The 57671-nt window shown below is 55.7% G+C and carries 51 protein-coding genes (2 of these 51 cut by a window edge); 33 read left to right on the forward strand and 18 right to left on the reverse strand.

Translation table 11 applies throughout. The features are described from left to right. The 7 genes from DFO52_RS17475 to DFO52_RS17505 all read right to left on the reverse strand — a co-directional run. Positions 1–590: the start of a GGDEF domain-containing phosphodiesterase gene (locus tag DFO52_RS17475; protein ID WP_047648611.1), read on the reverse strand. The gene continues 1342 nt to the left of window position 1, outside the view; only the first 590 of its 1932 coding nucleotides appear in the window; the start codon lies at positions 588–590; its stop codon lies beyond the left edge, outside the window. 17 nt (positions 591–607) lie between these two features. Further along, complete coding sequence (locus tag DFO52_RS17480) at positions 608–1102, reverse strand: molybdopterin-dependent oxidoreductase (protein WP_045356353.1); 495 nt, start codon at positions 1100–1102, stop codon at positions 608–610. Between the two features lie 665 nt (positions 1103–1767). Continuing rightward, positions 1768–2463: a potassium channel family protein gene (locus DFO52_RS17485; RefSeq protein WP_029739726.1), complete on the reverse strand. Its 696-nt coding sequence runs from the start codon at positions 2461–2463 to the stop codon at positions 1768–1770. A 99-nt stretch (positions 2464–2562) separates the two neighbouring features. Further along, positions 2563–2859 carry a hypothetical protein gene (locus DFO52_RS17490; RefSeq protein ID WP_029739727.1) on the reverse strand — a complete coding sequence of 99 codons (297 nt, stop codon included), beginning with the start codon at positions 2857–2859 and terminating at the stop codon, positions 2563–2565. A gap of 49 nt (positions 2860–2908) precedes the next feature. Next, positions 2909–4453: a DHA2 family efflux MFS transporter permease subunit gene (locus DFO52_RS17495; RefSeq protein ID WP_047742743.1), complete on the reverse strand. Its 1545-nt coding sequence runs from the start codon at positions 4451–4453 to the stop codon at positions 2909–2911. 13 nt (positions 4454–4466) lie between these two features. Beyond that, positions 4467–5609, reverse strand: coding sequence for an HlyD family efflux transporter periplasmic adaptor subunit (locus DFO52_RS17500; RefSeq protein ID WP_047648609.1), 1143 nt, complete (start codon positions 5607–5609; stop codon positions 4467–4469). 49 nt (positions 5610–5658) lie between these two features. After that, positions 5659–7155 (reverse strand): efflux transporter outer membrane subunit, encoded by a 1497-nt coding sequence (locus DFO52_RS17505; RefSeq protein ID WP_133550855.1) that lies wholly within the window; start codon positions 7153–7155, stop codon positions 5659–5661. 179 nt (positions 7156–7334) lie between these two features. Between DFO52_RS17505 and DFO52_RS17510 the strand changes: the two genes are divergently transcribed. Both DFO52_RS17510 and DFO52_RS17515 read left to right on the forward strand, forming a co-directional pair. Continuing rightward, positions 7335–7979: a TetR/AcrR family transcriptional regulator gene (locus DFO52_RS17510; RefSeq protein WP_048975098.1), complete on the forward strand. Its 645-nt coding sequence runs from the start codon at positions 7335–7337 to the stop codon at positions 7977–7979. A gap of 123 nt (positions 7980–8102) precedes the next feature. Further along, entirely contained in the window at positions 8103–8507 is a 405-nt protein-coding gene (locus tag DFO52_RS17515; RefSeq protein ID WP_133550856.1) for a helix-turn-helix domain-containing protein, read from the forward strand. A gap of 12 nt (positions 8508–8519) precedes the next feature. Here DFO52_RS17515 and DFO52_RS17520 read toward each other — a convergent pair whose 3' ends face one another. Next, entirely contained in the window at positions 8520–10304 is a 1785-nt protein-coding gene (locus tag DFO52_RS17520) for a diguanylate cyclase (protein ID WP_133550857.1), read from the reverse strand. 120 nt (positions 10305–10424) lie between these two features. Further along, positions 10425–11534: an AI-2E family transporter gene (locus tag DFO52_RS17525; protein ID WP_029739734.1), complete on the reverse strand. Its 1110-nt coding sequence runs from the start codon at positions 11532–11534 to the stop codon at positions 10425–10427. A 363-nt stretch (positions 11535–11897) separates the two neighbouring features. On the opposite strand from DFO52_RS17525, the gene mmuP reads away from it, so the two are divergent. The 6 genes from mmuP (at position 11898) to tauD (ending at position 17870) form a co-directional block, all read left to right on the forward strand. Continuing rightward, positions 11898–13298, forward strand: a complete 1401-nt coding sequence (mmuP, locus tag DFO52_RS17530) for an S-methylmethionine permease (RefSeq protein WP_023334652.1) — start codon at positions 11898–11900, stop codon at positions 13296–13298. Beyond that, positions 13285–14217, forward strand: a complete 933-nt coding sequence (gene mmuM / locus DFO52_RS17535) for a homocysteine S-methyltransferase (RefSeq protein ID WP_133550858.1) — start codon at positions 13285–13287, stop codon at positions 14215–14217. The genes mmuP and mmuM overlap by 14 nt, the downstream gene beginning before the upstream one ends. A gap of 240 nt (positions 14218–14457) precedes the next feature. Further along, complete coding sequence (gene tauA, locus DFO52_RS17540) at positions 14458–15420, forward strand: taurine ABC transporter substrate-binding protein (protein ID WP_023293188.1); 963 nt, start codon at positions 14458–14460, stop codon at positions 15418–15420. 10 nt (positions 15421–15430) lie between these two features. Beyond that, complete coding sequence (gene tauB, locus DFO52_RS17545) at positions 15431–16198, forward strand: taurine ABC transporter ATP-binding subunit (RefSeq protein ID WP_133550859.1); 768 nt, start codon at positions 15431–15433, stop codon at positions 16196–16198. Beyond that, positions 16195–17022, forward strand: coding sequence for a taurine ABC transporter permease TauC (tauC, locus tag DFO52_RS17550; RefSeq protein WP_010427972.1), 828 nt, complete (start codon positions 16195–16197; stop codon positions 17020–17022). Before tauB ends, tauC begins: the two co-directional genes overlap by 4 nt. Beyond that, positions 17019–17870 carry a taurine dioxygenase gene (gene tauD / locus DFO52_RS17555; RefSeq protein ID WP_059346232.1) on the forward strand — a complete coding sequence of 284 codons (852 nt, stop codon included), beginning with the start codon at positions 17019–17021 and terminating at the stop codon, positions 17868–17870. Before tauC ends, tauD begins: the two co-directional genes overlap by 4 nt. A gap of 69 nt (positions 17871–17939) precedes the next feature. Here the strand turns inward: tauD and DFO52_RS17560 are convergent, their stop codons facing one another. Continuing rightward, positions 17940–19664 (reverse strand): lysophospholipid acyltransferase family protein, encoded by a 1725-nt coding sequence (locus DFO52_RS17560; protein WP_133550860.1) that lies wholly within the window; start codon positions 19662–19664, stop codon positions 17940–17942. Between the two features lie 127 nt (positions 19665–19791). Continuing rightward, positions 19792–20766, reverse strand: coding sequence for a porphobilinogen synthase (hemB, locus tag DFO52_RS17565; protein ID WP_029739739.1), 975 nt, complete (start codon positions 20764–20766; stop codon positions 19792–19794). Between the two features lie 450 nt (positions 20767–21216). On the opposite strand from hemB, the gene DFO52_RS17570 reads away from it, so the two are divergent. Both DFO52_RS17570 and DFO52_RS17575 read left to right on the forward strand, forming a co-directional pair. Then, positions 21217–23994 carry an autotransporter outer membrane beta-barrel domain-containing protein gene (locus DFO52_RS17570; protein ID WP_133550861.1) on the forward strand — a complete coding sequence of 926 codons (2778 nt, stop codon included), beginning with the start codon at positions 21217–21219 and terminating at the stop codon, positions 23992–23994. Between the two features lie 91 nt (positions 23995–24085). Beyond that, complete coding sequence (locus tag DFO52_RS17575) at positions 24086–24709, forward strand: helix-turn-helix domain-containing protein (protein ID WP_054830101.1); 624 nt, start codon at positions 24086–24088, stop codon at positions 24707–24709. Positions 24710–24711: 2 nt separating this feature from the next. Here the strand turns inward: DFO52_RS17575 and ampH are convergent, their stop codons facing one another. Beyond that, positions 24712–25872: a D-alanyl-D-alanine-carboxypeptidase/endopeptidase AmpH gene (gene ampH / locus DFO52_RS17580; protein WP_029739742.1), complete on the reverse strand. Its 1161-nt coding sequence runs from the start codon at positions 25870–25872 to the stop codon at positions 24712–24714. A 204-nt stretch (positions 25873–26076) separates the two neighbouring features. Here ampH and DFO52_RS17585 point away from each other — a divergent pair, with 204 nt between their 5' ends. The 3 genes from DFO52_RS17585 (at position 26077) to DFO52_RS17595 (ending at position 29058) form a co-directional block, all read left to right on the forward strand. Beyond that, complete coding sequence (locus DFO52_RS17585) at positions 26077–26610, forward strand: isochorismatase family protein (protein WP_133550862.1); 534 nt, start codon at positions 26077–26079, stop codon at positions 26608–26610. A gap of 115 nt (positions 26611–26725) precedes the next feature. Next, positions 26726–27946, forward strand: a complete 1221-nt coding sequence (sbmA, locus tag DFO52_RS17590) for a peptide antibiotic transporter SbmA (protein ID WP_133550863.1) — start codon at positions 26726–26728, stop codon at positions 27944–27946. A 14-nt stretch (positions 27947–27960) separates the two neighbouring features. Further along, the gene (locus DFO52_RS17595; RefSeq protein WP_133550864.1) at positions 27961–29058 is read left to right on the forward strand and encodes a DUF1615 domain-containing protein; all 1098 of its coding nucleotides are present in this window, start codon (positions 27961–27963) and stop codon (positions 29056–29058) included. Here the strand turns inward: DFO52_RS17595 and DFO52_RS17600 are convergent. Continuing rightward, positions 29055–29354 (reverse strand): DUF2755 family protein, encoded by a 300-nt coding sequence (locus tag DFO52_RS17600; protein ID WP_133550865.1) that lies wholly within the window; start codon positions 29352–29354, stop codon positions 29055–29057. The genes DFO52_RS17595 and DFO52_RS17600 overlap by 4 nt on opposite strands. Before the next feature lie 249 nt (positions 29355–29603). Between DFO52_RS17600 and DFO52_RS17605 the strand changes: the two genes are divergently transcribed. After that, complete coding sequence (locus DFO52_RS17605; RefSeq protein ID WP_023310528.1) at positions 29604–29831, forward strand: DUF2754 domain-containing protein; 228 nt, start codon at positions 29604–29606, stop codon at positions 29829–29831. Here DFO52_RS17605 and ddlA read toward each other — a convergent pair. After that, entirely contained in the window at positions 29828–30928 is a 1101-nt protein-coding gene (gene ddlA / locus DFO52_RS17610; protein WP_029739746.1) for a D-alanine--D-alanine ligase, read from the reverse strand. The two genes, DFO52_RS17605 and ddlA, sit on opposite strands and share 4 nt — an antisense overlap. Before the next feature lie 103 nt (positions 30929–31031). On the opposite strand from ddlA, the gene DFO52_RS17615 reads away from it, so the two are divergent. The 6 genes from DFO52_RS17615 to adrA all read left to right on the forward strand — a co-directional run bounded on the left by DFO52_RS17615 (position 31032) and on the right by adrA (position 36700). Beyond that, positions 31032–31715, forward strand: a complete 684-nt coding sequence (locus DFO52_RS17615) for an extensin family protein (protein ID WP_133550866.1) — start codon at positions 31032–31034, stop codon at positions 31713–31715. Between the two features lie 168 nt (positions 31716–31883). Then, positions 31884–33098, forward strand: coding sequence for a multidrug efflux MFS transporter (locus DFO52_RS17620; protein ID WP_133550867.1), 1215 nt, complete (start codon positions 31884–31886; stop codon positions 33096–33098). Between the two features lie 210 nt (positions 33099–33308). Beyond that, positions 33309–33569: an anti-adapter protein IraP gene (iraP, locus tag DFO52_RS17625; RefSeq protein WP_133550868.1), complete on the forward strand. Its 261-nt coding sequence runs from the start codon at positions 33309–33311 to the stop codon at positions 33567–33569. A gap of 99 nt (positions 33570–33668) precedes the next feature. Further along, complete coding sequence (gene phoA, locus DFO52_RS17630) at positions 33669–35084, forward strand: alkaline phosphatase (RefSeq protein WP_133550869.1); 1416 nt, start codon at positions 33669–33671, stop codon at positions 35082–35084. An 89-nt stretch (positions 35085–35173) separates the two neighbouring features. Continuing rightward, positions 35174–35494, forward strand: coding sequence for a phosphate starvation-inducible protein PsiF (psiF, locus tag DFO52_RS17635; RefSeq protein WP_023310534.1), 321 nt, complete (start codon positions 35174–35176; stop codon positions 35492–35494). A 102-nt stretch (positions 35495–35596) separates the two neighbouring features. Next, entirely contained in the window at positions 35597–36700 is a 1104-nt protein-coding gene (gene adrA, locus DFO52_RS17640) for a diguanylate cyclase AdrA (protein WP_133550870.1), read from the forward strand. A gap of 16 nt (positions 36701–36716) precedes the next feature. Here adrA and proC read toward each other — a convergent pair whose 3' ends face one another. After that, positions 36717–37526: a pyrroline-5-carboxylate reductase gene (gene proC / locus DFO52_RS17645; protein WP_024906789.1), complete on the reverse strand. Its 810-nt coding sequence runs from the start codon at positions 37524–37526 to the stop codon at positions 36717–36719. Between the two features lie 97 nt (positions 37527–37623). On the opposite strand from proC, the gene DFO52_RS17650 reads away from it, so the two are divergent. The 5 genes from DFO52_RS17650 (at position 37624) to ppnP (ending at position 40260) form a co-directional block, all read left to right on the forward strand. Beyond that, positions 37624–38082 carry a YaiI/YqxD family protein gene (locus DFO52_RS17650; RefSeq protein WP_010428006.1) on the forward strand — a complete coding sequence of 153 codons (459 nt, stop codon included), beginning with the start codon at positions 37624–37626 and terminating at the stop codon, positions 38080–38082. Positions 38083–38225: 143 nt separating this feature from the next. Continuing rightward, positions 38226–38750: a shikimate kinase AroL gene (gene aroL, locus DFO52_RS17655; RefSeq protein WP_047648591.1), complete on the forward strand. Its 525-nt coding sequence runs from the start codon at positions 38226–38228 to the stop codon at positions 38748–38750. Between the two features lie 44 nt (positions 38751–38794). Beyond that, positions 38795–38986: a protein YaiA gene (yaiA, locus tag DFO52_RS17660; RefSeq protein WP_029739753.1), complete on the forward strand. Its 192-nt coding sequence runs from the start codon at positions 38795–38797 to the stop codon at positions 38984–38986. 237 nt (positions 38987–39223) lie between these two features. Continuing rightward, a complete protein-coding gene (locus DFO52_RS17665; RefSeq protein WP_047648590.1) occupies positions 39224–39901 on the forward strand; it encodes an AroM family protein in 678 nt (225 codons plus the stop codon). A gap of 71 nt (positions 39902–39972) precedes the next feature. Next, the gene (gene ppnP, locus DFO52_RS17670) at positions 39973–40260 is read left to right on the forward strand and encodes a pyrimidine/purine nucleoside phosphorylase (protein WP_008503270.1); all 288 of its coding nucleotides are present in this window, start codon (positions 39973–39975) and stop codon (positions 40258–40260) included. Positions 40261–40308: 48 nt separating this feature from the next. Here the strand turns inward: ppnP and rdgC are convergent, their stop codons facing one another. Beyond that, the gene (gene rdgC / locus DFO52_RS17675; protein ID WP_023310540.1) at positions 40309–41223 is read right to left on the reverse strand and encodes a recombination-associated protein RdgC; all 915 of its coding nucleotides are present in this window, start codon (positions 41221–41223) and stop codon (positions 40309–40311) included. A gap of 123 nt (positions 41224–41346) precedes the next feature. Here rdgC and mak point away from each other — a divergent pair, with 123 nt between their 5' ends. Beyond that, positions 41347–42252, forward strand: a complete 906-nt coding sequence (gene mak, locus DFO52_RS17680; RefSeq protein ID WP_133550871.1) for a fructokinase — start codon at positions 41347–41349, stop codon at positions 42250–42252. A 75-nt stretch (positions 42253–42327) separates the two neighbouring features. Here the strand turns inward: mak and sbcC are convergent, their stop codons facing one another. After that, a complete protein-coding gene (gene sbcC / locus DFO52_RS17685; RefSeq protein WP_133550872.1) occupies positions 42328–45459 on the reverse strand; it encodes an exonuclease subunit SbcC in 3132 nt (1043 codons plus the stop codon). Continuing rightward, positions 45456–46661 (reverse strand): exonuclease subunit SbcD, encoded by a 1206-nt coding sequence (gene sbcD, locus DFO52_RS17690; RefSeq protein WP_133550873.1) that lies wholly within the window; start codon positions 46659–46661, stop codon positions 45456–45458. Before sbcD ends, sbcC begins: the two co-directional genes overlap by 4 nt. Positions 46662–46848: 187 nt before the next feature. Between sbcD and phoB the strand changes: the two genes are divergently transcribed. The 7 genes from phoB to DFO52_RS17725 form a co-directional block, all read left to right on the forward strand. Further along, entirely contained in the window at positions 46849–47538 is a 690-nt protein-coding gene (gene phoB / locus DFO52_RS17695) for a phosphate response regulator transcription factor PhoB (RefSeq protein ID WP_008503265.1), read from the forward strand. Between the two features lie 21 nt (positions 47539–47559). Beyond that, positions 47560–48855, forward strand: coding sequence for a phosphate regulon sensor histidine kinase PhoR (gene phoR / locus DFO52_RS17700; RefSeq protein ID WP_133550874.1), 1296 nt, complete (start codon positions 47560–47562; stop codon positions 48853–48855). Between the two features lie 409 nt (positions 48856–49264). After that, positions 49265–50584 (forward strand): branched-chain amino acid transporter carrier protein BrnQ, encoded by a 1320-nt coding sequence (brnQ, locus tag DFO52_RS17705; RefSeq protein WP_024906795.1) that lies wholly within the window; start codon positions 49265–49267, stop codon positions 50582–50584. 81 nt (positions 50585–50665) lie between these two features. Next, positions 50666–52039 carry a proline-specific permease ProY gene (gene proY / locus DFO52_RS17710; RefSeq protein WP_029739758.1) on the forward strand — a complete coding sequence of 458 codons (1374 nt, stop codon included), beginning with the start codon at positions 50666–50668 and terminating at the stop codon, positions 52037–52039. 139 nt (positions 52040–52178) lie between these two features. Then, positions 52179–53996, forward strand: coding sequence for a maltodextrin glucosidase (malZ, locus tag DFO52_RS17715; RefSeq protein WP_133550875.1), 1818 nt, complete (start codon positions 52179–52181; stop codon positions 53994–53996). An 88-nt stretch (positions 53997–54084) separates the two neighbouring features. Then, entirely contained in the window at positions 54085–56700 is a 2616-nt protein-coding gene (locus DFO52_RS17720; RefSeq protein ID WP_133550876.1) for a DUF2339 domain-containing protein, read from the forward strand. Next, a protein-coding gene (locus DFO52_RS17725) for a DUF3999 domain-containing protein (RefSeq protein ID WP_133550877.1) crosses the window boundary here: on the forward strand, positions 56697–57671 show its 5' portion. It continues 411 nt past the right edge of the window; 975 of the gene's 1386 nt are visible here — the first part of the coding sequence; its start codon is at positions 56697–56699; its stop codon lies off the right edge, out of view. Before DFO52_RS17720 ends, DFO52_RS17725 begins: the two co-directional genes overlap by 4 nt.

Genomic DNA, 57671 nt, shown 5'->3' on the forward strand with positions numbered 1-57671 from the left:
GCTTTGAGAATGTTTTTATTCTGGTAGATCATTAAGAAACCAAGAATAAAGCTTAATATCACCAGGAGTAATGAAAGTGCGGAGTAAATATAGTAAAGGATCTGTATTTTATGGTTGGATTCATTAACCGTGTTAATATCTTTCGTCAGTGCCGTTGCAGAAAGCTGGCTCAGCGGCGCGTCGAGATCATGCATATTTGTCAGGTATGCCTGTAACTCTGGATGGCTCATTTTTTCAAGATGGCTATCCAGATAGGTCAGTATTTTCTCTAAGCGCAAAGCAAGCTCCTGATGCGCTTTATCGCTGTCAATATAGCGACCTAAATCTCCACCCTTCATTAAATCGCTCTGGCTGAGCATAATTTCGAGACGCATGCGGACCTGGTCTATCGTAACGTCATCGGTATCGGTTGCGTATAGACCAAGCCATGATTCAAAACGGTAATACTCTGATACCAGTTGTGCCACGGACCAGGACTCGGTGTATTGAGTCAGTTTTTGCAATTCCTGCTGTCGATCGTAAACAAGGAATGCAATATATCCTGTCGTGATAAAAAGAGAAAAAATGATACCAACCAGTATCCTGTTCATTATGTTCTCCTGAACGACTACTCAATCTTCATTTTGCTAACCTGCCATGCTGAACGCGAGTAATAAATCTGATTATTCAACTCAGGAAGACTGTCATAGGGGTATACAATGAATGATGGGCCTTTATCGCGGATGCGCATATATTCGCCATTGATCTTCAGGGCAAGTATGGCGTTGTATTTTTTAAAGTCGCTGAGAGGGATCACGGTAGAGTAATCATTGAGCGCAATAACATTAACGTTAGTTCCCTTCGCACCCACATAATCCATGAGTTTATTCATGGGAACACCCTCAAACTTCGTACGACCGTTATACCAGGGAGATGTCGTCTCGAAACTCACCACACCCAGTTTTTCAAGGCTGGCGAGATCAAACACTGCTTTTCCATTTTCATTGGTATTTTCTATATTACCGTAAATCGTTAAAATGGGTTTACCAACTGGTTTTGGCAGTTCGCCAGCCCAGGTTACACTTTGTACGAGACAGCATAACAGCAGTAGGGTTAATCGCATTTTGGCCTCCACTTTTTAACAGAAGTATAAGAATTATAATTTAGATATCACACTAGTTTATATATTTTGTTGAGTAGTAATGGTTTTTAGAATTTTTACTGATTTAATCTCAATTAAATCAATTACTTAGTGATTTGTGTTGAACGGGTGTAGGACAGTGTGATGACGCTTAACTTTTTGAGAAAAGCTAAAGTTGCTTGCATAAGCTCTCATGTGTTTAAAAAATGATCGCTTTAATTGATTGTAATCATCTTACACCACTGATTTTACCCGTGATGAAACGGCGAGCATGCAACCGCTCAGCATGGGTATCGCCCTCATGAAAGCGGCGCGGCCGGCGCTGTGCACAATTCGTCCACCTCACGTGAAAAGCCACTGGTTACGCAGCTCCCGACGGGATGAATACTATCCTGCCGGTTTGCGCGGGTAACACGCCTGCTAAAAACGCTAACGCCTCCAGAATGAGCTTTTTCTTATGCCATGGCAGAAAATGTAAATAATGAAGAGAAAGGGGTGTGAGATATTATCGATGAGATCGTCAGTTTACGGTTTCAATCTGTGTCTGAATAATTGCCTGATTTTTGGACGCTTCTTCCACTGGGAAGCGTCCACTTTTTTCTGCCAGCAAAATGATATATATCCGGCATGTTTAAAATAGCATTTATTCACTTTTTTGACGCAGGAGTCCTCTGTGCTATATGTAAACCGACTAAAATAGCAATCATTGTTCCCATATAGAATTGACCCATCACCGCTTCAAGCATCGCCAGATTACGTGCAAAAGGATGTATTGCCAGAATATCTCCATAGCCAAGGGTGGTTAGCGTGGTGAGGCTGAAGTAAAGCATCGTTTCAATTGAGTTATCGTCCGATATTCCTGTATATGCATCTGGAATGAATCCCACCAGTAAACAGTCCAGTAGCGCAAACAAAAGTGAGATATTCAGATAGATAACCATGGCGCCGCGAATGCGATGCAGCGTCACAACACCCTCATCGAAAACCTGTTTCGCCACAATCCAGCTAACGTTGAGACAGAAAAAAATCCCTGACAGGAGAACCAGTACCCCTGTGGTTTTGTGCGTGGTCGTTGTTGACCCGACGGCCAACCCGACCAGACAAAAAGAAAAACTGAGGATAGCCAGATACCTTTTTATATCCTTCGAAACAATGAATACCGAAATCAAGGCCATTGCTGAGAACAGCGCATTGTTAAGCCAGTGATAGTTTTTATGTTCGCTCTCCGTAACGGGTGAAATGATAAAAATGGTTAAAACCTGCAGTATTAGAAGAATGGTGAGACAAACATCCTTATAATCGCTATTCTTTTCAATAAGACATTGAAAGTCACTCATTTTCATGATGTTAACCTGAATTTAGAGTTTTTATATATGTCACATCCGGAATGTTAATCAGCCGGGATACGGCTTGTGGCTTATTTCGTTATTTGCCTGATGGTTTCAAATCAGGAAGCCCGTCAGCCATGTTCTGTCAGGATGATTTTCAGGTAATTGTTCAAGGATATGAATTAACGTATTCTGGTTGTCCTGTCCGCTGTTGATAAATCTAAAGAAATTGCTGTCACATTTGCTTTTGTGATATTGCATTTTATAGAACTCTTTTTTCCTTAAAAAAGTACGTTCTAGCCAGTTGAACTTTTTTATTTCCCTTTCAAGGTATTTCATTTCGGAAATTGAAAGAAATATTTTCTTGTACAGAATATCCCGACTGCCCGGCGTATATGATTTACTGTCCATCAGATTTTCTCTGTTTTTTTGATACTCACGTCCTTGTGCTGAATAAATATCAGTGTCCTACAGACGCGGCATCCACCACGCGCGAAGGTTTAGGCGCTAATGCAATTGCAAATGCAGCGATAAAAAATATCACGCCGATCGACATCATCAGATTATTGGTCGACAGCATCATGCTCTGGCTGTTTACCATCTTGTCAAAAAGCTCGCGCACAAATTGTCCACCTTGCTGAGGGGCCGAACTAATGTAGTGCGAAAGATCGCCAGTAGGGTCGACGACGGACGCCAGTTTGTCATGTGCTATATAGCGCTGGTCCTGCCATGACGTCGTTACGAGCGATGTGGCAAACGCACCCGATAACGTTCGAACAAAGTTCATTAGCCCCGCGGCTGAAGCCATTTCCGTTTCATCTACAGAGCCCATTGCAAGCCCCGTAATAGGGACATAGTACAGCGGCATGCCAACGCCCATGAATAACAAAGGTACGCAGATGGACCAGTAGTCCATATCGGTCGTCGCATAGGATCGCCAGAAGGTGTCGAGACCCAGCCAGGCGCAGCCAAAGAAGATAAGTATGCGCGGATCGATTTTGTTAGAAAGGTTAGCGGCAACCGGAGAAAATACTACCTGCAGAAGTCCGCCCCAGGCCACCACAATCCCTGCCCATGTTGTTGTATACCCTAAGTTATATTGTAGCCACAAAGGCGTGAGGACATTCAGACCAAAAAAACATCCAAACGCGAGTGCGAGCACAAACATGCTGGCCGAAAAACCGCGATGGCGAAACACTCTGATATCGACAATCGGATGTTCAGCGGTCAGCTCCCAGATACAGAAACTTAAAAAGCCAATACAGGCAATAATCGCCAGAACGCAAATTTCCTCTGAGGCAAACCAGTCAAGGTCTTTCCCTTCATCGAGCATGATCTGCAGGGCACCAACCCAGATCACCAATAAAATAAACCCAACGATATCAATAGAGTTATTAACCAGCGTATCTTCGAAGATTTTCAGTACTGACCACGCCACGACTGAAAAAGCGATTGCCATCGGAACGTTGATGATAAACACCCACGACCAGCTGTAATGATCGCAAATCCATCCGCCAAGAACCGGGCCTATCACGGGCGCGAGCAATGTTGTCATCGCCCATAGTCCCGTCGCCTGCATGGATTTTTCTTTCGGGAAAATACGCAGCAGTAACGTTTGTGATAAGGCCATCAGGGGGCCTCCCGCCATGCCCTGAAAAACCCTCATCAGCAGCAGCATTCCCAGCGAAGTGGAAAGGCCGCAAAGCAAAGAGAAAATACCGAACATGAACACGGAAACGGAGAAAACGCGCACGCCGCCGAACCGTGTTGTTAACCATCCTGATAGCGGCACCGTGATGGCTTCAGCCACGGCATAGGCCGTGATGATCCACGTGCCCTGGCTGGTTCCTGCGCCCAGGGCACCAGCCATGTTGGGTTGAGTGACGTTTGCAATGGTCATGTTGAGCACGGCTAAAAAGTTAGCCATTGCAAGTACCAGGGCACCAATCCATAACATACCGCCTTTCAGCGAAGGCGGCTGATTATCGATAACTAATGTAGACATGGCCTGGTTTCCGTTATTCACTTTTTAAGTTAACTGTCGCTTTCATGGACAGACCAACCCGCAACGGATGCGCTGCAAGCTCATCAGCATTGAGTTTGATGCGCACCGGCAAACGCTGAACAACCTTAATCCAGTTACCCGTTGCGTTCTGCGCAGGAATAATTGAAAACGCTGCGCCGGTGCCGCCATCAAAGCCTTCTACCGTTCCATGGAAAGGCACGCTATCGCCATACAGATCGCTTACCAGTTCTACCTTCTGTCCCACTTTTACATGCTGGAGCTGAACTTCCTTGAAGTTGGCATTGACGTGAATTTGCTGCACCGGCACCACGGACAGTAACGGTGTGGAAGGCTGGACGCGTTGTCCAAGCTCGACCTGGCGACGAGCAACCACGCCATCGACAGGCGAACGGATCACGGTTCTTTCCAGATCCAGTCTGGCCTGATCGCGCTTGGCTCTGGCGAGAGCAACTTCCGGGTTGGTTTCGGTATTTGCATCCTCAATCATCACGGCATTTGCCTGTCTTGCACCCACCGCCGCCTGTCTTGCCGCATCTGCTTGCGCCACGGCGGCTTTAGCGGCATTCAGGTTTGCCAGTGCGGAAGCGTAAACGTTTTGAATTCGCGTCAGTTCGTCGCCTGAAATCGCGCCCGTCTGCATTAACGCTTCGCGTCGCTTGAGGTCAACCGTCGCGCGCTGGAAGTCAGCGTTTGCGGCATCAACCTGGGCCAGCAGGCGTTTTTGCTCTTTTTCATTCGCCACAACTTCTGCGCCGAGTTTTGTGTCGGTGGCCTTATATCCATTTACCCGCCGAATGGCCAGGTTCAGGTTTGCTTCCGCCTGATTAAGCGCTAACTCTGCGTCAGTAGGATCCAGCTGGATCAGAACATCACCTTTTTTTACCACCTGAGAATCCGTGACCAGGATGGCACTGACCGTACCGGTGATCGCGGAAGAGAGCTGAGCGGACTCAACATCGGTATAGGCGTTATCGGTTTCAACATATCGGGAACCCACTAATTCCCAGTATGCGAACGAGCCTGCGCCAGCCAGCGCGATGCTTAATGCGAGATAAGAGAATAAACGTTTTCTTTTTTTCTTTTTGATATCGGATGATTCAATATTTTGATTTTCAATAGCTGCAGAATGACTCATTTTATTTCCTTTCTTTCCACTATTTAGTAATTAACCTGGTGTTAAAAAATCACTGTTTGCTCGAGGTATATCCGCCGCCTAATGCGCGCGCTAATGCGACGTCAATCGTAAAGGCGCGAGAATTTACATCGGCTAATTTTCGGCGGGCCGCGACCAGCTCATCTTCCGAGGACAACACGTCCAGATAATCAGCGACCTTTCCTTCATATCTTTGTTTGGTGAGGGAATACGCTTTTTCTGCCGACGTGACTGCTCCCTGGGAATAAAGCATCTCGTCTTTCAGTGAGGCTCTGCTGGTGAGCGCATCGCTCACTTCACGAAGTGCATTCGTTAACGTGTCGTTATAAACCTGCACCGCAATGTCATATTCACCGCTGGCGTATTTCAAATCACCCTGGAGCTTCTGCGTATTAAATATTGGCAACGATATGGCCGGGCCAAAGCTGCCAATTGCTGAGCCACTCCGGGTAAGGTTGTTAATACCCAGTGACTGGAACCCGGCAAAGGCAACCAGATTAACGCTTGGGTAAAAACCGGCTTTTTTCTGTTTGATTTGCTCTGCTGCCGCCTCGGCGCGTAAACGTGCCGCGACTATATCAGGACGGCGACCAATCAGATCCAATGCAATATTCTGAGGAAGTTCCTCATGCGCTAAAAGCGTTGCCTTAGGCGCGGTGATTGCCAGCGATCTGTCAGGCCCATCGCCGATCAGTGCCGCGAGCTCATGTTTTTTGATCGCAATAGCTTCATCTATTGCCACCAGGTTTGCTTTTGCGTTGAGTTGACGCGTCTCGACCTGTTGAAGGCTGGATAAATCTTCAAGCCCCGCGTCATGTCGTTGCTGGAACAACGCGAGCGTACTGGTTCGTATAGTGAGGGTGTCGTTAAGCGTTTCGCGAACGGTGTATAAATGCGCCAGCTCCGCGTAAACGGTAACAATAGAAGAAGAGAGCACCAGCCTTGTTTGTGCTTCTTCCGCTACAGCCGCCATTTCACCAGACGTCGCAGCCGCGAGCGCTGCGCGGTTTTTACCCCAAAAATCAATTTCCCAGCTCATATCAAGCGTGGTGCGCCCGTAGCTGTTCCAGTTTTGAGGCGTTGCGCTTTCAGGCGTCACATAGTTGTAACTCATTTTGTCCCGCATAAAGCTGGCGTTTGCGGTGACCTCAGGGAAAAGCGATCCGCTCGCGCTTTGCGTCATCGCCTGCGCCTGCTTCACGCGAGCTTCGGCGATGTTAAGCGTAGGGGAATTTTTAAGCGCGTCATCAATCAGCCCGTTGAGCTGCTCGTCACCGTATTTCTTCCACCAGTAATCTTTCGGCCACTGGCCGTTCTGGTGTGGGAAACTTTGATCGCTTTTAAGTTGTGAGACCGTCTTCATAGACGGTGGGGTGCCAAGATCGGGGATTATGGCGCATCCGCTCATACTGATGGCGGAAATGACAACACAGCCCATCACTATGCTGGACCGGGTTAAACCGGAAATACGACACCCCAGGAGTGTCTCCTGAAAACCTTTCATCAGTACGCTCGTCATGCTGTTCATAGAGAAGTCCAAATACAGTACCGTACAGTACGGTACACTTTATATCTTGACTTCTGAGCGCCGTCAAATGAAAATGTACTCGTCAGTACGATTACGAACCCTACTATCTGACGTGATTCCGAAATCAGAGAACAAAAAGTGTTGGCCCCGGCCAGGCACCTAAACTAACGAGGAAACATATGGATAAAAGAGCGCTTAAACGGCAACAGATTCTGGAAGTCGCATCCGGACTGTTTCGACAAAAAGGATTTGATGCCACATCTATCTCAGAGATTAACGCGATTGTTGGTGGCTCAAAATCGACAATTTACAGTCACTTTTCTTCGAAAGAAGAGCTATTTGTAGAATGCATGTCTTCAGAAACTGAACAGTATATAAAGAGCATGACTATTGAAACTGCGGGGCAGGTGCGCCTTTTCAGAAAATCACCACAGCTGGTCATCGAGCAATTTGCCGTTGCCTTTTTACGCTATATTTGCTCTCCGGATATTGTGGATTTGCAAAGATTAATGATTTCCGAGGCCGGAAGATCGGGTATCGGAGAATTATATTATGCGCGAATGCAAAAATTGCGTTCAAATGTTTCGGCGCTTTTTACCGATTTAATGAATCAAAATATTTTAAGAAAAGATGATCCTGTGCTGGCGGCTGAGTATTTTCGTTCTCTTCTCCAGGCCGACATACTGGAACCCTTGCTTTTAAAAGCAAGAAAGGATCAGCCTGACGAAAGTGAAATCGTCATGAAGGCGCAAGCCTCCGTTAATGCATTTATGAAACTGTATGGTCCTGAAAAAATTGAAGATGTAGCAAAGACATCTTTATAAAATACAGTAAGTGTTCTTTCACCCTATTATTAGGGTGATTTTTCTTTTGGGAATATTTATTTTCAATTGTCATTGGATGACTTTGCCAGCGGCCTTCTTGTAAATAAAATTTCGTGGATACTTATGTGTATAAAGTTTACTCTCTTAAAAGATCGTGAAGCTGTAATTAAGTCTCTTACTCACTGGATTGACTCGAATTTATACCGGCCCATTACCGTTTTAGATGTGGCGCGGAAATCCGGTTATTCACTGGCTTACATTCAACGGAACTTTCGCCAGGAGTGTGGCATAAGTATAGGTCTCTATATCCGAAGCCGGAAACTTGAAAGGGCCGCGCATATGCTCAGACATACGCAGCTCTCTGTTTCAGATATATTCACGATGTTAGGATACGAGGAGCCGTCAACGTTCAGCAGAGCGTTCTCGAATCAATATGGGCTCTCCCCAACCAAATACCGCGAGCTGGCTAAAAAAAGTCACTACATGAATGGGTTGTCGATGTTGATTACTGAGGTAACGCGCGAATAAAGCGATAATCCGCTAACCCGCCTCCAGCATCCCAAAGCTCACAATCCGCGCGCGGCCCAGCTCTTTCGCCCGGTACAAGGCCACATCCGCGGCGCGCAGCAGGTTGTCAGTCTGGGCATGTTGCGGGTAGCTGGCAATGCCAATCGACACATCCACCGGCCCAATCTCGGTCAGCCCGTAGCGAAGCGACAGCTCATGCACGCTATTGTAAATCTTCTGCGCGCAAGCGTGCGCCTCTGGTTCATCGGCTCCGGGAAGCAGCACCAGAAACTCTTCGCCCCCGTAGCGGAATGCGAGCCCGTTATCATGTGCGGCCCGCTGAACAATTGACGCCACGCTTTTAATCACCTGATCGCCCGCTTCATGGCCGAAGCGGTCATTGATGCTCTTGAAGTGATCGATGTCGATCATCATGCAGCTTAACGGCTCGCCGGTACGCAACGCCTGTGCCGTTTGGGTTTGCAGGGTATCTTCCAGATGATGACGATTACGCAGGCCGGTGAGCGGGTCGAACAAGGCTTTTTCCAGCAGCGCGTCGCGCAGACGCTGGTTGGCCAGCGCCAGCCCGAGCGCTTCGGCCATCAGTTCCAGATACGCGCGGGAAGGGGCGTTGTCCGTCGTAATATTCTGAAAGGAGAGCAGGCCAATGGCCTCGCCCTGGGCGATAAGCGGCACGCACAGCGAGCTATCCGCCTGGGGGGCCGGAAGATGATAGCAGGCGATATCCGGCTCACCGTTTACCGGCGGGTGGCTCTGCCCGCGGCGTACGGCCCAGCACTCGTCAGGATGGAAGCTCGTCTCTTCACCAACCGGTGAAAGCCATTGCGCGACGCAGCGCATCTGCCACGGCTCCCGGTCAAGGACGTAAAGTCGGCCCGCGATCCCCGGCGCGATATTAGGCGCAAACAGCTCCGCCACGTTAATCACATCGTTAAAGTTCTCACACCCCTGCAGCCGCTGGGTCATGCGCGCCAGCAGCTCGCGGATGGCCCAGTCGGCATCGCGCTCTTTTTCCAGACGCTGTCGCGCCAGGCCGTTTTCGCGGAAGATGCGGATGGCCTGGGCCATGTCGCCAATCTCATCAATCTGGTTGAAATTGGGCGTTTCAACCGCGTAATCCTGGGATGCCAGGCGGTGCACCACGTCGCTCAGGCGCACCACGGGACGCAGCACGCGGCGCTTCAATATAAAGCCGAGAACAAACAGGAACAGCAGGGCGGTCAGGCCGACCATCAGCTCAGACGCCGTACGCAGCGCTTTCGATTTTTTTGTCGCGTCCTGAACGGAGGCGATGACGCGTTTGTCGAGTATCTGGCGGAAGTGATCGATCTGGTTCTGCGCGCGCTCCAGCTCCTGCTCATAGGGCGCACCGTAGAGCAGCGCAACGGCTTGTGCGTCTTCTCCTCGTTCAAGGCTTGAGAGGGCGGTTTGCTGTTCGTCCTGCAGCTCATCGATAATTTTTATGCCTTCGCGCAGCAGGGACAGCTCATCATCCGATGCGCCGTTGTCCCGCAGCTTTTCAAGCCGGATTTCAACGCTCTTCAGGTTGTTTTCTGACTGGCTATATTCCTTTAACGTTTGCGGATCTTTTTTGATGACGTAAAGGCGTGCTAAATCCGACTGCGCCCAGGCATCGGTTTCGATATCTTCCGTAAGCTCATCAAAACGCTGGCGTTGTTCAACGGCCTGACGTTCAGCAGTGTCAGCACTGGACGCCATCAGCATGATAATGCCGGAGGCGATGGTCAGGCAGACCGTGGCACCATAGGCCCAGTTTGTAATCGTTGCGATTCGCACCTGATGATCCTTTTACGACATGAGTAGGATGGCGTTCTTTCAAATTATAGAAAACGTTTGATTTAAGGCGAAAAAAAAGGCGGCACAGCGCCGCCTGGTGTGGTCTATATCGTCACATCCTCACAATTCTGGAGGATTTTTTCCTTCTTCGATGAAGTCGGGGTCCAGCTCTTCGGCGTTACCTTCGTGATCGCGCCCTGAGAAGAGGTTCCAGCAGGCGATAAACAGCGCGGCAATGAGCGGCCCAATCACAAAGCCGTTAATGCCGTACAGCTCCATGCCGCCGAGGGTGGAGATCAGAATCAGGTAGTCCGGCATTTTGGTGTCTTTCCCGACCAGCAGCGGGCGCAGGATATTGTCCACCAGCCCGACGATAATCACGAAGAAGCCGACAATAAACAGCCCTTGCCACAGCTGGTGGGTGGCGAACAGGAAGATGGCGGCGGGCACCCAGACTATCGCCGAGCCGATGGCGGGCACCAGTGAGAGGAAGGCCATCAGCGCGCCCCAGAGCACGCTGCCGTCAATACCGGCAATTGCAAACGCAATCCCGCCGAGGATGCCCTGAACCACCGCCACCGCCGCCGTACCTTTTACCGTGGCACGCGACACGCCGACGAATTTGGCGAACAGGTGCTGCTTGGCGAAATCAGACAGCGGCAGGGAGTCGAGGATTTGGCGCACCAGATACGGGCCGTCTTTCAGCAGGAAGAACAGCAGATAAAGCATGATGCCGAAGCTAATCGCAAAGCCAAACGTTCCCTTGCCAATCAGAAACGCGCTGCCAGCGAGATATTGCCCGCCCTGCAGGGCGACGTCGGAGAGTTTTTTCTGGATCTGCGCCGCGTTGGTCAGGTTGTGATCCGCCAGGAAGCCGCTGGCCCAGTCAGGCAGATGGTTGAAGATGCTCGCCACCACTTCCGGAAACTGGGTGTTGTTCTCCTGGAGCTTCGTGTACACCATGTTCAGCTCAATGGCGAGCGAGGAGAGGATCACCATCAACGGGATAAAGACGATCAGGCAGATAATGCCAATGGTCAACAGCGAGGCAAGCCCGTTGCGATCCCCCAGCGCGGCGCGCAGCCTGTTTTTTACCGGGTTGAAGATGACGGTCAGAATGGCGGCCCAGAGTATCGCGGAGAAGTAGGGCGACAGCACGTCGAAGAAGGCCCAGGTCACAAGGGCGAGAATGAAGATAAAGAAACCTTTGGTCAGTCCGTTAAAGCGCATCAGTCAGTCCTGGTTACTAAGAAACTGTGTCGACTATAGAACTGATTGTGAGAATTACCAACCTTGCGCCGGGTAGCGGCTGCGCCTTAACCGTCCTGCGGGCAGTGTTGCGGTATGAATCTGCTCTTCACGGATACCACTTTCGACTGACCGAAGATCGCCTTTTCCCGCACCATGCTGTAAGTATCTGCTTGCGGAGGTGCTTATGGCCTGGCGTCCGATTCTCTATGTGATCCTCACCACCCACCCCAGACTCAGCGCGAGGCGTGCCCGTTTGCGTCTGGTCATCTAGCTTTTTATTAACAATCGCGGTATAACACACCTTCTTTGGATGTTTAGATGTCCATACGTATAGAAGGTAATATGCAAACACAACAAGAAAATGGGCAGCTTAAGCGCACCATGAAAACACGCCACCTGATTATGCTCTCGCTGGGTGGCGTGATTGGGACAGGGTTATTCTTCAATACCGGATACATCATTTCAACGACCGGGGCGGCGGGCACGCTGCTGGCGTACCTGATAGGCGCGCTGGTGGTCTGGCTGGTGATGCAGTGTCTGGGCGAGCTTTCCGTGGCGATGCCGGAAACCGGCGCGTTCCACGTCTATGCCGCCCGCTATCTTGGCCCGGCGACGGGCTACACCGTGGCGTGGCTCTACTGGCTCACCTGGACGGTGGCGCTTGGCTCCAGCTTCACCGCCGCGGGCTTCTGTATGCAGTACTGGTTCCCGCAGGTGCCCGTCTGGGCCTGGTGCGTGGTCTTCTGCGTGGTGATTTTTGGCCTGAACGTCATCTCGACGCGCTTCTTTGCTGAAGGCGAATTCTGGTTCTCTCTGGTCAAAGTCATCACCATCATCGCCTTTATTATCCTTGGCGGGGCGGCGGTCTTTGGCTTTATCCCGATGCAGGACGGTTCCCCCGCGCCGGGGTTAAGCAACATCACTGCCGAAGGCTGGTTCCCGCACGGCGGCCTGCCGATCCTGATGACCATGGTGGCAGTGAACTTTGCCTTCTCCGGGACGGAGCTTATCGGCATCGCGGCGGGCGAAACGGAAAATCCGCACAAGGTGATTCCGGTTGCGATCCGCACCACCATCGCGCGCCTGATTATCTTCTTTATCGGCACCGTATTTGTGCTGGCGGCGCTGATCCCGATGCAGCAGGCGGGCGTGGAAAAGAGCCCGTTCGTGCTGGTGTTTGAAAAGGTCGGTATTCCTTACGCGGCAGACATCGTTAACTTCGTGATCCTGACGGCGATCCTCTCGGCGGCGAACTCGGGTCTGTACGCTTCCGGGCGCATGCTGTGGTCGCTGTCGAATGAGAAAACGCTGCCGCGCTGCTTTGCCCGCGTGAACAAAAACGGCGTGCCGCTGACGGCGCTCTCGGTTTCTATGCTCGGGGGCGTATTGGCGCTGTTCTCAAGCGTTGTGGCCCCGGACACGGTGTTTGTCGCGCTCTCGGCGATTTCTGGCTTTGCGGTGGTGGCGGTGTGGATCAGCATCTGCGCGTCGCACTTTGTTTTCCGTCGTCGCCATCTGCAGTCCGGCCAGCCGCTCTCTGCGCTGCAGTACCGCGCGCCGTGGTATCCGCTGGTGCCGGTGCTCGGTTTTATCCTCTGCGTGGTGGCCTGTGTCGGCCTGTGGTTTGATCCGAGCCAGCGCATTGCCCTTTATTGCGGGCTTCCGTTTGTCGCCCTGTGTTATGGTGCGTACTACCTGACCCGAAATATGACATCGCAGGAGCCTGAACATGTCGCAGAATAATCCGCTTACCGCCATCCTTGAAAAGCAGCCGTTTGTGGTGCTGGATGGCGCGATGGCGACGGAGTTGGAAGCGCGCGGCTGTAACCTGGCAGACAGCCTCTGGTCAGCCAAAGTGCTGGTGGAAAACCCGGAACTCATCCGTGAAGTGCATCTTGATTACTATCGCGCGGGCGCGCAGGTGGCGATCACCGCCAGCTATCAGGCCACACCTGCGGGCTTTGCGGCGCGAGGGCTTGACGAGGCGCAGTCCCGCGCGCTGATCGGTAAAAGCGTGGAGCTGGCGCGTAAGGCGCGCGAAGCGTATCTGGCTGAAAACCCGCACGCGGGCACGCTGCTGGTGGCGGGCTCCGTGGGGCCGTACGGCGCGTATCTGGCGGATGGCTCAGAGTATCGCGGCGACTACGTGCGCAGTGCGGAAGAATTCACCACCTTCCACCGCCCGCGCGTGGAAGCGCTGCTGGATGCGGGCGCTGACCTGCTGGCCTGCGAAACGCTGCCTTCGTTTGTGGAGATTAAGGCGCTGGCGGCGCTTCTGACCGAGTACCCCCGCGCCCGGGCGTGGTTCTCCTTTACCCTGCGGGACAGCGAACACCTGAGCGACGGTACGCCGCTGCGTGAGGTGGTCAGCGCGCTGGCAAACTCTCCGCAGATTGTCGCGTTGGGCATTAACTGCATCGCACTGGAAAACACTACGGCGGCGCTGAAGCATCTGCAAAGCCTGACGTCGCTGCCGCTGGTGGTCTATCCGAACTCGGGCGAGCATTATGATGCGGTCACCAAAACCTGGCATCACCACGGTGAAGCGTGCGAAACGCTGGCGGGGTATCTGCCGCAGTGGTTGGAAGTCGGGGCCAAATTAATCGGTGGATGCTGTCGCACCACGCCCAAGGATATTGCTGAGCTGAACGCGCAGCGCTGAGTGCTTTGCCGGGTGGCGGCTACGCCTTACCTGGCCTACATCTAAGGTTTCGTGCGCCTGATGCCCTCACCCTGACCCTCTCCCACGGGGAGAGGGGGAAAAAAACAACTGCACAAAACCAACTATCCTTTCCCGCTTTTTATCTAAAAACGAATCGTTATGAGCGATTCATTTTTATTCCTTTATCAAAATTCCCGCGCCGGAAATACTGCCCTCATAACAACAAGGGGAGCAGGCACTATGGCAATTTCATCGCGAATCACACTTCTCGGCGCACTGGCGCTGTGGGCTTTTCAGGCGCAGGCGGTGGACGTCACCGTCGCGTATCAAACCTCTGCGGAACCGGCGAAAGTCGCGCAGGCGGACAACACCTTTGCCAAAGAGAGCGGCGCGAAAGTCGACTGGCGCAAGTTTGACAGCGGGGCGTCCGTCGTGCGTGCGTTAGCCTCCGGCGACGTGCAGATCGGCAATATCGGCTCCAGCCCGCTGGCGGTTGCGGCCAGCCAGCAGGTGCCGATCGAGGTTTTCCTGCTCGCCTCGCAGCTCGGTAACTCCGAAGCGCTGGTGGTGAAGAAGAACATCACCAAACCGGAAGATCTGATCGGCAAACGCATCGCCGTGCCGTTTATCTCCACCACCCACTACAGCCTGCTGGCGGCGCTGAAACACTGGGGCATCAAGCCGGGTCAGGTACAAATTATCAACCTGCAGCCGCCGGCGATTATCGCGGCCTGGCAGCGCGGGGATATTGACGGGGCCTACGTGTGGGCACCGGCAGTGAACGAACTGGAAAAAGACGGCACCGTGCTGACCGACTCTGAAAAAGTGGGGCAGTGGGGCGCGCCAACCCTCGACGTGTGGGTAGTGCGCAAAGACTTCGCCGAGAAACATCCTGAGGTGGTGAAAGCCTTCGCCAAAAGCGCGATTGATGCCCAGCAGCCGTACATCTCTAACCCGGATGAATGGCTGAAGCAGCCCGCCAACCTGGAAAAACTCTCCCGCCTGAGCGGCGTGCCGGAAGCGGACGTGCCGGGTCTGGTGAAAGGCAATACCTATCTGACCCCCGCGCAGCAGGTGCAGCAGCTGACCGGGCCGGTAAACAAAGCGATTGTGGATACCGCCACCTTCCTGAAAGAGCAGGGCAAAGTGCCTGCGGTGGCGGCGGATTACAGCCAGTACGTGACCGATCGTTTTGTGAAATAAGGAGTCCGCCATGCTGAATATTACGAACCTGTACGCCGATTACGGTGGTAAGCCCGCGCTGGAGGACATCAACCTGACGCTGGACAGCGGTGAGCTGCTGGTGGTGCTGGGCCCGTCCGGGTGCGGAAAAACCACGCTGCTGAATCTGATCGCCGGGTTTGTCCCTTATCAGCATGGCACCATCCAACTGGAAGGCAAAAAGGTGGAAGGCCCGGGCGCCGAGCGCGGCGTGGTCTTCCAGAACGAAGGATTGCTTCCCTGGCGCAACGTGCAGGAAAACGTGGCGTTTGGGCTGCAGCTTGCGGGTATCAATCGCCAACAGCGGCTGGAAACGGCGCGGACGATGCTGAAAAAAGTGGGGCTGGAAGGGGCGGAAAAACGCTTTATCTGGCAGCTTTCCGGCGGTCAGCGGCAGCGCGTAGGTATTGCCCGCGCGCTGGCCGCGAATCCGCAGCTGTTGCTGCTGGACGAGCCGTTCGGGGCGCTGGATGCCTTCACCCGCGAGCAGATGCAAACCCTGCTGCTGCGCCTGTGGCACGAGACGGGCAAGCAGGTGCTGTTGATTACCCACGATATCGAAGAGGCGGTGTTTATGGCGACGGAGCTGGTGCTGCTCTCGCCGGGGCCGGGCCGCGTGCTGGAGCGTTTGCCGCTGGATTTTGCTCGCCGCTACGTCGCGGGAGAACCCGTGCGCAGCATCAAATCCGATCCGCTGTTTATCGAACAGCGTGAATACGTCTTAAGCCGCGTGTTTGAACAACGGGAGGCTTTCTCATGAGCATCGTCTTCAGTGAAAAAACGCGCCGCACGCGTCTGGCGCTGCGCTGGCCTTTCTCGCGCCAAATCACGTTGAGCGTCGGTACGCTGCTGGTGCTGCTGGCGGTGTGGTGGGCGGTTGCTGCCCAGCAGTGGGTCAGCCCGCTGTTTCTGCCGCCGCCGGGCCAGGTGCTGGCCAAACTCATTACCATCGCCGGGCCGCAGGGCTTTATGGATGCCACGCTCTGGCAGCACTTAGGTGCAAGTCTGGCGCGTATTCTGGTGGCGCTTCTGGCTGCCGTCATCATCGGCATTCCCGTGGGCATTGCGATGGGGCTTAGCCCGACGGTGCGCGGTATTCTCGATCCGCTGATCGAGCTTTACCGTCCGGTGCCGCCGCTGGCGTATCTGCCGCTGATGGTGATCTGGTTCGGCATCGGTGAAACGTCAAAAATCCTGCTGATTTATCTGGCGATTTTCGCCCCGGTTGCCATGTCGGCGCTGGCGGGCGTGAAGAGCGCCCAGCAGGTGCGGATCCGCGCGGCGCAGTCGCTGGGTGCCAGCCGCACGCAGGTGCTGCTGTTTGTGATTTTACCGGGCGCGCTGCCGGAGATTTTAACCGGGCTGCGCATCGGCCTCGGCGTGGGCTGGTCCACGCTGGTGGCGGCAGAGCTGATTGCGGCCACGCGCGGCCTTGGCTTTATGGTGCAGTCGGCGGGAGAGTTCCTGGCGACTGACGTGGTGCTGGCAGGGATCGCGGTGATCGCCGCGATCGCCTTCGGATTAGAACTGGGGCTGCGCGCGTTACAGCGTCGCCTGACGCCCTGGCATGGAGAAATACAATGAGTGAACGTCTGACCATTACCCCGCTGGGGCCGTACATTGGCGCGCAGGTGTCGGGCCTGGATGTGACCCGTCCGCTGAGCGATAACCAGTTTGAGCAGCTGTACCACGCGGTGCTGCGCCATCAGGTCGTTTTCCTGCGCGAACAGGCGATCACCCCGCAGCAGCAGCGCGCGCTGGCCCTGCGCTTTGGCGATCTGCATATCCACCCCGTCTATCCACATGCGGAGGGGGTGGAAGAGATTATCGTTCTGGACACCCACAACGATAACCCGCCGGATAACGACAACTGGCACACCGACGTGACTTTTATCGAGACGCCGCCCGCCGGGGCGATTCTGGCGGCGAAGCTGCTGCCGGAAACCGGCGGCGATACGCTGTGGACCAGCGGGATTGCGGCGTATGAGGCGCTCTCCGCGCCGTTCCGGACGCTGCTGAGCGGGCTGCGGGCGGAGCACGACTTCAAAAAATCATTCCAGGAATACAAGTACCGCAAGAGTGAAGAGGAACATCAGCGCTGGCAGGAGGCGGTCGCGAAGCATCCTCCGCTGCTGCACCCGGTGGTGCGGACCCATCCGGTCACGGGCAAGCAGGCGCTGTTCGTGAACGAAGGGTTCACGACGCGCATTGTGGACGTGTCCGAGAAAGAGAGTGAGGCGCTGCTGGGATTCCTGTTCGCGCATATCACTAAGCCGGAGTTTCAGGTGCGCTGGCGCTGGCAGGAGAACGACCTGGCGATCTGGGATAACCGCGTAACGCAGCACTATGCCAATGCGGACTATCTGCCGCAGCGCCGGATTATGCAGCGGGCGACGATTTTGGGGGATAAGCCGTTTTATCGTGCGCCTTGATCCCCTCACCCTAACCCTCTCCCCAAAGGGGCGAGGGGACTGCCCGGTGCGTTTTTCACCCTCTCCCTTTTAGGGAGAGGGCTGGGGTGAGGGTATTAAATGCGCCTCAATATACCGCTGATAGCGGTTCGCCTTCAGGTAACACAAATCCACCAGCACCAGCCCGTCGACGCAGTCGTTAAATGCCGGGTCGCTGCCGAAATCAATAAACTGCACGCCGCCGGGTTCACAAAGCTCGGAATACTGCTTGTAGAGTGGCGGAATGCCGCAGCCCAGATTGCCGAGCAGGGATTTCAGCTTTGTCAGGTCGTCCACGTAATCCACGCCGCCAAACTGCGCGAGCACGTCCGGCAGCGATGCGGGATACGGCTGACGAGACGCGGCCAGCGGATGCGTCGCCGGGAACCACAGGCGGTAAAAGGCCACCAGCAGATCCCGCGCGGCAGGCGGTAAGCCGCCTGAAATCGAGACCGGGCCAAACAGGTAGCGATAGTGCGGATAACGCGCCAGGTAGGCCCCAATGCCGGACCATAAATAATCCAGGCCGCGGCGTCCCCAGTAGCGCGGCTGAATAAAGCTGCGACCCAGCTCAATGCCATGCTCCAGCACGTCCTGCATTTTGTCGTCGTAGTGGAACAGGCTATAGCTGTACAACCCCTCCAGACCGCGACGTTCAACCTGTCTTGCGGTCGGCATAAAGCGGTACGCGCCGACGATCTCCAGATCTTCATCATCCCAGAGGATCAGGTGCAGATAATCGTCATCGTAGCAGTCGGTGTCCCGGCGCTTGCCGCTCCCTTCCTCCACCGCGCGAAAGGCAATCTCGCGCAGGCGGCCCAGCTCGCGCAGCAGCGGGGCGTCTTCCTGCCCGTTGCGCTGCCAAAGATAGATGGTTTTACCGTCGCTGGTATTGCCCAGACATTCGGCCTGCGCCAGCGCGCGTTTCAGGGTTGCCCGGTCTTCCGGACGGGCAATGGCGCACTGGGTTTTAAAGACGCCAGGCACTCCCTTGCCAAGACGCATTACGTGCTGACGGCACTGTTCGGCCATCTCACGCGATGAAAGGGTGGCGCTATGCCAGTGATGCCACGCAATCTGCTGGCCGATCTTAATCGGCAGCTGGCTATGGCGACGGCGGAACATCTGCTGCATGAGCAGCAGCATTGACAGCGTCGGGGAGACCAGCGTGCTGGCATAGAAGAGCAGGCTGTTATGCGCCTGAATATGCACCGGCAGCAGCGGGGCGCGCAGCTTGCTGGCGAGTTTGATAAAGCCAGAGTGCCACTTTTTGTCGCGAATGCCTTTGCGCGTGGGGCGGGAAACTTCTCCGGCCGGGAAGAAGATCAGCACGCCCGCGTTTTGCAGATGCTGTTCCATCTGCACCAGCGACGATTTCGCCGTCCTGCCGCCCATATTATCCACCGGAATAAACAGCGAGCTGAGGGGCTCAAGGTGGGTCAACATCCTGTTGGTGACGACTTTAACATCGCGTCGCACGCGGGAAACGGCGTACATCAGCGCCAGACCGTCCAGCGTACCCGTCGGGTGGTTGGCAATAATGACCAGCGGGCCATGTTCAGGGATTTGTTCAAGATCGCGGGCGGAAACGGTGCAGAGAATATCAAGGTGTTCCAGAACTTGCTCCACCATATCCAGTCCTTTCAGGTGGCGGTGTGCTGCTGCAAATTGCTGAAATTCGTCTTCGTAAAACAGTCTTTTTAACAGACTTTTTTGCCAGGGTGCAGGCCTCGCCTGAGGCCAAAGATCGTCGAGAACGCTATCGAGGCTAAACATGATTACTCCTCCTGCCGTCTTGCGAAGACAGTAGAAGGCGCAGATGTCGGTTGTATTGCAGTTTGGTGAAGATTAGCGCAGAGAGCAGGCCGGGTAAGGCGAAGCCGCCACCCGGCGCTAAAGCGGATTAACGCAGAATTTTCTTCTCGGCCAGATCCAGCGCGAAGTAGCTGAAGATCAGATCCGCGCCTGCGCGTTTGATGGCGCCGAGGCTTTCGAGGATCACTTTCTCTTCGTCAATCGCACCGGCCAGCGCGGCGAATTTGATCATCGCGTACTCGCCGCTGACCTGGTAAGCGCCCAGCGGCAGCTCGGTGCGCTCGCGGATGTCGCGCAGGATATCAAGGTACGCGCCCGCTGGTTTCACCATCAGGCAGTCTGCGCCCTGGGCTTCATCAAGCAGGGATTCACGAATCGCTTCCCGACGGTTAAGCGGGTTCATCTGATAGGTTTTACGATCGCCCTTCAGCGCCGTGCCCGCAGCTTCACGGAACGGGCCGTAGAAGGAGGAGGCAAATTTGGTGGAGTAAGACATGATGGCGGTGTCGGTAAAGCCCGCCGCGTCCAGCGCTTGACGAATCGCCTGAACCTGTCCATCCATCGCCGCAGATGGCGCGATGAAGTCCGCACCGGCAGCGGCAGCGACTACAGCCTGCTTGCCAAGGTTCAGCAGGGTGGCATCGTTATCCACGCCGTGATCGCACAGCACGCCGCAGTGGCCGTGAGAAGTATATTCGCAGAAGCAGGTGTCTGACATTACTACCATTTCCGGCACGGTCTCTTTGCAGATGCGGGACATGCGGGCGACGAGGCCATCTTCTTTCCACGCGTCGCTGCCGGTGGCATCGGTATGGTGAGAGATGCCGAAGGTCATCACCGAGCGGATCCCCGCGTTGGCGATGCGTTCAATCTCACGCGCCAGATATTTCTCCGGAATGCGCATGACGCCCGGCATGGCTTCGATGGCTTTGTAGTCATCGATCTCTTCTTCGACAAAAATCGGCAACACCAGATCGTTTAAGGTCAGGGTTGTCTCTTCAAACATAGCGCGCAGTGCAGGTGTCTTGCGCAGGCGGCGGGGACGTGCAATTAAATCGGTCATGGTATGCCTGATGTTTGTGGAACAAAGAAGGCTAGTGTACCTCAAAGTGAAGACAGGTGTTTTGGTAAAAGTGGGCATTTTATTTTGTAAAATGTGATGGGCCTGGTTTTCTGGCATCAATATATAATATAGGTCAGTATAATGCTGAAAGGGAGATGAGATATTCATGTTGTTTTTATAATAAATGGAATACATCATCTAAAATGATTCATTATTTATTTTTATATGTATCTCGTTTTTTCATGTTTATTTTAATGCTTTGTTTTTATGGTGTTTATCTGTGGTGATAGATGCTTTCTCGGTTTTGATGTGTTATTAGTCTGGATACGGACTTAATGGAAACATTCATTGAACCTTTTCGAAATGAAAATGCATAATTCCCTCCGCAATTAAACATTGCAAAATCATTGATGGACAAACTTGCTTACGTCCCTGAGGAGGGATGACCCAATGCAAACATGGAAAAAGAAACTCGTTGTATCTCAACTTGCATTAGCCTGCACCCTGGCTATCGCTTCTCAGGCCAATGCGAAGGATATTTCCGGTACGACATATAATACATTCGGATACGATAATACCGCTTCCACTCCCTGGTATTATGGCTATGCCGACTGGGATTACTCAGACGCGACCCACGACGGCGATATTTATCCGGTGATTAATAAAAGCACCGTGAATGGTGTTATTTCAACATACTATCTGGATGATGGCATCAATGGTCGGGCGAATGCGTTAAGCATTTCCAACAGCACCATTAATGGCATGATTACCTCTGAATGTATGACCTCCTCGTGTGCTGACGGCCTGGATACCGATGGCACCAACCATTCTCAATACGATCGTTTTAGCCTGACCGTAGATAATTCCACCATTAACGATACCTATGAGCATTATGCGTATGACGTCGTGAATGGGGAAAATACGGAAAGACACTATCTGGACACGTATAATCTGGGTAATGCGATTACCCTGGATGTGGAGTCCGATATTGTCATCCAGAATAATTCCCACATTGCCGGTATTACCCTGACGCAGGGTTATCAGGAGCCGGATAATACCCCTTACGACGGTGTGGAAGGCGTCGCCAACAGCGGCAAAGTATTTACCGACACGCTGGTGGTGAAAGACTCCGTTCTGACCTCAGGGGCATACAGCGATCTGGGAACCAGCGGGTTCTACGGTCAAACCGCGAAGCCGAGCGACTACGGTGAAACGAATGCCACGGCGGCGGATGATGCGGCGCTGATCGTTGCCGCTAGCGCGTCTGATAACGCGATGCAGACCACTGCCACGTTCGATCACTCCACCGTTACTGGCGATATTCTGTTCTCCAGCACCTTCGACAACAACTTCTATCCGAACGGCGATCCGGCAACGGATACCAGTGCAGACGGTGTCTATAACCCAACCACCAACGGCTGGGATGGCACCGATAAGCTGGATGTCACCCTGACCAACGGCAGCAAATGGGTCGGTGCAGCACAGTCCAGCGTCGAGGCTATCGGCACAGCGCAGATGTATGGTCTGGGCTACAGCAACGTAGACTGGAGTAGCTTATCCCCTAACAGCATTTGGCCGGATTCCGTTTATGACAGTAACGGACACGTTGCGGGTGAAGCGGTGTATCAGAGCGGGCTGTTTAACATCGCGCTGGATAACGGCTCTGAGTGGGATACCCGCAAGCTTTCTAATATCGACACGCTGACGGTAAACAATCAGTCTCAGGTTAACGTTGAAGACTCTGGTCTGCTGGCGGACTCCATCACCCTGACCAATGCTTCATCAATGAATATTGGAGACAGCGGTGCTGCGGCGACCGACCATCTGTATCTGGACAGCTATAGCCGTGCGGCACTGACGGAAGAAACGGCCCAACTGTATGCCAACACCATCACCGTGGATAACGGTGCTGAGCTGGCGCTGGGGCTGGGTCAGGTTGATACGCACAATATGGAACTGACCGATGGCGGGGTGCTGAACGTTGCCAGCCGTGATTACGTCCTGAACAGCGATCTGAACAACGCACGCTATATCACTAACGATAAGTACAATGCCGATTACGACTACGGTGTTGTGGCGATTAATTCAGACGGCCATCTGTCAGTGAACGGTAACGTTGCGGGTAACTACCAGGTGCGCATCGACGATGCGACCGGTGCCGGTTCCGTTGCTGATTACAAAAACAAAGAGATTATTCGCGTCTATGACAATAACGCGGATACTGCAGCCAGCTTTACTGCCGCAAACAAAGCCGATTTAGGCGCTTACACCTACCAGGCGCAGCAGCAGGGTGATTCCGTTGTCCTTCAGCAGAAAGAGTTGACCGACTCTGCCAACATGGCGCTGAGCATCCCATCTGCCAATACCAATATCTGGAATCTGCAGCAGGATACCGTCGGCACGCGTCTGACCAACAGCCGTCATGGCCTGGCGGATAACGGCGGGGCGTGGGTGAGCTACTTCGGTGGCAACTTCGACGGTGACAATGGCGTTATCAGCTACGATCAGGACGTGAGCGGCATTATGGTGGGTGTGGACACCCTGATTGACGGTAATAACGCGAAATGGATCGTCGGTGGTGCGGCAGGTTTCGCGAAGGGTGATACCAGCGATCGTACCGGTCAGGTCGATCAGGATAGCCAGACTGCGATGATCTACGCGTCAGCGAAGTTCATGAACGATCTGTTCCTCGACAGCTCCCTGAGCTACACCCGCTTCAACAGCGATCTCTCCGCTAACATGAGCAACGGTCAGTATGTTGACGGCAATACCACTAATGATGCTGTTGGTTTTGGGCTGAAGCTGGGCTATGACTGGAAACCAAACCTCTCTGGCTACGTTACGCCATATGCAGCCGTATCTGGCCTGTTCCAGTCTGGTGATGATTATCGTCTGAGTAATGACATGCGCGTTGATGGACAATCTTACGATAGCCTGCGTTATGAACTCGGCGTTGATACGGGTTACACCTTCAACTACGGCGGCGAACAGGCTCTGACGCCTTACTTCAAACTGGCCTACGTCTATGACGACGCCGATAACAATGCCGATATTAACGGCGATAGCATTGATAACGGCGTGAAAGGCTCCGCTGTGCGGGTAGGGCTGGGCACCCAGTTCAGCTTCACGAAGAACTTCAGTGCGTACACCGATGCCATATATCTGGGCGGCGGCGACGTTGATCAGAACTGGGGCGCAAATCTGGGCGTGAAATATACCTGGAAATGAATAAAAGCGGGGGAGTGGTTATCTCCCCCGCTTTTTACACAAGTAATAAAAATAATATTGAACCGACAAATACGGATGACTTGAGGTCTGCATGAACGTTAATGCGAAACCGCTTTCTGAATTACGCCGGCTCGAACAGCATTTAACAGCGGCCAGTACCCCTTTTACATGTGCGCCCCAGCAATTAATTACGTCAGACGAATGGAATGAGCCTTGTACGATCGTATTACAAACCGGCGTTATTGAGGTTTATCGAACTTCTGATGAACTGCTGGTGGGGATTGCGACTGCCCCTTTTATATTCGGGCTGTCTACGGTGGTGATTAATCACTCTCACGAATACAGGGTGATTGCTAAAACAGCCTGTACCGGTTTTTATTTGCCCACGGAAACCACCCGTCAACTCATCCAGCAGTATTCACTCTGGAAAGAGGCCTTCTGCTGGTTATCCTGGATAACTTACATTCTCGAGAAACGCGATAAGCAGCTGGTGGGAAATAACTCCTATCACCAGATCCGCTCGATGCTGCTGAATATGGCGGAATGGGATGAAACGCTGCGTTCAAAAATCGGTGTGATGAATCATATTCAACAGAGCACACGAATTTCACGCTCCGTTGTTGCCGAGGTGCTTGCCGCCCTGAGGCAGGGAAACTATATCAATATGAGCCGGGGCAAGCTGGTCAGTATCAACCGCTTGCCCACGGAATATTAAGATTAGTTAGACGCGGTGAGAACCTGTGCTTTATTGGCGCTCAGTTCAGCCACCAGGTTATTAATCCCGTCACTCATATTGACGAAACGCGTATGCGGAGAGCGGGTGACCACCACAAACGCGCCGACGTTTGACTGCGGGATCATGGCCATATAGGTGATGAATCCACCGCCGCCGCCGGTTTTCTGAATAATACCCGGACGGCCATTTTTCGGTGCCATATAGACCCAGCCCATGCCGAGCGCATCGGCTTTACCCGGCACATCCATCCCGATGACGCGGTGAAGCTGAGTGCGCTGATAAATCAGGGTCTGCATGCGATCGGCCTGGCTGCTGCGGGCGTAGAAATCTGAGGAAAGGAACTGCTGCATCCAGCGCATCATGTCGCCAGGCGTGGAATAGACCCCGCCGCTGCCCACGGCCGCGAGCGTGTTATTACAGGGGCTAGCGCCTTTCTCCGCCACCATCAGGCGACGGCACTGATCCGGGGACGGGGTAAAGGTAGTGTCTTTCATACCCAGCGGACGGGTTATCTGCTCTTCAAAAAGCTGCGTGTAGGGTTTACCAGCCGCCGTTGAAAGGGCGTCCGCCAGCAGGTCAAAGGCCAGGTTTGAATAAGAGGCCTGCGAACCCGGAGCCGCCTTCAGCGTGGCGGTACTCAGGTAGCTCCAGCGCTGGTCGCGCGTTGGCCAGACAAATACGTCACGGTGCGCCGCCCCGCCTGGCTGCTCGCGCGGCAGGGCGCTGGTGTGTGTGGCGAGGTTCACAAGCCGGATCGGCGTACCCTGATAGGTCGGAACCCGGGCGCCCGGAGGCGCGTATTTGCTGAGCGGGTCGTCGAGTTTCACCACGCCCTGGTCGAGCAGCTTCACCAGCATTTCGCTGGTCATCAGCTTGGTTAAGGACGCGATGCGGATAACAGAATCCAGCTGCGGGTGAACGTTATTTCCTGGGCGCGTTTCGCCAAAGCTGCGGAACACACGCTGGTTGCCGTCGATGACGACCATCGCCATCCCGGTCGCGCCGCTGCCGTAATAAATAAGGTTCGCGTAGCGATCGGCAATATCTGAAGCTAAAACGGGCGCCGTCAGCGGTTGGGCTGCCTGGGCGGTAGAAAAGCTCACCGCACACAGCGCGGCAAAAGAGAGCAGACAACGTTTCAACGAAAAGCATCCATGAAGTGAATGAGGAAAGTAATGGGTATTTATACTACTAATCGGAACCGCGCAATGCCCCGAATTGCATAACGATAGCGAGAAAAACGTAACCATGGGTAAATATGAACAATTTACTTACGAGCCATCTCCCATTTTGTGACATCGGGCTTATGATAGGCACCAGTGTCACTCAATCTTACGGAGAACGGTATGTCTGAGAAGCGTGTGGTTATGGTTGTCGATATGCAGAACGGGGTATTTGAAACCCCTCGTCATCAGCGCGAAAAATGTGTCTCTCTGATCAACCAGCTTACGCAGGCAGCCGACAAGGTGATTTTTATCCAGCATACCGAGGCCGGTGGGCTGGAAGAGGGAAGCGAAGGGTTTGCGCTACTGCCTGAACTCCATCAGCCTGCTGACGCGCTTTACGTGACCAAAACCGCCTGTGATGCCTTCTATAACACCGTGCTTGAGGCGCTGCTGCGTGAGCAGGGCATTCGCGAGTTTGTCATCTGCGGCTGCGCCACCGACTACTGCGTCGATGCGACGATTAAGAACGGCGTTAGCCGGGGTTACCACATTACCGTGGTGGAAGATGCCCATACTACCGCCAATCGCCCGGCGGCAGATGCGCAGATCCTGATAAACCACCACAACGACGTCTGGCGTAACTTCATCGCGCCGGCGAATCCTCTCGCAGTGAAACGCACCGAAACAATTCTCGAAAACTGGAAAGCGAACTAATAATCAACCCTCGGGTCTGACCTTTTTGCCCGGGCCGGGAGGCTGGCTTGGGCACGTTTTTCGTGTGGTAACGTGTTGTGCACAGCAACAGCCATAACAACAAGAAGGAAGCATTATGTTTAAGTCTTTTTTCCCAAAGCCGGGGCCTTTTTTCCTGTCGGCATTTATTTGGGCACTCATCGCTGTCATTTTCTGGCAGGCGGGCGGCGGCGCATGGCTGACGCGCATCACGGGAGCAACGGGCGAGGTGCCGATTAGCGCGGCGCGCTTCTGGTCGCTGAGCTACCTGCTGTTTTACGCCTACTACATGGTCTGCGTAGGGCTGTTTGCGCTGTTCTGGTTTATGTATTCTCCGCATCGCTGGCAGTACTGGTCTATCCTCGGCACATCGCTAATTATCTTTGTCACCTGGTTCCTCGTGGAGGTGGGCGTGGCGGTCAACGCCTGGTATGCGCCGTTCTACGATTTGATCCAGACCGCGCTGAGCTCGCCGCATAAGGTGACTATCAACCAGTTCTACCATGAGGTTGGCGTCTTCCTCGGTATCGCCCTTATTGCGGTGATCATCGGCGTGATGAACAACTTCTTCGTCAGCCACTACGTTTTCCGCTGGCGTACCGCGATGAACGAACATTACATGGCGCACTGGCAGCACCTGCGCCATATCGAAGGCGCCGCGCAGCGTGTGCAGGAAGACACCATGCGTTTTGCCTCCACCCTTGAAGACATGGGCGTAAGCTTTATCAACGCCATCATGACGCTGATTGCCTTCCTGCCCGTGCTGGTAACGCTCTCGGCGCACGTACCGGATCTGCCGATTGTTGGCCATCTTCCGTATGGTCTGGTGATTGCCGCGATCGTCTGGTCGCTGATGGGTACGGGCCTGCTGGCGGTGGTCGGGATCAAACTGCCGGGCCTGGAGTTTAAAAATCAACGCGTGGAAGCCGCTTACCGTAAAGAGCTGGTTTACGGTGAAGATGACGCCAACCGCGCCTCGCCGCCAACCGTCCGAGAGCTGTTTGGCGCCGTGCGCCGTAACTATTTCCGACTCTACTTCCACTATATGTATTTCAACATCGCGCGTATTTTGTATCTGCAGGTCGATAACGTTTTCGGTTTGTTCCTGCTGTTCCCGTCGATTGTTGCGGGTACGATTACGCTCGGTCTGATGACGCAGATCACCAACGTTTTCGGTCAGGTTCGCGGCTCGTTCCAGTACCTGATCAGCTCCTGGACCACCCTGGTAGAACTGATGTCCATCTACAAACGTCTGCGCAGTTTTGAACGTGAGCTGGACGATCGTGACCTGCAGGAAGTCACCAACACATTTAGCTAATACAGGAAGTTGCTATGTCTTTTGCCGTACCGCGCACGTTACCGTTGTCCTTGCTGGCCGCTCTTGTGCTGGCAGGCTGTGCCGAAAAAGGGGCCGCTCCGCTCAAAAAGGGGGAGAAGCCCGTCGATGTGGCGAGCGTTGTGCGGCAGAAAATGCCCGCCAGCGTGAAGGATCGCAATGCGTGGGCGGATGCGCTGGCAAAAACCTTTGAAAGCCAAAAGATTGCGCCGACCGAGGAGAATATCTGCTCGGTGCTGGCGGTGGCGCAGCAGGAGTCAATGTACCAGTCAGACCCGGTGGTGCCGGGCCTGAACAAAATTGCCTGGAAAGAGATCGACCGCCGCGCGGAGTCCATGCATATCCCGGTTTTCCTTGTGCATACCGCGCTTAAAATCACCTCGCCGAATGGCAAAAGCTACAGCGAGCGGCTGGATGCGGTGAAAACCGAAAAACAGCTTAGCGCCATCTTTGATGATTTCATCAGTATGGTCCCGATGGGGCAGAAGCTGTTTGGCTCGCTAAACCCGGTACACACCGGTGGCCCGATGCAGGTGAGCATTGCGTTCGCGGAGAAGCATACCGACGGCTACCCGTGGAAAATCGACGGTACGGTGCGCCAGGAGGTCTTCTCCCTGCGCGGTGGGCTGTGGTTCGGCACGTATCATCTGCTGAACTATCCGGCGAACTATGATGAGCCGCTGTACCGCTTTGCCGACTTTAACGCGGGCTGGTATGCCAGCCGTAACGCGGCATTCCAGAGTGCGGTCAGCCGCGCAAGCGGCGTCAAGCTGGCGCTGGACGGCGATCTCATCGCTTACGGCAGCAGCGAGGCGGGAAGCACCGAGCTGGCAGTACGGAAATTATCCACCACGCTTGGCTTGAGCAATAGCGACATTCGTCGTCAGCTTGAGAAAGGCGACAGCCTGGCATTTGAGAAAACGGATCTGTACAAGAAGGTGTTTGCGCTTGCAGAGAAGAAGAGTGGGAAAGCGTTACCGAGGGCTATCCTGCCGGGGATCCAGCTGGAAAGCCCGAAGATCACGCGTAACCTCACCACCGCATGGTTCGCAAAACGCGTGGACGATCGCCGGGCTCGCTGTATGGGGCTTTAACGGCGGCGGCGAATACGCAACACTAACGCTACAACGCCCAGAATCATACATCCCGCGAGGAAGGGGATCAGGCCGAACAGGGTGCTGACGCCAAAGCCAATCTCAACTCGCGGGCGTCCGTTATCCTGCACCTGCATCAGGTGTTCATAAACGCCAGGCGCATGGACCAGCATATTGAGCAGCTGTGAGCCGGCCCAGAAGCAGAACAGGACAAACAGGGCATAAGCGATATTACCCGCCGTGGAGGTTTTTGGTTTGCCGCCAAAAATCGGTTTCGACAATGTAAAGTCAGCCATGTTGACCTCCCGTGGTATCACTCTGTTTTAATACGCGTCTTACGGGGTGAGTTTGACAGGTCATCGCATTTGTCAATATCAGAATCGTGGTAATTTACGCGCCGGAATCCTCCTGGATTGTTGATTTCTGCAGCACATCACAATTTCATCACTTAAGTGAAATTGCGTCGCGTTTCAGAATTTCCGTATCTGCCACAGACCTGGCCGTAAAACTGTGAGAGGATGTCTTTTTTTCCTGCCGGAGTTGTTATGAAGCTCACGTCCAAACTACGCCGTGACTGGCACTACTACGCCTTTGCTATCGGGCTGATCTTTATTCTAAACGGTGTCGTGGGCCTGTTGGGGTTTGAAGCAAAAGGATGGCAAACCTATGCCGTCGGGCTGGTGACCTGGGTGATAAGTTTCTGGCTGGCGGGGCTGATTATCCGCCGTCGTCCTGAAGAGACGACAGCGGATGAGGCGAAGAGTGCCGATTAACCGTTTACTGAACTTTTAAGCGCACTGTCGGCGGCGTGACGCTCCAGCGCCAGTTCGATCAGGCGGGTGATCAGTTCCGGATAGCTCAGGCCGCTGGCCTGCCACAGTTTCGGATACATGCTGATGTTAGTGAACCCCGGCAGCGTGTTGATTTCATTGATCACCACCTCGTTTTCCGGCGTCAGGAACACATCCACGCGCGCCATGCCGCAGCAGCCGAGCGTCTGATAAGCGCGAATGGCGATCGCCCGGATCTTATCGTTAATCGCCGGATCGATATCCGCAGGAACGACAACCTGCGCGCCTTTATCATCAATGTATTTGGTGTCGTACGAGTAGAAGTCGCTGTTTAAGACCACTTCGCCGCAGGTGCTCGCCTGTGGGAAATCGTTGCCCAGCACGGCGCACTCAATTTCACGGCCTTTAATACCCTGCTCAACCACCACTTTATGGTCGAACTCAAACGCCAGACGGACGGCCTGCGTGAACTCTGCTTCGCTGGTGACTTTGCTGACGCCCACGGAGGAGCCCTGATTTGCCGGCTTCACAAACAGCGGCAGACCGAGCTCTCCGCTAATTTGCGCGAAGCTGTGCTTGTCGCGGTTGGCGCGGGTGAGGGTCACGAATGGCGCAATGTTCAGCCCGGCATCGCGCAGCAGGCGTTTGGTGACGTCTTTGTCCATGCACGCGGCAGAGCCGAGGACGTCCGAGCCGACGAACGGCAGGTTGGCCATGCGCAGCATTCCCTGCAGGGAACCATCTTCGCCCAGAGTGCCGTGAACGATAGGGAAGACAACGTCGATCTGGGCGAGTGCCTGCGCGTTGCCGGCGTCGATGAGCTGCCCCTTCACGACGCCGGGTACGGTGGCGACGCTCACTTCTGAAGGATTAAGGGCAATGTGTGCCGGATCGTGAGCATTCAGCAGATACTGGCTGGCATCGTTAACGTGCCACTGGCCCTGTTTATCAATGCCCAGCAGCACCACGTCGAAGCGGCTTTTATCGATCGCATCAACGATATTTTTGGCCGATTGCAATGACACTTCGTGCTCAGCTGATTTTCCCCCAAAGACAATACCTACGCGCTGCTTAGCCATCTCACTCTCTTCCAGTCTGACGAAAAGCCAATAACATACCACGATGCCCGGCGGGTTTCGCGGCCTTCTGCCATAATGTTTTGGGGAATGTTGAGGGGGGAGAGTGAAAGGAAAAACGCTGCTGACCGTTTTCATCATTGTGGCCGTTGCAACGGTGGGTTACCGCTGGTTGCCGCCTTACTACAACCCTTTTATGCCGCTGACGCTTGACGACCCGCCGGGCCGTATTACCCAGTATAAGCTTCGGCGCCTAACCCCCGAGGCGTGCGCAAGCCTGCTTTCGCAGGCTAACCAAAGAGATCTCATCCGCACCCAGCCGGTGGCCGACAGCGGCGGCGCGTGTCCGCTCAACAATGTCGTGCGCGTGCGTGATTTTGGCCCGGTCAGCCTGAACAGCAGCTTTCTTGCCAGCTGTCCGCTGGCGCTCAGCTCTGCGCTGTTTATCAACCAGCAGGCCCGGCCGCTGACAAAACGCTATACGGGCAGCGACCTGGCGCGTATCGACCATCTCGGCAGCTTTGCCTGCCGCAATATTTACCACCGCCCTGACGCGCGACGCAGTGAACATGCCACGGCGGAGGCGCTGGATATCGCCGCTTTTCGGCTGGCGAACGGGGAACGCGTCACGGTGCTGAACGGCTGGAAGGCGACAACAACGCAGCCATGGCTGAAGGCAATGCTGGCGGCAAGCTGTGGCTACTACGGAAACGGCCTGGGGCCGGAGTATAACGCGGCGCATGCCAACCATTTTCATCTGGGAATGCGCGGTTTCGGACTCTGTCGGTGAAGCATAATATTCCGCCAGAAAATGGATGAATTGTGACTTATTTCACAAATATGATGACTGGGAAGATAAAACACCAAAGTCAGTCAGGCCGCATCTCTGGTGCGACGTCAAAACGCGTAACTTGCTAATCTGTAGGCGAATTCGCCTAAAAATGAAGACTATTTCTTTATGGTATCCTGGAAAGTTAATCTCATCTCGGTCTGGTTCGGCTGCTTCTTCACCGGGCTGGCCATTAGCCAGATCCTGCCGTTCCTGCCGCTGTACGTCTCGCAGCTGGGGGTGACCTCGCATGAAGCGCTCTCCATGTGGTCCGGCCTGACGTTCAGCGTCACGTTTCTGGTCTCCGCCATTGTGTCACCGATGTGGGGGAGCCTGGCGGATCGGAAAGGCCGAAAACTGATGCTGCTGCGCGCCTCGCTCGGGATGGCGATAGCCATTCTGCTGCAAGCCTTCGCCACCAACGTCTGGCAGCTGTTTTTCCTGCGCGCGGTAATGGGGCTGACGTCCGGGTACATTCCAAATGCCATGGCGCTGGTCGCCTCTCAGGTGCCGCGCGAGCGTAGCGGCTGGGCGCTGAGTACGCTCTCCACGGCACAGATCAGCGGCGTCATCGGCGGTCCGCTGCTGGGCGGCTTTCTGGCGGATCACGTCGGGCTGCGCGCGGTATTTATCATCACCGCGATCCTGCTGGTGGTCAGTTTTCTGGTCACGCTCTTTCTTATCAAAGAGGGGGGCCGCCCGGTTATCAGTAAATCTGAACGCCTGAGCGGCAAGGCCGTCTTCGCCTCGCTGCCCTATCCGGGACTGATGATCAGCCTGTTTGTGACCACTATGGTTATCCAGCTCTGTAACGGTTCGGTCGGTCCGATTCTGGCGCTGTTTATCAAATCGATGGAGCCGGAAAGCACAAATATCGCTTTTCTGAGCGGCATGATTGCCGCCGTGCCGGGCGTCTCCGCCCTGATTTCCGCGCCGCGTCTGGGAAAACTGGGTGACAGGATCGGCACGGCGCGCATCCTGATGGCGACGCTGATCTTTGCGGTCGTGCTCTTCTTCGCGATGTCGTTTGTCACCTCTCCGCTTCAGCTTGGCGTATTGCGATTTCTGCTCGGGTTTGCTGATGGCGCAATGTTGCCTGCGGTGCAAACTCTGCTGGTTAAATATTCCAGCGACCAGGTGACGGGGCGTATCTTTGGATATAACCAGTCATTTATGTATCTGGGGAATGTTGCCGGTCCGCTTATTGGTGCATCCGTTTCTGCGATGGCCGGTTTTCGTTGGGTATTTGCGGCCACGGCGATTGTCGTTTTAATCAATATTATCCAGCTGGCTATTGCGCTGCGTCGCCGCAGACAAATGGCGGAAGCGAAATCGTCGAGATAATCGTTTCGTTGATGTATTATATATTCTTATGGTAGCCGCATTTTTATATAACAAAATGCGGCGCTTTTTTATAGAAAAACGTTTCGCTCACCGCGTCGGTCCTTTATTTTTATTCCTGCATCACTTTTGCATACCATAATAAATTTCTTCTCTTTGCATTATGGATTCAGAATGCTAACTTCAGACAAAACTGAAAAAGGAACTGGCACGATGAAAAATCTCATTGCTGAATTGCTGGTCAAGCTGGCACAAAAGGAAGATGAGTCAAAAGAGCTGGTTGCTCAGGTCGAAGCGCTGGAAATTGTGGTCACCGCGCTGCTGCGACAAATGGCGAAAACCGATCAACAGGCGTTGATTGAGAGCGTGGAAGGCGCGCTGGACAGCGTCAGGCCTGAATCGCAGGTTCCGGTTGAGGATGCCGAGATGCTCCACCAGTACGTAAAGAAGCTGTTAAGGCATCCGCGCAGCTAAACCGTCACAGGACGTAACGACGTGTCATAGAATTGTCATGCAGGATGCCTATAGTCGCTCTGTTTTTATTTTTATGTATTTGTACATGGAGAAAATAAATTGAAACAGAGCGCACTTTTCATCGCATTACTTCCCCTGTTAATTACCCCTGCCATTTATGCCGATACTGCCCAAACCAGCGTGCTGGATAATCGCGCGGCAAAAGGGGATATCACCCAGCCTGGCGGCGCACGCCGTTTATCAGAAGATCAAACTGCCGCTATTCGCGCTTCGCTGAATGATAAGCCGGCGAAAAATATTATTCTGCTTATTGGCGATGGAATGGGGGATTCCGAAATCACGGCGGCGCGAAATTATGCCGAGGGTGCGGGCGGCTTTTTTAAAGGCATCGACGCATTACCGCTGACCGGACAATATACCCATTACGCGCTGGATAAAAAAACCGGTAAACCGGATTACGTCACGGACTCCGCGGCCTCTGCTACGGCGTGGTCCACCGGCGTGAAAACCTATAATGGCGCGCTGGGAGTGGATATTCACGAAAAAGATCATCAAACCCTTCTGGAGATGGCAAAAGCGGCGGGCCTGGCGACCGGCAACGTCTCCACCGCTGAACTTCAGGATGCCACGCCCGCGGCGCTGGTGGCGCACGTGACCTCGCGTAAATGCTACGGCCCGTCAGTGACCAGCGAAAAATGCCCAACGAACGCGCTGGAAAAAGGCGGTAAAGGCTCGATTACGGAACAGCTGCTGAACGCGCGTCCTGACGTGACTTTGGGCGGCGGCGCGAAAACCTTCGCGGAAACCGCGACGGCGGGCGAGTGGCAGGGCAAAACGCTGCGCGAGCAGGCGCAGGCCCGCGGCTATCAGCTGGTGAGTGATGCAAATTCGCTGGCAGCCATCACCGACGCGAACCAGGACAAACCGCTGCTGGGGCTGTTCTCTGACGGCAACATGCCCGTGCGCTGGGAAGGACCAAAAGCCTCTTATCACGGCAATATCGATAAACCTGCCGTAACCTGTACGCCTAGCCCGAAACGCACGGACAGCGTACCGACGCTGGCGGCGATGACTGATAAAGCCATCTCTCTGCTGAGCAAGAGCGAAAAAGGGTTCTTCCTGCAGGTAGAGGGCGCATCGATCGATAAGCAGGATCATGCGGCGAATCCGTGCGGCCAGATTGGCGAAACCGTCGATCTGGACGAAGCGGTGCAGAAGGCGCTTGAGTTCGCGAAAAAAGACGGTAACACCCTGGTGGTGGTCACCGCGGACCATGCGCACGCCAGCCAGATTATTCCGCCAGATACCAAAGCCCCGGGCCTGACGCAGGCGCTGAATACCAAAGATGGCGCCGTTATGGTGTTGAGCTACGGTAACTCTGAAGAAGAGTCCATGGAGCACACTGGCACCCAGCTGCGCATTGCAGCCTACGGTCCGCACGCGGCAAACGTGGTAGGCCTGACCGATCAAACGGATCTGTTCTACACCATGAAGGCGGCGCTGGGTCTTAAATGATAAAATCCCGGCGGAAATCACATCTGCCGGGTGGTTTTTTTCCTGTCACGAACCAGACTTACAGGGAATGTTCACAAAAGGATGGTGCAATGAAAACAACATTACTGGTTACTCTGCTCTCTGGCCTGTTCCTGATCGCATCGGCGAACGCGGAAGAGAAAACGCTAACGCCGCAACAACAGCGTATGACCACCTGTAATCAACAGGCGACGTCTCAGAGTCTGAAGGGAGATGCTCGCAAGACCTACATGAGCGACTGCCTTAAAAACGGCGCCGCGAAACCGGCTGAAAAAAGCCTGACGCCGCAGCAGCAAAAAATGCGCGAGTGTAATGCGAAAGCAACCGAACAGTCCCTTAAAGGGGACGACCGCAGCAAGTTCATGAGTGCGTGCCTGAAGAAAAAAGTGTAGTTCTAACGGGTGAGCGGCTCCGGCGGCTCACCCGAAATTTCATACTTTCCCCGCAGACCCCCTCTCTATAATTTGGGAAAATGTTTCAGAATATTCCCAAAAATGATGAATGATGAAACGTATTACAACAAAAAGCGCATTCGGGAAGAGTGGAATTTAACCCTTTCTCAGGATGACCCTCACCGCGCCGGCATTCAGTTTGCCCGGCGAGTCCGGCTGGCGCGCGCCGTCGGGCTGGCGGCAATGTTTTTCCCCGTTGCGGGGATGCTGGTCACCCATTTTTTACCCGGTGGCTGGTGGCTTTTACTCGTGGGGTGGTCGTTCGTCTGGCCCCATTTTGCCTGGCAGCTGTCATGCCGTGCCGCTTCACCCCATCAGCAGGAAATTTTCAATCTTAAAATCGATGCCATTATTGCCGGGCTCTGGATCGGCGTGATGGGGATGAATGCGTTACCCACGGCAGCGCTGGTGATGATGGTAGGGATGAATATGATGGGCTCCGGCGGCTGTCGTCTGTTCATCCCGGGGATTGCGTTGACGCTGCTCTCCGCGCTGGTGACCCTGCCACTCGCCGGGAAGGTGGTCATCTTCAACCCCGACCCCATAGAGTGGAGCCTAACGCTGCCCGTACTCATGCTTTATCCCATGCTGTTTGCCTGGCTCAGCCACCGAACCGCCGTCAGGCTTGCGGAACATAAGCAGCGGCTGGAAATGATGAGCACACGAGACGGGATGACCGGGGTCTTTAACCGTCGGCACTGGGAAATGCTGCTGCGAAATGAATTTGAGCATTGTCGGCGCGACCACAGCACCGCCACGATATTGCTGATTGATATCGACCACTTTAAAAACATCAATGACACCTGGGGGCACGACGTGGGCGACGAAGCGATCATCGCCATTACGCGTCAGCTCCAGCGGTCAGTGCGGTCAGGCGATGCGATCGGCCGGTTTGGCGGGGATGAGTTTGCGGTGATCATGTCGCAGACAGCGGCGGAAAGCGCCATCGCCGTGATGTCGCGGCTGCATGAGCGGCTGGAAAACCTGACGTTACCGTGCGCGCCAAAAGAAGCGCTGCGCATCAGCGTCGGCGTTGCCCCCTGGGGGCCGCAGTTTGGACATTATCGGGAATGGCTGAAGGCGGCTGACGTGGCGCTGTACAGGGCGAAAAATGCCGGGCGCGGCCGCACCGAAGTGGCCGCCTGACGCCCGACGGCGAGGATCAGGATTTACTCAGCTTCTCTGATTTTTCCATGCATTTTGCCATCGCTTCAATGACGGCCGAGCGGAACCCGCGCTCTTCCAGCACCCGCACCGCTTCGATGGTGGTACCGCCCGGGGAACAGACCATATCCTTCAGCTCGCCTGGATGTTTGCCGGTTTCCAGCACCATTTTGGCGGAGCCCATGACGGCCTGCGCGGCGAACTTATACGCCTGCGCGCGCGGCATTCCGCCAAGCACGGCGGCGTCGGCCATCGCTTCTAAAAACATGAAAACATAGGCAGGAGCTGAGCCACTCACGCCGACCACCGGATGGATCATCGATTCGGCAATCACTTCTGCTTCACCGAAGCAGCGGAAAATATTCAGCACGTCGGCCACTTCTTCTGTGGTCACCAGCGCGTTAGGCGTGACGGAGGTCATGCCGGCATTGACCAGCGAGGGGGTGTTGGGCATCGCGCGGACGATTTTACGATCGTGACCGAGCGCGCGCGCCAGCTGATCGAGCGTGACGCCTGCGGCAATCGACACGACCAGCGTCTCTTTATTCAGGCTGGAGGTGATATCGCTCAGCACTTTGATCATGATGTTCGGCTTGACGGCGCCAAAGACGATATCGGCGACCTGGGCCACTTCCTGCGCGCTTTCGGCGGCGTTGATCCCGTATTGATCGCGCAGCGCGGCGACCTTGTCCGGTGACGGGGTATAGACCCAGATCTGACCCGGCAGCACCTGCCCGCTGGCGATCAGACCGCCCAGGATGGCTTTGCCCATGTTACCGCAGCCGATAAACCCGATTTTCTTGTCCATCACGATTCTCCGTCATTATGCGTTGTTTTCTCTGATTGATAGCTTAACAACGAAATGCAGGCGACAATAGTCGGCAGACTCATTATGGGGAGACAATATGGCGATTTGGGTTGATGCGGACGCGTGTCCGAACGTGATTAAAGAGATTTTATTTCGCGCCGCCGAGCGCGTTCAGATGCCGCTGACGCTGGTGGCTAACCAGAATATTCGCGTACCGCCTTCGCGGTTCATCCGCTCTTTGCGCGTGCCGGCCGGGTTCGACGTGGCGGATAACGAAATTGTTCGCCTGTGCAGCGCTGAGGATCTGGTGATCACGGCGGATATTCCGCTGGCCGCTGAAGTGCTGGAGAAAGGGGCGGCGGCGCTCAATCCGCGCGGGGAGCGTTACTCGCCTTCGACCATTCGCGAAAAGCTCACTATGCGCGATTTTATGGATACGATGCGGGCCAGCGGCGTGCAGACCGGCGGACCGGACAGCCTGTCCCAGCGCGACCGTCAGCAATTCGCTGCCGAGCTGGATAAATGGCTGCTGGAAGTGAAGCGCCGCACAGCGTAATGATAATTATTGTCAATTTGTGGTACAGTATGGCCTCCACAGGGTTGTCATCCCGTACCGCTTTGCAGTAAAGTAATCGCAACATCTTCTGCAATTATTTCTTTACACTCTTCAGCCATTCGGCATCAAGGGGAACACCTGGCATGACCCAACCCATCTTTTTAGTTGGCCCCCGCGGCTGTGGGAAAACCACCGTTGGCCTGGAGCTGGCACGCGTGTGTCATCGCCAGTTTGTTGATACCGACCACTGGCTGCAAACCGAGGCCGGAAAAACCATCGCCGAGATCGTTGAACAAGAGGGATGGGAGAGCTTTCGCGCACGCGAAACGGCCGCGCTGAAAGCGGTCACTACCCCGTCTGCCGTGATCGCGACCGGCGGTGGCATCGTTCTGGCGGAGTGCAATCGTCACTATATGCGCGAAAAGGGGATTGTGATTTATCTCAGCGCGCCGGTGTCGGCTCTCGTGGGGCGTCTGGAAGCGTTTCCGGAAGAGGGGCAACGCCCCGCGCTGACCTCCAGGCCGCTTAGCGAAGAGGTGAGCGAAGTGTTGGCCGAACGCGATGCGCTATACCGCGAAGTGGCTCACCACGTGGTGGATGCGTCAGCCTCTCCCGAAGACGTTGTGATTCAGATTATTACCGCCCTGCGTTTGGCTTGTGCCAGCTAACCGGCGTCTATACTTATAGCTCAGACATAAAAAAAGGATGAGCTATGCCAACCAGACCTCCCTATCCGCGTGAAGCGCGCGTTGTTACCGTTGAAAAAGGCCATACGGGTCATACCGTGACCTGGTATCAACTGCGTGCCGATCACCCCAAGCCGGACTCGCTGATCAGTGAACACGAGACTGAACAGGAAGCGCTGGACGCGAAACGGCGCTACGAAGATCCCGATAAAACCTGACCGTTTTCCTAAACGCTCCAATATCGTGCCTGAATCACACTTTTTACTCATCGGGAAAGTTAAGCAGGAGTTAATATTTAGTTATTACAAGTAACTCCGGTATCGGCAGGCGATCTTTACATTTCGATGTCGGGATCACCTGCTACGCTTGGTGCTGTTTTGTTGAAAAAATGAACTGTGCAGCGTAGTGAGCCTGTACCTGTGTGCACGATGTTGGAGTAATGGAAGGCGATCAAGATGAAGGCAACGTTGGCGATCCTCACCATTGGTGTGGTCCCTGTAAGCGAAGTGTTACCGCTCTTAACCGAGCATGTATCTGAACAACAGATAACGCATCTTAGCCTGCTGGGGAAGATGAGTAGGGAAGAGGTCATGGAAGACTACGCTGTCGAGGTGGGGGAGGATCCCCTGGCGACGTTATTAAGCGACGGTAAACTGGCGCATGTTTCACGTCAGAAAATCGAGCGCTCGCTGCAGGGCGTAATAGAAGTGCTCGATAATCAAGGTTATGACGTTATTTTGCTGATGAGTACCGCGCCCATTAAGGGCCTCACGGCGCGTAATGCAATTTTGCTGGAGCCGATGCGGATCATTCCACCGCTGGTGGCCTCCATCGTGGATGGTCATCAGGTGGGGGTGATCGTACCTATTGAGGAGCTCATGGATAACCAGGAGGCAAAGTGGCACGTGCTGGAAAAAGTGCCCTTGTATGCGCTGGCAAATCCGTTCTGGGACAGTGAGGCCAAGCTCATTGCTGCCGGGAAGGAGCTGCTTGAGAGAGGGGCAGATGTCTTGATTCTGGACTGCCTCGGTTTCCATCAGCATCATCGTGATCTGCTGCAAAAAGCGTTGGATGTCCCCGTGCTGTTATCTAACGTTCTGATGGCTCGCCTGGCCTCGGAACTCCTCATGTAATGATTTTGCGTGACAGGTGATGAGCATGGCCCCTATAGTGAATTTTTATCTAAAAATATAAGGGCCAGTTCATGCTTCAAAGTAACGAATACTTTTCCGGTAAAGTGAAATCCATTGGTTTTACCAGCAGCAGCACTGGCCGCGCCAGTGTCGGCGTTATGGCGGAAGGGGAATACACCTTTGGCACGGCGGAAGCTGAAGAAATGACGGTCGTCAGCGGGGCGCTGAACGTCTTACTGCCGGGTGAAACGGAATGGAAAGTTTACGCTGCCGGGCAAGTTTTCAACGTCCCTGGCCACAGCGAGTTCCATTTGCAGGTCGCTGAACCTACCTCTTATCTGTGCCGCTACCTGAAATAAAAAATAAGCCGGGTGGCGCTAACGCTTACCCGGCCTGCGTTTTGCCTGTTATCTCTGCGCTTCGCCGCCGAGACCTTCCACCAGATTCTGAATCAACGCGGCCAGTTCGCCGGTCATGAGGATGAAGTCCGCGTCAAAGCGCTGGGCGTAATCTTCCCTGTCGATATCTTCGTTCTGATCGCGCAGCTCGTCGCAGAACTTCAGACGCTTCACGGAGCCGTCGTCGCACATCACGAACTGAATGCGCTGCTGCCAGTCGAGCGCCAGTTTAGTGACCACTTTGCCCGCTTCGATGTGTACGGCGATCTCGTCGCTCACCAGATCCTGCTTCTTCGCGCGGATCACGCCGCCATCTTCCAGCAGGGCTTTCAGCTCGGCTTCATCAAGGATCTGGAAACCCTGAGCCGCAGCGCCGCTGCGTACCCATTCGGTCAGCGTCAGCTCGATCGGCGTTTCCAGCGCCAGCGGAACGACCGGTAAAGATCCGATGCTTTTGCGCAGCAGGGCCAGCGTATCTTCTGCTTTTTTGGCGCTGGCGCAGTCCACCATGATCAGCCCGTTGACGGTGTCGATCCACATCATGGTCTGGCTGAAGCGGCTGAAGGCGCGCGGCAGCAGGGAGTGCAGCACTTCGTCTTTTAGCGAATCTTTCTCGGTCTTTTTCAGCTTACGGCCCTGTTCGGCTTCCAGCTTGAAAATCTTCGCTTCGAGCGCCTGCTTAACCACCGGCGTCGGCAGGATTTTCTCTTCTTTACGGGCGCAGACGATGATTTGACCCGTGCTGCTGGCGTGGGTCAGTGCATCGCTTTGTGAACCCATTGGCGGCACCCAGCCGGTTTTCGCCATATCCTGGCTACCGCAAGGGGAAAAGGTATAAGCGGCTAACTGTTTTTCCATCTCTTCTGCACGCAGCGAAACGTCGCGGCTGAGACGGTAAACCATCAAATTTTTGAACCACAGCATGATAATTTCCACGGCCTTGTCGTTAAATCAGCGGGCATGATAACGAATTGTCGCATCGCTTGCATTGCTAATCGGGAAGCGTGCTTCTACTCTGTTGATAATCAAAATAATGAGGAGAGTCTTGTGCGTATTGGGATCGATTTGGGCGGCACCAAAACAGAAGTCATCGCACTGAGCGAGCAGGGGGAGCAGCTGTTCCGCCACCGTCTGCCGACGCCGCGCGATGATTATCGCCAGGCTATCGAGACGATTGCCAGCCTGGTTGAGATGGCAGAGCAGGCGACAGGGCAAACCGGCAGCGTCGGGATGGGGATCCCGGGGTCGATCTCGCCGTATACCGGGGTGGTTAAAAATGCCAACTCCACCTGGCTCAACGGTCAGCCGTTTGATAAAGATTTGAGCCAACGTCTGAACCGGGAAGTGCGTCTGGCCAACGACGCCAACTGTCTGGCAGTGTCTGAGGCCATCGACGGCGCGGCGGCAGGTGCTCAGACCGTGTTTGCCGTGATCGTCGGTACCGGCTGCGGCGCGGGCGTGGCGTTCGGCGGGCGCGCCCATATCGGCGGCAACGGCACCGCGGGCGAGTGGGGTCACAACCCGCTGCCGTGGATGGATGAAGACGAGCTTAAATACCGTGCTGAGGTGCCGTGCTACTGCGGAAAGCAGGGCTGTATTGAGACGTTTATCTCCGGCACCGGGTTTGCGACCGACTACCACCGTCTGAGCGGCCAGCCGCTCAAGGGCAACGAAATTATGCGTCTGGTCGAAGAACAGGATCCGGTCGCCGAGCTGGCGCTTAGCCGCTACGAAATGCGGCTGGCGAAATCCCTGGCGCACGTGGTGAATATTCTCGACCCGGACGTGATTGTGCTCGGCGGCGGCATGAGCAACGTTGACCGGCTGTACGCCACGGTACCGAACCTGGTGAAACAGTGGGTCTTCGGCGGCGAGTGTGAAACTCCGATCCGCAAAGCTGTCCACGGTGACTCCAGCGGCGTGCGCGGCGCGGCGTGGCTGTGGCCAGAATAAAAGCAAATAATGTTTATTCCCTCTCCCTGTGGGAGAGGGCCAGGGTGAGGGCACCAGACCGCACCATCCCCCCATTTATTCCACCGCAAACACCTTATCCAGCCTGCTGTACCCCAGCCCGTTGATTTTCTTCACCTTGATCTGCACCGGAATGCGCTCTTTCATCGCCTCAACGTGGCTGATCACGCCGATGGTTTTCCCGGTGGCGTTCAGCGCGTCGAGCGCATCCAGCGCGGTATCCAGCGTTTCACTGTCGAGCGTGCCGAACCCTTCATCCAGGAACAGGGAATCGATCCGCGTCTTATGACTCACCAGATCGGAAAGCGCCAGCGCCAGCGCCAGGCTGACCAGGAAGCTCTCGCCGCCCGAGAGCGTACGGGTATCGCGCACCGCGTCCGCCTGCCAGGTATCGACTACTTCCAGCTCCAGCGCGTCGCTGGCCTTGCGCTGCAGCAGATAACGCCCGTGCAGACGGTTAAGCTGCTGGTTAGCAAGCCAGACGAGATTATCCAGCGTCAGCCCCTGTGCGAATTTACGGAACTTGTCGCCGGTGCTGGAGCCGATCAGCGCGTTCAGATAACCCCAGTCGTCCGCCTGGCGCGCGGCCTCTTCAATTTGCTGCATCAACACCAGCTGGTGCTGACGGTTATCGCTGTCCTGCTTCAGCTGCTGGCGGATCTCGCCCTGATGCGTCGTGTTCTCGCGAAGCCGTTGCGCCAGCTGCTGCAGCTGGCTTTGCAGCGCAGGAGCATCTGCATCGAGACCTTCCGGCCGCAGCGCCAGATGAGCCTGTAGCTGCTGGTTAGCCTGGCCGGAAAGGGCCGCGGCCTGCTGTATCTGGCTTTCCAGCGACTGCTTCAGCTGTTCGAGGCGACGAATAGCGTCGTCATCCAGCAGAGCGGCAAGGAACGCGTCCCGATCGACAAAACAGCTCGCTGAGAGCGCCGCGGTGAACTGCGTCTGCGACTGCTGCAGGCGCTCTTGCTCCAGCTTTTCCTGCTGCTGCTGCGCGGTGAGCTGGCTCTGTAGCGACACGCATTCGTCGTGCACGTCGCGCCAGCCGTCCGGAATGGCCGGTTCGGCCTCTTCGCCGTTCGTTTCCGGAAGCGTGTCGAGCAGCGGCTTCAATGTGTTTATGCGTTCCAGAAGCACGCCGTGCTGCGTTTGTTTCTCCTGCCACTGCGCGAATTCCGCTTCGCGGGCGTGCAGCCAGGCGGCTTCATTGCCGTCTTCAGGTACGTTAAGCGATAGCGAAAGCAGGGTGCTTTCCAGCGCCTGGCGCGCGGCCGTCAGCTGCTGCTGATGCTGTCGCTCCTGCACTTCCTGATCGTTTAGCTGGTTTTGCAGGGTCAGACGCTGGCTAAGCTGATAAAGCTGGCGCTCGTACTGTTCCTGCTCGTTCATCCATGGCGTGATATCTTCCTGAATATTCAACGCGATGTTCAGGGAAGTGCATGCTTCCATCCACTCTTTAGTGAGCGCTTGCTGTTCCTGAGAGAGAGTCTGCGCTTCGTCTGTCTCGCGCTGGATCTGCTGCGTCAGGGCATTAACCTGTCCCAGCACCAGCAGACCTTCCTCTTTAAGCGCGGCGACCTCTTTTTCCAGGGCATCACGGCGGCGCTGGTTATCCGTCAGCTCAAGCGACTGGTATTGCTCAACGGCGGGATGCTCGCTGGAGCCGCACAGCGGACAGGGTTTGCCTGCCTCAAGCCGGGAACGATAGCTTTCCAGGTCTTTAATCGTCGCTTCGCGTTCGCACAGGGCCTTCAGGTCCAGATAGTGCTGGTGTTTCTCTTTGTACTGCTGGCGGCGCAGCGTCAGCGTTTCATTGAGTTTATATTGATCGGCCTGGGCCTTCTGCACGCTTTCACCGCTCTGGCGCAGTCGCTTTTGCAGCGGCTGATAGCGGGCATGCAGCGACGTTAGCCGCTGGCGCAGCGTGCGTGACCGGGACTGCTGCTCCATGGCCGCGCTAACCTCATCCGCCGTCAGCGTCAGCGCATTTTCCGGCATCTCGGCCAGCCTGTTGCGTAATTCACTCATCTTCGCAGCAAGCGAGGCTAACTGCGTTTTATCGCGGTTAAGCTGTGAGAACTGAGCACGCCAGCCGGCAATCTCCTGCCCCAGCAGGCGATAGCGCTCGTTCTCCGCCAGCCACTGCGCCAGCGCCGTCAGTTCGGTCTGAAGCTGCTGATGATTCCGCTGGGCGGTATGACGGATCCGCGCGCGCAGCGCGGTTTTGGCTTGTAAGCGAGTATTTACTTCGATAATTCGCTGCTGGGTTTGCGTCAGGCGAGCGGTTTGCTCCTGCTGATGCTCCCAAAGCGGTCGAAGCTGGGCGGCAGGCAGAGCAAGCTGGAGCTTTGCCAGCTCTGGCGCAGCGTTCGTCAGCGCCTGCTGCGCCTGCTGCTGCATCGCGGTGACGCGCTGTTGCTCAAGCACGAGCTCATCATGGCGCGTAAGCCACTGAAAATCTTTCTGCTGTCTTTGCTGCTGAACCAGCAGAGTTTTCTCTTCGTCAGTAAGTGCCTGCAAACTTTGCTGCAACTGCTGCTGTTGCTCTTCGCTCAACAGCACGACGCCCGCCGCCTGCGCCTCGCATTTTTCAAGCACGCTGCGGGCGGCTTTGTGTTTCTCAAACACCATGGCGGAAATCTGGCCGTAGATCTCTGTGCCGGTCAGCTCCTCCAGCAGCTCGGCGCGATCGCTCGGCTTGGCATTAAGGAAGGCGGCAAACTGCCCCTGTGAGAGCAGCATGGAGCGGGTAAAGCGGCCATAGTCCAGCCCGGTGAGCGCGGCGGTTTGCTCCAGTTTATCCGTCACTTTATCAGCCAGGATTTTGCCATCTTCACAGCGCGCCAGCTCCACGCGCGGCGCCTGCAGGTTCCCGTCCGGCTGGTTGCGCGCCCGGTTCTGGCTCCAGAAGGCGCGATAGGCGGTGCCTTTTACCTCGAACTCCACTTCAGCCAGGCACTCGGCGGTGTCGCGCGTCATCAGGTCGTTTTGCGCCTGAGAAACCTTCTGCAGTCGCGGCGTTTCGTGATAAAGCGCCAGACAGATGGCGTCGAGCAGGGTGGTTTTGCCTGCCCCGGTTGCACCGGTGATGGCAAACAGACCGTTGCTGGCAAACGGCTCCGCGGTAAAGTCAATTTTCCACTCGCCCTTGAGGGAGTTGAGGTTTTTCAGGCGCAGGCTCAAAATTTTCATGCGTTATCTTCCTCATCATTGAGCGCATGCAGGGTATGGCTGAACAGTTCGCTGAGTCTTGCGCGCTTCGCGTCGTCAATTTCCTCCTGCGAGAGCCTGCGTTCAAACACCTCTTCAACCCGCAGTTCACTGAGCGTTTCGCGTTGCGCGCTTAACAGAATTTTCTCGCGCTGCTCGCGGCTGCGGCGTACCAGTAAGACTTCGACGGGCAAATCTTCCGTCAGCGCCTGAATTTTACGCTGCATATCGTGCAGGTAGTCATCGGTGGTGATTTCGATATCCAGCCAGACGGGCGGGTTAAGCGTCGCGCCGCGCCACTGCTCAAGCTGGGCGGTAATGGCGTCGAGATTGCCCTTCAGCACCGCCAGCGGCTGGGTGACGGGCACCTCCAGCGTTTCGACGGCGTGAAGTTTCCCTTCGGAGAAGCTCACCAGATGGACGGACTTGGCCTTGCCCGTTTCGTCAAAGCTGAGCGAAATTGGCGAGCCGCAGTAGCGGATGTGCTCGCTGCCGCCGACGATCTGCGCCCGGTGAATGTGTCCGAGCGCAATGTAGTCGGCTGGCGGGAAGTTTTGCGCCGGAAAGGCGTCCAGCGTGCCGATATAGATCTCACGTACTGCGTCACTTTTACTGGCCCCGACGGTGGTGAGATGGCCGGTCGCAATCACTGGAATTGGCTGGTCGCCGCGCAGGGCGCAGGCATCGGCGTGCTGCTGGTGATAATAGTCGGTGATGGCCTGTAATAAATGCTGCTGCTTTTCCGCACCCGACAGCCCCGCCTGGCTTTGCACGATGTCCCGCGGACGCAAAAAAGGAATGGGGCACAGCACCGCCCCCGGCGTGCCGTCGCGTTTTTTCAGGATCTGCGGGGCGTGCCCGGCGCTGGCGACGACGGTGGTATTGAGAAATGCCAGGATGTCGCGGGATTCATTGAGCGTCGCGACGGAATCATGGTTACCGGCGACAATCACCAGATGACAGCCGGTTTGCTGCAAATTCACCACGAAGCGGTTGTACAGTTCACGCGCATAGCTGGGGGGCGAGCCGGTATCAAAGATGTCACCCGCCACAATAATCGCGTCCACCTCGTGCGTCCGGGCCGTTTCCAGCAGCCAGTTCAGGAATGCTTCATGTTCAGCCGCACGGCTTTTGCTGTAAAAATTTTGACCCAGATGCCAGTCCGAGGTGTGAAGTATGCGCATAGCTGATCCGTGGCAAAAAAGAGAAAGCAGGATTATAAACGTTCAGAGACGGGAAAATAACCGCTGTAATAAAACAACGGTTTGCCCGTTATCGTGGTACTGTTTTTCATAAATCTGTCATAAATCTGACGCATAATGGCGCCGAATTACAAACTTGTAACTTAAATAAGATAAGACAGGGCAAAGTATGGCGAGACGTATTCTGGTCGTAGAAGATGAAGCTCCAATTCGTGAAATGGTGTGCTTCGTGCTCGAGCAAAACGGCTTCCAGCCGGTTGAAGCGGAAGATTATGACAGCGCAGTGAACCAGCTGAATGAACCCTGGCCCGATCTGATTCTGCTGGACTGGATGTTGCCCGGCGGCTCCGGACTGCAGTTTATCAAACACCTGAAGCGTGAGGCGCTGACCCGCGACATCCCGGTTGTGATGCTCACGGCGCGCGGAGAAGAAGAGGATCGCGTTCGCGGTCTGGAGACCGGCGCGGACGATTACATTACTAAACCGTTTTCCCCAAAAGAGCTGGTTGCCCGCATTAAAGCCGTGATGCGCCGTATTTCGCCGATGGCGGTGGAAGAGGTGATTGAGATGCAGGGGCTGAGCCTTGACCCCACCTCACACCGCGTGATGACCGGTGAAAATCCCCTCGATATGGGGCCTACCGAATTTAAACTCCTGCACTTCTTTATGACCCACCCGGAACGCGTGTACAGCCGCGAGCAGTTGCTGAATAACGTCTGGGGAACTAACGTGTATGTCGAAGACCGGACGGTTGACGTACATATTCGCCGCCTGCGAAAAGCACTGGAACTGAGCGGCCACGATCGCATGGTGCAGACGGTCCGCGGCACGGGTTATCGTTTTTCTACCCGTTTCTGAACAATGACAGGAGTGTGACGCGTGCTGGAACGTCTGTCATGGAAAAGGCTCGTCTTTGAACTGATCTTATGCTGTATTCCGGCCTTCCTGCTGGGGGCCTTTCTTGGACACCTGCCGTGGTTTCTGCTGGCGTCGGTCACCGGGCTGCTGATCTGGCATTTCTGGAACCTGCTGCGCCTCTCGTGGTGGCTGTGGGTTGACCGAAGTATGACGCCGCCGCCGGGAAGCGGCAGCTGGGAGCCGCTGCTGTACGGTTTGCATCAGATGCAGATGCGTAATAAAAAGCGTCGCCGCGAGCTGGGAAGCCTGATTAAGCGTTTTCGCAGCGGTGCAGAGTCGCTGCCGGATGCCGTTATTCTGACAACCGAAGAAGGGACAATCTTCTGGTGTAACGGCCTTGCGCAACAGCTGCTGGGCCTGCGCTGGCCCGACGACAATGGCCAGAATATCCTCAACCTTCTGCGCTATCCCGAGTTCACGCTGTATCTGAAAAAGCGTGATTTTACCCGCCCGCATAATCTGAAGCTCAATAATGGTCGCCATCTGGAAATCCGCGTGATGCCCTACAGCGATAAGCAGTGGCTGATGGTGGCGCGCGATGTTACCCAGATGCACCAGCTGGAAGGGGCGCGTCGCAACTTCTTCGCCAACGTCAGTCACGAACTGCGTACCCCGCTGACCGTGCTTCAGGGCTACCTGGAGATGATGCAGGAGCAAACGCTTGAAGGCGCGCCGCGTGAAAAAGCGCTGCACACCATGCGCGAGCAAACGCACCGGATGGAAGGGCTGGTCAAGCAGCTGCTGACGCTCTCGAAGATTGAAGCGGCGCCGACGCTCGCGCTAAATGACACCATTGATGTCCCGATGATGCTGCGGGTCGTTGAGCGTGAAGCGCAGACGTTAAGCCACAAAAAGCATCACCTGACCTTTGAGATCGACAATACGCTGAAGGTGCTGGGCAGCGAAGATGAACTGCGTAGCGCCATTTCCAACCTGGTGTATAACGCGGTGAATCATACGCCGGAGGGGACGAATATCGTGGTGCGCTGGCATCATGCCCCAACGGGGGCGGAGTTTAGCGTGGAAGACGACGGGCCGGGGATCGCGCCTGAGCATATTCCGCGCCTGACCGAGCGCTTTTACCGTGTGGATAAAGCGCGATCCCGGCAGACAGGCGGAAGCGGCCTGGGGCTGGCGATTGTTAAACACGCGTTGAATCACCATGAAAGCCGTCTCGATATTCAGAGCACGCTGGGTAAAGGAACCCGCTTCAGTTTCGTTATTCCGGAACGATTAATTGCCAAAAAAATAGCCTGACGGCAGGCGTGTCATTTTACCTTTCCACGGGTCAGCGTCTGCTGGCCCGTTTGCTTTGCAGTCAAGCGAAACGCGGATGAATTTTATACGGTTGAGTGTTTTTTGTTCGCATGATTAGCCATGGGTTTTTCTTATAAATAGCGTATTATTCTAACGTGCATTTTCATGCTGGCATATTGTTCTGGTTTTACGATCCCACCTTGCCTTTAAACGTTATAAGCGTTTAAATTGCGCCCCAGATACTGTCAGACCGACTGTATTTGCGTGGTAAATCGAAAAACTATTCTTCTCCACGCCAGGACGGGAGCATTTCCCGCTGAAATTGAGCAAATTTTCGGCTGTATCGTCCCGTCAGGGAAATCGAAAATCTCAATGTTTTCAACACCACATCCACAGGCAGTAAGGTTTTATGACCCATCACTTAAAATCGCGTGACATCATCGCGCTGGGCTTTATGACATTTGCGCTGTTCGTTGGCGCAGGCAACATCATTTTCCCTCCAATGGTTGGCTTACAGGCGGGTGAACACGTCTGGACCGCCGCGTTTGGTTTCCTGATTACTGCCGTGGGTCTGCCGGTTCTGACCGTCGTCGCGCTGGCGAAAGTCGGCGGCGGTGTGGATAGCCTCAGCACCCCGATCGGCAAAGTGGCGGGCGTTTTGCTGGCAACCGTCTGCTATCTGGCCGTTGGCCCGCTGTTTGCGACCCCGCGTACGGCAACTGTGTCCTTCGAAGTGGGTATTGCTCCCCTGACCGGTGACGGTGCGATGCCGCTGTTTATCTACAGCCTGATCTACTTTGCGATCGTGATTCTGGTTTCCCTCTATCCGGGCAAGCTGCTGGATACCGTGGGTAACTTCCTGGCTCCGCTGAAAATTGTGGCGCTGATTGTTCTGGCGGTTGCGGCCATCGTCTGGCCAGCGGGCCCGATTAGCGACGCGATGGACGCCTATAAAAACGCCGCGTTCTCTAACGGCTTTGTGAATGGCTACCTGACGATGGATACGCTGGGCGCGATGGTCTTTGGTATCGTTATCGTTAACGCCGCGCGTTCCCGCGGTGTGACCGAAGCGCGTCTGCTGACCCGCTATACCATCTGGGCTGGCCTGATGGCCGGCGTGGGGCTGACGCTGTTGTATCTGGCGCTGTTCCGCCTGGGCTCCGACAGCGCCATGCTGGTCGATCAGAACGCCAACGGTGCGGCTATCCTGCACGCCTACGTTCAGCACACCTTCGGCGGTGCGGGCAGTATGCTGCTGGCGGCACTCATCTTCCTGGCCTGTCTGGTCACGGCGGTTGGCCTGACCTGCGCCTGCGCAGAGTTCTTTGCGCAGTATCTACCGCTCTCTTACCGCACCCTGGTGTTTATCCTCGGTATCTTCTCTATGGCGGTGTCAAACCTCGGTCTGAGCCACCTGATTCAGGTCTCGATTCCGGTGCTGACGGCGATTTATCCGCCGTGTATTGTGCTGGTGGTGCTGAGCTTTACTCGCCCGTGGTGGAACAACTCTTCACGAATTATTGCGCCAGCCATGTTTATCAGCCTGATTTTTGGTATCCTTGACGGGATTAAAGCATCAGCTTTCGCGCACATACTGCCGGCATGGACACAGCGTCTGCCGCTGTCCGAGCAGGGGCTGGCCTGGTTGATGCCTACCGTTGTTGCACTGGTTCTGGCGATTATCTGGGACCGTGCTGCAGGGCGTCAGGTCGCATCGAACGCTCATTAATCAACGGCAACAAACTGTTTAACCACGGGGCTTAAGGCCCCGTGGTTTTTTGTTTTTTTCGTGTTGAATGGCAAGATTTAAATGGAAAGCACTAACAAACTTAAACGTGGATTGAGCACGCGCCACATCCGCTTTATGGCGCTGGGCTCTGCTATCGGCACCGGTCTTTTTTATGGCTCGGCAGATGCCATCAAAATGGCCGGTCCCAGCGTTCTGCTGGCATACATCATCGGCGGCGTGGCGGCGTATATCATCATGCGCGCCCTCGGCGAAATGTCGGTTCACAACCCGTCCGCCAGCTCCTTCTCCCGCTACGCGCAGGAAAACCTCGGCCCACTGGCCGGGTTTATTACCGGCTGGACCTACTGCTTTGAAATCCTGATTGTGGCGATTGCCGACGTGACCGCGTTTGGCATCTATATGGGCGTCTGGTTCCCGGCGGTGCCGCACTGGATTTGGGTGCTGAGCGTGGTGCTGATCATCTGCGCCGTCAACCTGATGAGCGTGAAGGTATTTGGCGAGCTGGAGTTTTGGTTCTCCTTCTTCAAGGTCGCGACCATTATCATCATGATCGTGGCCGGTTTCGGCATCATCATCTGGGGAATCGGCAACGGCGGGCAGCCGACCGGCATCCATAACCTCTGGAGCAACGGCGGCTTCTTCAGCAACGGCTGGCTCGGAATGGTCATGTCGCTGCAGATGGTGATGTTCGCCTACGGCGGTATCGAAATTATCGGTATCACCGCCGGGGAAGCGAAAGATCCGGAGAAGTCCATTCCGCGCGCCATCAACTCGGTGCCGATGCGTATTCTGGTGTTCTACGTGGGTACGCTGTTCGTGATTATGTCCATCTACCCGTGGAATCAGGTCGGCACCAACGGTAGCCCGTTTGTTCTGACCTTCCAGCATATGGGCATTGCGTTTGCGGCCAGCATTCTGAACTTTGTGGTGCTCACCGCGTCGCTCTCCGCGATTAACAGTGACGTGTTTGGCGTGGGCCGTATGCTGCACGGCATGGCGGAGCAGGGCAGCGCGCCGAAGGTGTTCGCCAAAACCTCACGCCGCGGCACGCCGTGGGTGACCGTTGTGGTGATGACCGTGGCGCTGCTGTTCTCGGTTTACCTGAACTACATCATGCCGGAGAACGTCTTCCTGGTGATCGCGTCGCTGGCGACCTTCGCGACGGTGTGGGTGTGGATTATGATCCTGCTGTCGCAGATCGCGTTCCGCCGTCGTCTGTCGCCGGATGAGGCGAAAGCGCTGAAGTTCAAAGTTCCAGGCGGCGTTGCGACGACCGTCGTCGGGCTGATCTTCCTTGTGTTTATCATTGCCCTGATTGGCTACCATCCGGATACCCGCATTTCCCTTTACGTGGGCTGCGCGTGGATCGTCCTGCTGCTGGTGGGCTGGGTGTTCAAATGCCGCCGCGACCGTCAGCTGGCGGAAGCGCAGTAACATTTTTATTCCCTCTCCCTGTGGGAGAGGGAATTTTGCCTCCTCCTCCTTTCTCCTCCCCCAATAATCCTGAACGTGATGAGCTATCCTTAACCACCCTGTGGCAAGGTGACGTCAATTTCATCAAAGGGGATTCGTGATGTTAAACGCCTGGCACCTTCCGGTTGCCCCATTTGTTAAGCAAAACAAAGATAACCTTGTGATTACGCTCTGGCTGGCGGGAGAAAATCAGCCTGAACGCGTGACGCTCCGCGCCGAAATAGATAACGAAGAGACCGGGCTGAAAATGCACAGGCTGCGCAGCCAGCCGCAGCCGGGGATCACGGCGTGGCGGGCAAATATCGACCTGAATAGCGGGCAGCCGCGCCGTCGCTACAGCTTTAAGCTTTTGTGGAATAATCGTCAGCTGTGGTTTACCCCGCAGGGGTTTAGCCGTTTCCCGCCCGCACGGCTGGAGCAATTTGCGGTCGATTACCCGGATAACGGCCCGCAGTGGGTTAACGATCAGGTGTTTTACCAGATTTTCCCGGACCGTTTTGCGCGCAGCGAAAAACGCACCGCCGACCAGGATAAGATCTATCACCACCATGCGGCGGGCCACGACATTATTCTGAAAGCGTGGGACGAGCCCTTAACCGCGCAGGCTGGCGGCTCGACGTTTTACGGCGGCGATCTCGACGGCATCAGCGAAAAGCTGCCGTACCTGAAAAAGCTCGGCGTGACGGCGCTGTATCTCAACCCGGTATTTAAAGCCCCGAGCGTGCACAAATACGATACCGAAGATTATCGCCACGTTGACGCGCAGTTTGGCGGTGACGAGGCGCTGCTGCGCCTGCGCAAGAAAACCCAAAACGAAGGCATGCGCCTGATTCTGGACGGCGTGTTCAACCACAGCGGAGATTCGCACGCCTGGTTTGACCGCCATAACCAGTCGATGGGCGGGGCATGTCATAACCCGGACTCGCCGCAGCGCGACTGGTACAGCTTTAACGAGGAGGGCCGCGCGCTGGACTGGCTGGGCTACGCGAGCCTGCCGAAGCTGGATTTCCAGTCGCCAACGCTCGTGAATGAAATCTACGGCGGCGAAGACAGCATCGTCCGACACTGGCTGAAGGCGCCGTGGAACATGGACGGCTGGCGGCTGGACGTGGTGCATATGCTCGGTGAAGCGGGCGGGGCGCGGAATAACCTTCAGCACGTCGCCGGGATTACGCGCTCGGCGAAAGCGGCCCAGCCGGAGGCGTTCGTCTTTGGCGAGCACTTTGGCGACGCGCGCCAGTGGCTGCAGAACGATGCGGAAGATGCGGCGATGAACTATCGCGGCTTTACCTTCCCGCTATGGGGATTCCTCGCTAACACCGACATCTCCTACGATCCGAATCATATCGACGCTGAAACCTGCATGGCGTGGATGGAGAACTATCGCGCCGGTCTGTCTCATCAGCAGCAGCTGCGGATGTTTAACCAGCTCGATAGCCACGATACCGCCCGCTTTAAATCCCTGCTCGGCAAGGATGTGGCGCGTCTGCCGCTGGCGGTGACCTGGCTCTTCACCTGGCCGGGCGTGCCGTGCATCTATTATGGCGACGAAGTGGGGCTGGACGGCAACAACGATCCTTTCTGCCGCAAAACCTTCCCGTGGGAGCCAGAGAAACAGGACAAGGTGCTGTTCAGCCTGTATCAGCGGCTGGCAAAGCTGCGTAAGCAGAGTCTTGCCCTGCGCTACGGCGGCTGTCAGGTGGTGTATGCCCACGATAACGTGGTGGTGTTTGCTCGCGTCTATAATCAGCAGCGCGTGCTTGTGGCCATTAACCGGGGCGAAGCCTGCGAAGTGGTGCTGGATGATTCACCGCTGCTGAAGGTGGCGGCGTGGAAGAATAAAGAGGGCAAGGCGACGATACAGGACGGCGTGCTGGCGCTGCCTGCGATATCCGCGACGATCTGGTCCGGCAGCTAAGACCTGCTAATGTTTCCACCTTTTAAGATGGCGCAAATGCAACTATTTGTGTCAATCTTAACGGATCGTTTACGGTGAAGGTGGAAACATGGACGAGCTTTACATCCTTGGCTGTTTGTTCCTGGTTTTTGCGCTGGTGGTGGCACCCGTGCTTGCGGTTATCGGCTTTAATCGAAGTACGGCGGCGCGACAGGAGATCGCCCGGCTACGCCAGCGCATTGAGGCGCTTGAGCAGCGCGGCGTACCTGAAAGCGCGCCGGAGCCGGTGCAGGCCACCGCGCCGGTGGCTGTGACCGCGCCTGCGGTTAAGGACGCTCCCGCGCCTGTCGACCCCTGGCGCCCCGATACTCCCGCTGCCGTGGCAGATCCCGCCCCGGCCGTGGCGCCTGCTGCAAAACAGCCTTCTGCCTTTGGCGGCATACTGACGTCGCTGGTGCGCTGGTTTATGCAGGGTAACCCGCTGGCGAAGCTTGGGATCCTGCTTCTCTTCCTCGGTCTTTCATTCCTGCTGCGCTATACCGTGGAACATTCCCTGTTCCCGCTTGAGTTACGCCTCGTGGCAACGGCGCTGTTTGCCATCGTCCTGCTGGCGGTCGGGTGGCGGCTGCGGCAAAAGCAGCGTGTCTATGCGCTGATCCTCCAGGGCGGGGCGACCGGCGTGCTCTACCTGACGGTGTTTGGCGCATTCCGGCTCTGGCAAATGCTGCCAATGACGCTGGCCTTTGCGCTGCTGGTGGTGATTTGCGCGGCTAGCGTCGGGCTGGCGGTGCTGCAGAAGGCGCTGAGCCTGGCCATGCTGGCGAGCCTCGGCGGGTATCTTGCGCCGCTGCTCTTGTCTACCGGGGGCGGTAGCTTTGTGGCGCTGTTCTCTTTCTATCTCCTGCTTTCCATCGGCATTCTCGCTATCAGCATCTGGCAGCACTGGCGCGAGCTGAACCTGCTCGGTCTGCTGTTTACGTTCGGCGTGGGCGGCCTGTGGGGGCTGAATGACTACCAGCCCGAAGACTATTGGATCTGCCAGCTGTTTCTGATTGCCAATACGCTGATATTCGGCGTCCTGAGCGTGGCGCTGTCGCTGCGGGCGCAGGAAAAAGGGAAGCAGATTATCGACGGCGTGCTGCTGTTTGCCCCGCCGCTGATCGGTTTCGGGATGCAGTATGGCATGACCCGGCACTGGGAATATGGCCCGGCCCTGAGCGCGCTGGGCTACGGCGCATTTTATCTGGCCCTCGCGTTCCTTGCGCTGCGGCGCTATCCCTCTATCGGGCGACCACTGGTCATGGCGGCGCTGGCAATCGGCGGCGGATTTGCCACGCTCGCCATTCCGCTGGCGCTGTCGGCACGCTGGACGGCGATGGCCTGGGCGCTGGAAGGGTTGGGTATCCTCTGGCTGGGCGTGCAGCAGCACCAGCGTCGCATGAGCTATAGCGGGACGGCGCTGCTGGTGCTGGCGCTCGGCAGCGCGCTGTGGGCGCAGACAAACGGCGTTACGTCGCTGAGCCTGCTGCTGATCTTCACCATCCTCAGCCTTTGCTGGCTGGCTGCGGCCTGGCTGTGGCGTACTCTCTTCCTGCCGGTCAGCCGGGCGCTGCTGGCCGGCGGGCTGCTGTTCTGGCTCGTGGCGCTGCTGGGCGCATCGCGGCTGGTGCTGACGCAGGAATTACCGATTCTGGCGGGCGTGCTGGCGCTGACGGCGGCATCGGTCTGGGGCTGGCGGCAGGTGGCTGCGCGTCTGGCGTGGCGGGAGCTGGATGCCAGCAAATGGCTGCTGTGGCCGGTTATGCTGCTGATGGTGGGTTATCAGCTCTGGCACCAGCAGATTGTTGCCGCCGGCTGGTCAAATCTCGCCTGGTGCGTTGCGCTTCCTGCCGCGCTGATGCTGTTGCGGCGCGACGGTGAAAGACTCCTGCCGCGCATCGCGATGGGGCTGCATTTGTCGCTGTTCTGGATGATTTTGCTGGCGCTGGCCGCTGAGCTTTACTGGTTTGCCCGGTCGTTGCCGTGGGGCATGGCGGCCTGGGGCAGCGGAGTAGCGATGGCAGCAGGCGGCGGGGTGATTATAGCGCTCTCTGCAGCCGTACGGCGTCGCGGGTGGCCGTTCCGGGAGTGGCCTGCGCTCTACGCCTGCCTGGCGCCGATCCCCGTGGTCGTGGCGCTGCTGGTATTGCTGGTGGTGACCAATTTCCAGGACGGCGTGGTCTATCGTCAGACCTGGCTGCCGCTGGTAAACCCGCTTGAGGAAGGCGCGGCGTTCGCGCTGCTGGGGCTGGTCGTCTTTTATCGTGCGGTGGATCGCTACTACCCGGCGTGGCTCTCGCAGGCCCGACCGTGGCCTGCCGTCGCGATGATGGCGTTTGGCTTCTGGTGGCTGAACGGCGCGCTGATGCGTGCCCTGGCCTGGTACGGCGACGTGGCCTGGAATATGGCTTCGCTGTGGGATTCGCGGCTTATCCAGACCAGTTTTGCCCTGTTCTGGATGCTGAGCGCGCTGGTGGTCATGATCCATGCCACCCGTCGGGCTTCCCGGCAGGAGTGGCTCTGCGGTGCCGCGCTGCTGGGCGTGGTGATGGTTAAACTGATGCTGGTGGACAGCGCGGGCGGAGGCGGTTTGTCGCGCGCGGTGGCGTTTATCGGCGTGGCGATACTGGTTCTGATCGTGGGGTATTTCTCACCGCTACCGCCCAAAACAGGAGATGAAAAATGAAATGGATGAAAGCGGTAGCCTGTACCGCGCTTCTGGCGCTTTCCGGCCCGGCGTTTTGCGACGAGGAACAAACGGAATCGCCCCGGGACTATGCTTTTGGTCTTTCACTCGATACGTCTGTTTCTTCCCAGTGGTATCGGGTGATGCTGCCGCTCGCCGTCTATGAGCAAAGTACGTCGCCGGATCTGCATGATGTCCGCGTCTTTAACCAGTCGGGCGAGCCGGTTCCCTTCAGCCTGGTCAGCGCGACGCGTCCGCAGACGCCAGCGCAATCCACCGCGCTGCGCCTCTTCCCGCTGGACGCCTCGCCGCTTGCGGCTTCGCAAGGATCCGGTGATAGCGATAAGATCCTGCTCCGTTCCGGAAACGGCGTTGAGATTGTGCTGGAGGGGCAAAAAGCCGCCGCAGCCGGGCAACATTATCTGCTGACCCTGCCGGAACAGGCGACGGGCGAGATCGCTATATCCCAGCTGCAGCTGCTCTGGAATACCCCTCAGACGCCGTGGCAGGGAACGGCGTCGGTCTATTACAGCGAGGATCTTAAGCGCTGGTATACCCTGCGTGAGGATATGCCATTGCTGGACGTCGTCAGCGGCCAGGACCGTCTTAAGCTCGATCGGATCGATACCGATACCGTTTTATCTCCTGATGCAAATCGTTATCTCATGGTGGTGCTGAATGCGCAGAGCCAGGGGATAACCTTGACAGGCGTAAACGCAATCAGCGCACCTGCGCAGGCGGCCCCGGAAGCTATCGACCTTGAGGGGGAAGGGGTGCAGCTATCGACAAGCGAAGCACAGTGGCACTGGGCGCGCCCGCAGCCGCTGAGTGCTGTCAGCATCTCACTGAATGGCGATGGCGTCCTTCCCGTGGAGATCGCGTGGCGGAGTACGGAAAAAGACGCATGGCATCCTCTGAAGAAAGAGGTCCTTTACCGTCTTGAGGGAAAAGCGTCGCCACCGGTTTCGCTT

It is taken from the genome of Enterobacter sp. AG326 (assembly GCF_004362415.1).
GTDB classification, from domain to species: domain Bacteria; phylum Pseudomonadota; class Gammaproteobacteria; order Enterobacterales; family Enterobacteriaceae; genus Enterobacter; species Enterobacter asburiae.

Excerpts from the sequence above, each read along its gene's own strand:
- proC (WP_024906789.1), bottom strand. The coding sequence starts at position 37,526 with ATGGACAAGAAAATCGGGTTTATCGGCTGCGGTAACATGGGCAAAGCC.
- mmuM (WP_133550858.1), top strand. The coding sequence starts at position 13,285 with ATGTCGCAGAATAATCCGCTTACCGCCATCCTTGAAAAGCAGCCGTTT.
- DFO52_RS17505 (WP_133550855.1), bottom strand. The coding sequence starts at position 7,155 with ATGAACAGCATGACGAGCGTACTGATGAAAGGTTTTCAGGAGACACTC.
- tauD (WP_059346232.1), top strand. The coding sequence starts at position 17,019 with ATGAGTGAACGTCTGACCATTACCCCGCTGGGGCCGTACATTGGCGCG.
- sbcD (WP_133550873.1), bottom strand. The coding sequence starts at position 46,661 with ATGCGCATACTTCACACCTCGGACTGGCATCTGGGTCAAAATTTTTAC.
- iraP (WP_133550868.1), top strand. The coding sequence starts at position 33,309 with ATGAAAAATCTCATTGCTGAATTGCTGGTCAAGCTGGCACAAAAGGAA.
- proY (WP_029739758.1), top strand. The coding sequence starts at position 50,666 with ATGGAAAGCACTAACAAACTTAAACGTGGATTGAGCACGCGCCACATC.
- sbmA (WP_133550863.1), top strand. The coding sequence starts at position 26,726 with ATGTTTAAGTCTTTTTTCCCAAAGCCGGGGCCTTTTTTCCTGTCGGCA.
- DFO52_RS17605 (WP_023310528.1), top strand. The coding sequence starts at position 29,604 with ATGAAGCTCACGTCCAAACTACGCCGTGACTGGCACTACTACGCCTTT.
- DFO52_RS17650 (WP_010428006.1), top strand. The coding sequence starts at position 37,624 with ATGGCGATTTGGGTTGATGCGGACGCGTGTCCGAACGTGATTAAAGAG.
- DFO52_RS17500 (WP_047648609.1), bottom strand. The coding sequence starts at position 5,609 with ATGAGTCATTCTGCAGCTATTGAAAATCAAAATATTGAATCATCCGAT.
- DFO52_RS17620 (WP_133550867.1), top strand. The coding sequence starts at position 31,884 with ATGGTATCCTGGAAAGTTAATCTCATCTCGGTCTGGTTCGGCTGCTTC.
- DFO52_RS17585 (WP_133550862.1), top strand. The coding sequence starts at position 26,077 with ATGTCTGAGAAGCGTGTGGTTATGGTTGTCGATATGCAGAACGGGGTA.
- DFO52_RS17560 (WP_133550860.1), bottom strand. The coding sequence starts at position 19,664 with ATGTTTAGCCTCGATAGCGTTCTCGACGATCTTTGGCCTCAGGCGAGG.
- DFO52_RS17570 (WP_133550861.1), top strand. The coding sequence starts at position 21,217 with ATGCAAACATGGAAAAAGAAACTCGTTGTATCTCAACTTGCATTAGCC.
- aroL (WP_047648591.1), top strand. The coding sequence starts at position 38,226 with ATGACCCAACCCATCTTTTTAGTTGGCCCCCGCGGCTGTGGGAAAACC.
- DFO52_RS17480 (WP_045356353.1), bottom strand. The coding sequence starts at position 1,102 with ATGCGATTAACCCTACTGCTGTTATGCTGTCTCGTACAAAGTGTAACC.
- DFO52_RS17665 (WP_047648590.1), top strand. The coding sequence starts at position 39,224 with ATGAAGGCAACGTTGGCGATCCTCACCATTGGTGTGGTCCCTGTAAGC.
- DFO52_RS17490 (WP_029739727.1), bottom strand. The coding sequence starts at position 2,859 with ATGGACAGTAAATCATATACGCCGGGCAGTCGGGATATTCTGTACAAG.
- rdgC (WP_023310540.1), bottom strand. The coding sequence starts at position 41,223 with ATGCTGTGGTTCAAAAATTTGATGGTTTACCGTCTCAGCCGCGACGTT.
- DFO52_RS17720 (WP_133550876.1), top strand. The coding sequence starts at position 54,085 with ATGGACGAGCTTTACATCCTTGGCTGTTTGTTCCTGGTTTTTGCGCTG.
- tauA (WP_023293188.1), top strand. The coding sequence starts at position 14,458 with ATGGCAATTTCATCGCGAATCACACTTCTCGGCGCACTGGCGCTGTGG.
- yaiA (WP_029739753.1), top strand. The coding sequence starts at position 38,795 with ATGCCAACCAGACCTCCCTATCCGCGTGAAGCGCGCGTTGTTACCGTT.
- mmuP (WP_023334652.1), top strand. The coding sequence starts at position 11,898 with ATGCAAACACAACAAGAAAATGGGCAGCTTAAGCGCACCATGAAAACA.
- malZ (WP_133550875.1), top strand. The coding sequence starts at position 52,179 with ATGTTAAACGCCTGGCACCTTCCGGTTGCCCCATTTGTTAAGCAAAAC.
- hemB (WP_029739739.1), bottom strand. The coding sequence starts at position 20,766 with ATGACCGATTTAATTGCACGTCCCCGCCGCCTGCGCAAGACACCTGCA.
- tauC (WP_010427972.1), top strand. The coding sequence starts at position 16,195 with ATGAGCATCGTCTTCAGTGAAAAAACGCGCCGCACGCGTCTGGCGCTG.
- DFO52_RS17575 (WP_054830101.1), top strand. The coding sequence starts at position 24,086 with ATGAACGTTAATGCGAAACCGCTTTCTGAATTACGCCGGCTCGAACAG.
- DFO52_RS17525 (WP_029739734.1), bottom strand. The coding sequence starts at position 11,534 with ATGCGCTTTAACGGACTGACCAAAGGTTTCTTTATCTTCATTCTCGCC.
- DFO52_RS17600 (WP_133550865.1), bottom strand. The coding sequence starts at position 29,354 with ATGGCTGACTTTACATTGTCGAAACCGATTTTTGGCGGCAAACCAAAA.
- ppnP (WP_008503270.1), top strand. The coding sequence starts at position 39,973 with ATGCTTCAAAGTAACGAATACTTTTCCGGTAAAGTGAAATCCATTGGT.
- ddlA (WP_029739746.1), bottom strand. The coding sequence starts at position 30,928 with ATGGCTAAGCAGCGCGTAGGTATTGTCTTTGGGGGAAAATCAGCTGAG.
- brnQ (WP_024906795.1), top strand. The coding sequence starts at position 49,265 with ATGACCCATCACTTAAAATCGCGTGACATCATCGCGCTGGGCTTTATG.
- tauB (WP_133550859.1), top strand. The coding sequence starts at position 15,431 with ATGCTGAATATTACGAACCTGTACGCCGATTACGGTGGTAAGCCCGCG.
- adrA (WP_133550870.1), top strand. The coding sequence starts at position 35,597 with ATGATGAATGATGAAACGTATTACAACAAAAAGCGCATTCGGGAAGAG.
- DFO52_RS17515 (WP_133550856.1), top strand. The coding sequence starts at position 8,103 with ATGTGTATAAAGTTTACTCTCTTAAAAGATCGTGAAGCTGTAATTAAG.
- DFO52_RS17495 (WP_047742743.1), bottom strand. The coding sequence starts at position 4,453 with ATGTCTACATTAGTTATCGATAATCAGCCGCCTTCGCTGAAAGGCGGT.
- phoB (WP_008503265.1), top strand. The coding sequence starts at position 46,849 with ATGGCGAGACGTATTCTGGTCGTAGAAGATGAAGCTCCAATTCGTGAA.
- sbcC (WP_133550872.1), bottom strand. The coding sequence starts at position 45,459 with ATGAAAATTTTGAGCCTGCGCCTGAAAAACCTCAACTCCCTCAAGGGC.
- psiF (WP_023310534.1), top strand. The coding sequence starts at position 35,174 with ATGAAAACAACATTACTGGTTACTCTGCTCTCTGGCCTGTTCCTGATC.
- DFO52_RS17485 (WP_029739726.1), bottom strand. The coding sequence starts at position 2,463 with ATGAAAATGAGTGACTTTCAATGTCTTATTGAAAAGAATAGCGATTAT.
- DFO52_RS17595 (WP_133550864.1), top strand. The coding sequence starts at position 27,961 with ATGTCTTTTGCCGTACCGCGCACGTTACCGTTGTCCTTGCTGGCCGCT.
- DFO52_RS17510 (WP_048975098.1), top strand. The coding sequence starts at position 7,335 with ATGGATAAAAGAGCGCTTAAACGGCAACAGATTCTGGAAGTCGCATCC.